Source organism: Pseudoxanthomonas sp. LH2527 (assembly GCF_022539275.1).
GTDB lineage: Bacteria > Pseudomonadota > Gammaproteobacteria > Xanthomonadales > Xanthomonadaceae > Pseudoxanthomonas_A.
In genome coordinates this window covers 1-56,662 of record NZ_JAKZBW010000014.1, presented here as the reverse complement: position 1 = coordinate 56,662, position 56,662 = coordinate 1, and the positions used below count along the sequence as shown (strand labels likewise).

Genomic DNA, 56,662 nt, shown 5'->3' with positions numbered 1-56,662 from the left:
GTCGACGGCTTGGGCAGTTCGCCCGCCGGTGCGGCCGGCGCCGCCGGCAGCTGCGACATCACGCCCAAGTTCTGCTCGGTGGTCGGGCGCGCACTGTGCGTCGCGTACCACGCCATGAACAGGCTGATGCCGAAGAACGCGATGGCCAGCCACTTGGTGCTCTTGGACAGGAAGTTGGACGCACCGCGCGCGCCGAACACCGTGCCGGATGCGCCGCCACCGAAGCCGGAGCCCGCCTGGGCGCCCGAACCGCGCTGCATCAGCACCAACGCGATGATGGCGATGGCCACCAGCACGTACACCACATTCAGGATCAACATCCACATTTGGAATCAGTCTCAACCGGTTGAGTCGCCCGGCCCCGATGGACCGGTCGTGCCGGGGGTCACCCCCGACCGGCCGCCGCCTGCGCGATGGCCAGGAAATCCCGGGCGACCAGGGAAGCGCCGCCCACCAGCCCTCCATCGACATCGGGCTGCGAGAACAGTTCCGCGGCGTTGTCGGGCTTCACGCTGCCGCCATACAGGAGGGGCAGCGAGCCGGCGATTCTAGCATCGCGCGCGGCGACTTCGCCACGAATGAACGCGTGCACCGCCTGCGCCTGGGCCGGCGTGGCGGTCAGGCCGGTGCCGATGGCCCAGACCGGCTCGTAGGCGATGACCGCGCCCTCGAACGCCTTCGGGCCCGCCAGGTCGAACACGGCGTCGAGCTGCTTCTGGATGCGGAACTCGGTCTGGCCGTCCTTGCGCTGCTGCTCGGTTTCGCCCACGCACAGCACGGGGATGAGGCCGGCGTGCTTGGCGGCCAGGAACTTTTTCGCCACGAATTCGCTGCTTTCATTGTGGTACTGGCGGCGCTCGGAGTGCCCGACCAGGCCGTAGCGCGCGCCCACGTCCACGAGCATCGCCGCGCAGACTTCGCCGGTGTAGGCGCCCTTCTCGTTGCTGCTGACGTCCTGCGCGCCGAAGGCCACGCCACGGTCGCCGTAGTCCTCGATCAGTTCGCCCAGGTAGGGCAGCGGGGGCAGGATCAGCAGGTCCACGCCGTCCAGCGGCAGGCCCGCGACCAGTTCGTCCATCAGCGCGGTCGCGAAACCACGGGTGCCATGGAGCTTCCAGTTGCCGGCCACGAGCTTGCGACGCATAAGACCAATTCCTGTCCAGTCCGGGGCCGCGCAGTCTAGCCGATGTTGGACGGCGCACCTACCGGCCGCGCTATCGTGCCGGCAATCCACCCCGTGCCCAGGCTCTGCCATGCCCGATACCTCCCCCGCTGTTCCCTCCGGCCATGCCCTGGTCACCGGCGCCTCCAGCGGCATCGGCGAGCAGATCGCCCGCGAGTACGCGCAGCGCGGCGTGCCGCTGGTGCTCACCGCGCGCCGACGGGATCGCCTTGAGGCACTGGCGACGGAACTGCGCGCGCAGGTGCCGGTGGAAATCGTGACCGCGGACCTGGCCGATCCGGCCGCGCCCGCAGCGCTGGTGGCCGAACTGGAACGGCGTGGCGTGCAGATCCGCATCCTCGTCAACAATGCCGGCTACGGCATGCCGGGACGCTACCGCAGCAACGACTGGACCGCGCATGCCGCGTTCCTGCAGGTGATGGTGACGGCCGTGTCCGAACTGACGTGGCGCCTGCTGCCCACCCTGCGCGCATCCGGACAGGGCCGGATCCTCAACGTCGCCTCGTTCGCCGCGCTGATGCCGGCCGCCGAAGGGCAGACACTGTATGCGCCGGTGAAGAGCTTCCTGGTCAAGTTCAGCGAGGCGATGGCGCTGGAAAACGCCGACCGCGGCGTGCATGCCACCGCGCTATGCCCGGGATTCACCTACTCCGAGTTCCACGACGTCACCGGCACCCGTTCGCGGATGCGGGTCTCGCCGACGATGTGGCTGCAGGCCGCGGACGTGGCACGCGCCGGCATCGAGGGCAACGAACGCGGCGCGGTGCTGGTCGTACCCGGCTGGCGTTATCGCCTGCTGCACAGCATCGTGAAACTGCTGCCGCATCGCGTGGCCATGGGGTTGATGGCGAAGAATTCGCGACGCGTACGGCCGTTGTAGCGGCCGTACGCGTCGCGACGGGATTGGTGATTCGGGATTCGGGATTCGGGATTCGTGAAAGCAAAGGCAAAAGCACGGGCACGTAGGCCTTCGGCCCCTGCTCTTGCGAATCCCCAATCCCGGATCCCGAATCCCGGCTATTTCAGCTTGATCTCGCGCAGCCGCTCTTCCAGATAACCCTGGGCCGTGATCGGTTCGGCATAGCGCTTGGGGTTGTCGGGCGTGACCGTGGACGGCAGCACGTCGATCAGGAAGTCCGGGTTCGGGTGCAGGAAGAACGGCACCGAGTAGCGCGGCTGGCGCGCCTGTTCGCCCGGCGGGTTGGTCACGCGATGGGTGGTGGACGGGTACACGTGGTTGGTCAGGCGCTGCAGCATGTCGCCGATGTTGACCACGATGGTGTCGGCGTCGGACGTGAACGGCACCCACTCGCCCTGCTTCGACTTCACTTCCAGACCCGCGGCGCTGGCACCGACCAGCAGTGTGATCAGGTTGATGTCCTCGTGCGCACCGGCGCGCACGTTGGGGATGTCGTCGGCGGTGATCGGCGGATAGTGGATCGGGCGCAGGATCGAGTTGCCGGAATCGGTCTTGTCGGCGAAATAGGTTTCCGGCAGACCGATGTGCAGCGCCAGCGCCGACAGTACGCGCGAGCCGAGCTGGTCCAGCGCCTGGTAGAGGCCATAGCCGTGCTCACGGAAGCCCGGCACTTCGTCCGGCCACAGATTCGGCGGCATCACGTCGCGGTACTTCGAGTCGTCCGCGATCTCGCGACCGATGTGCCAGAACTCCTTCAGGTCGAAGTGCTTGGAGTCCTTGGCGGTTTCCACGCCGAACGGCGTATAGCCGCGCGCACCGCCACTGCCGGGCACGTGGTATTGCTGCTTCACCTCGTCGGGCAGCGCGAAGAAATGCTTGAAGACGCCGTACGCCGCATCGATCTGCGCCTGCGGGATGCCGTGGTTGCGGATGCCGGCGAAACCCCATTCGCGATAGGCCGCGCCGAGTTCGGCCACGAAGGCCTCGCGGTCGGTATCGAAACGGGTGATGTCCAGCGTGGGGATACGGGCACTCATGCGATCAGCTCCAACAGGGGGAAAGGCGCGGGAGGTGATGGCACCGTCACCGCGCCGGACATTCATCGATACGGGTCACGCTGCGGCAGCGGCGCGCACGGCCTCGGCCAGCGTTTCCAGCGTGTCCTTCACCAGCGCGTCGTCGTCGGCTTCGACGGTCACGCGCACCACCGGCTCGGTACCGGACGGTCGCAGGAACGCGCGACCGCGCCCGGACACCGCGGCCTGCGCCTGCACCAGCGCGGCCTGCACGCTGGCCGCTTCGGTCGGCCTGGCGCCGTTGGCCAGCTTCACGTTGATGGTCTTCTGCGGCAGCATGGTCAGGCCGTCCAGCGCTTCACGCAGCGACAGCTTGCGGCGCTTCAGCGCCTCCAGCACCTGCAGCGCCGCGATGATGGCGTCGCCGGTGGTCGTGCGGTCCAGGCACAGCAGGTGGCCGGAGGCTTCGCCGCCGAGCACCGCATTGCCTTCCACCAGCGCCTGGTGCACGTAGCGGTCGCCGACCTTGGTGCGGACGAACGGGATCTCGAGCTTGCCCAGCGCGCGCTCCAGGCCGTAGTTGGTCATCAGCGTGCCGACCACCGGGCCGCGCAGCCGCCCGCTCGCCTGCCAGTCGCGGGCGAGCAGATAGATCAGCTCGTCGCCGTCCACCGGCGTGCCCTGCCCGTCCGCCATCAGCACGCGGTCGCCGTCGCCATCGAAGGCGATGCCCAGGTGCGCGCCGGTTTCGCGGACCTTCGCGGCCAGGCTGTCGATGTGCATGGAACCCACGCCATCGTTGATGTTGATGCCGTTCGGCTCCACACCGATGGTGATCACCTCGGCACCCAGTTCGCGGAACAGCAGCGGTGCGATGTGGTACGTCGCGCCGTGGGCGCAGTCCAGCACCAGCTTCAGCCCCTTGAGGTCGAAGCGGCGCGGCACGCTGGCCTTGCAGAATTCCATGTAGCGGCCCACCGCGTCGCGCGTGCGGATCGCCTTGCCGAGCTTTTCGGACTCGGCGGTGAAGAACGGTGCATCCAGCGCGGCTTCGATGGCTGCCTCGGTGGCGTCGTCCAGCTTTTCGCCTTCGGCGGAGAAGAACTTGATGCCGTTGTCGTAGTGCGGGTTGTGCGAGGCACTGATCACGATGCCGGCGTCGGCGCCCAGCGTGCGGGTCAGGAAGGCCACGGCCGGCGTCGGCATCGGCCCCATCAGCTGCACGTCGGCGCCGGCGGCGACCAGGCCGGCTTCCAGCGCGGCCTCGAACATGTAGCCGGAAATGCGCGTGTCCTTGCCGATCACCACCACCGGCCTGGCATCACCGGCCTTTTCGCACAGCACGCGACCCAGCGCGTTGCCCAGCCGCAGCACGAAGTCGGCCGAAATCGGGCCGGCGCCAACGCGACCGCGGATGCCGTCGGTACCAAAGTACTTGCGACTCATGCGCTCACCAGTTCGCTGTCCTGCGGCTTCGGCTGTCGCATCATCAACGCCAGCAGGTCGGCCAGCCGGTCACGCAGTTCGCGGCGGTCGCAGATCTGGTCGATGGCGCCATGGGCCACCAGGAACTCCGAGCGCTGGAAGCCTTCCGGCAGCGTCTCGCGCACGGTCTGCTCGATCACCCGCGGGCCGGCGAAACCGATCAGCGCTTCCGGCTCGGCCAGGTTGATGTCGCCCAGCATCGCGAAGCTGGCCGAGACGCCGCCGGTGGTGGGATGCGTCATCACCGAGATGTACGGCAGGCCGGCCTCGCGCAGGCGACCGAGCGCGGCCGAGGTCTTGGCCATCTGCATCAGCGAGAACAGGCTTTCCTGCATGCGCGCACCGCCGCTGGCGGAGAAGCACACGAACGGCGAACCGATCTCCAGCGCCTTCTCGGCGCCAAGCGAGAAGCGCTCGCCCACCACCGAGCCCATCGAGCCGCCCATGTAGGCGAAATCGAAGGAGCTGGCGACCAGGTCGCGGCCCTTCAGCGTGCCCTGCAGCGTGATCAGCGCATCGCGTTCGCCGGTGCTCTTCTGCGCGGCCTTGATGCGGTCGGCGTACTTCTTCTGGTCCTTGAACTTCAGCACGTCGGTCGGGCCGAGCGCCGCGCCGATCTCGCGGGTGCTGCCCGGGTCGAACAGCGCCGCCAGGCGCGCGCGCGCGCGGATCGGCATGTGGAAGCTGCACTTCGGGCAGACCTCCAGGTTTTCCTCAAGCTCCGGCCGGTACAGCACCGCGCCGCAGCGGTCGCATTTTTCCCACAGGCCCTCGGGGACGCTGCGTTTGCTCTTGCCCGCGTTGCCCTCGGTGCGGATGCCCGACGGCATCAGTTTGCTGAGCCAGCTCATGCGTGGTCTTGCTGCCTGCCCCTGGCGGGGCCTCATGGATTAGCGCGGCAGTTTAGCTCAGTCGTCCATGCACAGCCGTACGGTGGTTCAGCCGTCCAGTGCCGCCCGCAGCGGCGCCAGGAAGGCCGATGCGTGCGCCGGGGCATCGCCGCCGGCGTCGGCCAGTGCCGCCACCAGCGCGCTGCCGACCACCACGCCATCGGCATCGGTCGCCATCGCGGCCGCGCTGGCGGCATCCTTGATGCCGAAGCCTGCCACCACGGGCACGCGCGAGTTCGCCCGCAACTGCTTGAGCCGTTCGCCCGCCGCGGCGGTATCCAGCCGGTCGGACGCGCCGGTCACGCCGGCGAAGCTGACGTAGTACAGGTAGCCCTGCGCGGTTTCGCACAGCATCCGCAGGCGCTCGGGCGACGTGGTCGGCGAGGCCAGCGCGATCAGGGCCAGTCCTTCGCGGTTGAAGACCGCGCGCGTCTGTTCGGCTTCCTCGGGCGGCAGGTCGACCAGCAGCACGCCGTCCACGCCGGCGGCGACCGCCTCGCGGACGAAGCGCTCGGCGCCGTGGATCTCCACCGGGTTCAGGTAGCCCATCAACACGATCGGCGTGCCGTCGTCCTGCTGGCGGAACACCTCGACCGCCTCCAGCACGTAGCGCAGGCCGGCACCCCGCGCCAGGGCGCGCTCCGAACTGCGCTGGATGACGGGGCCATCGGCCATCGGATCGGAGAACGGCACGCCCAGCTCGATGACGTCCGCCCCGGCGGCGACCAGCGCATGCATCACCGGCACGGTGGATTCCAGCGACGGATCGCCGGCGGTGATGAACGGCACCAGCGCCTTGCGGCCTGCGGACTTCAGTTCAGCGAATTTCTGTTCGAAACGACTCATCGGAAACTTCCAGGAGATCGAGCTCTTGAGCCCTCCCCTTCAAGGGGAGGGTTGGGTGGGGATGGTGTTGGAGGATCAACCCTCCCGGTCACGGAAAGGGACACCATCCCCTCCCCGACCCTCCCCCTGAAAGGGAGGCAGCAAAGCGTCACAGCGAAATGCCTTCCCGCGCCGCGATGGTATGCACGTCCTTGTCGCCGCGGCCGGACAGGTTGCACAGCACCAGCTGGTCCTTCGGCAGCTCGCGCGCCAGCTTGATCGCCTGGGCGACGGCGTGGCTGGATTCCAGCGCCGGCAGGATGCCCTCGGTGCGCGTCAGGCGGTGGAACGCCGCCAGTGCTTCCTCGTCGGTCACGCCGACGTACTCGGCACGACCGCTGTCCTTCAGGAAGGCGTGCTCCGGCCCGACGCCCGGGTAATCCAGACCAGCGGAGATGGAATGCGTTTCGATGATCTGCCCGTCGTCGTCGCAGATGACGTAGGTGCGGTTGCCGTGCAGCACGCCGATGCGGCCAGCCGACAGCGACGAGGCATGGCGACCGGTCTCGATGCCGTCGCCCGCCGCCTCGGCGCCGACGATGCGCACGCCGGGATCGTTGAGGAAGGCGTGGAACAGGCCGATCGCGTTGCTGCCGCCACCGACGCAGGCGGTGATCGCATCCGGCAGGCGGCCGTAGTCGGCCAGCATCTGCGCCCTCGCCTCGCGGCCGACCACGGCATTGAAGTCGCGGACCATGCGCGGATACGGGTCGGGGCCGGCAACCGTGCCGATGATGTAGAAGGTGTCGTGCACGTTGGTCACCCAGTCGCGCATGGCTTCGTTCAGGGCGTCCTTCAGCGTGGCCGAGCCGCTGGTGACCGGTACCACCGTCGCGCCGAGCAGCTTCATGCGGTAGACGTTGATCTTCTGCCGCTCAATGTCGGTGGCGCCCATGTACACCACGCACTCCAGCCCCAGCCGGGTGGCAACGGTGGCGCTGGCCACGCCGTGCTGGCCGGCGCCGGTCTCGGCGATGATCCGCTTCTTGCCCATCCGGCTGGCCAGCAGCGCCTGGCCGATGGTGTTGTTGATCTTGTGCGCACCGGTGTGGTTCAGGTCCTCGCGCTTGAGCAGGATCTGCGCGCCGCCGACCTCACGGCTCAGCCGCTCGGCGTGGTAGATCGGGCTGGGCCGGCCGACGTAGTGCTTGAGGTCCTTGTCGAAGGCGGCGATGAAGGCCGGATCGACCCGGGCGGTGTCGTAGGCCGTGGCCAATTCCTGCAGCGGCCCGATCAGGGTCTCGGCGACGAAGCGGCCGCCGTGCTGGCCGAAATGGCCGCGGGCGTCGGGGTAGGCGTGATAGTCGGCGGGCGCGGTCATGGGCATCGGGTTGCGGGAACGAGCCGTCACTCTAGCGCACAGGTTGTCTTCGTTAAATCAATGAAATCTCACTGATCCGTGACTTAAACTGACGGCATGTCGCGCCCCCTGCCCCCGCTCAACGCCCTGCGTGCCTTCGAGGCGGCGGCCCGCCTGGGTAGTGTCAGCCGTGCCGCTGCCGAGCTGCACGTCACCCACGGCGCGGTCAGCCGGCACGTGCGCAGCCTGGAAGACGCCCTCGGCCGCCCCCTGTTCGTCCGTGAAGGCCGCGGGCTGGCGCTCACCGCCGACGGCGTGCGCCTGCGCGATGTGGCCGGCGATGCGTTTTCCACCCTGCAGTCGGGCTGGGCGGCGCTGCAGCGCGAGCGGCACCCGTCGGCCCTCGTGCTGGGCTGCCCCGGCAGCCTGCTGGCGCGCTGGGTGATTCCCCGGCTGGCGCCGCTGGCCACCGACCTGCCCCAGCTGAAGCTGCACCTCTCGGCGCAGGAAAGCGGCTTCGACGCCGCCCTGACCGGGTTGGACGCCGCCCTGCTGCTGGGCGAGGCGCCGTGGCCGGTCGGCTGGGAGGTGCACACGCTGGCCCCGGAACGGATCGGTCCGGTGCTCAGTCCGCGCTACGCGCACGCCGCGCGACTGCAGGACGCGCCGGCCCGCGCACTCGCGGGCGAAGCCGTGCTGCATACGACATCGCGACCGCAGGCGTGGCCGCGCTGGTTCGCCGCGCAGGGACTGGATGCCGGCACCCTGCGGACCGGCGCCACCTTCGACCACCTGACCTATCTGCTGGAAGCCGCCGTCGCCGGGCTGGGCGTGGCCATCGCCCCGCAGGAACTGGTGCAGGCCGACCTGGACAGTGGACGTTTGCTGGCGCCGTGGGGTTTCGTCGACACCGGCGGCGAATGGGCGCTCTGCGCCGTGCGCGGCAACCAGGACCCGCGCATCGCCGCACTGGCGGCCTGGCTGCGCACCACGCTGGCCTGACTCAGGCGCGGACGTCCGCCTCGCGCACCGCATCGACGAAGCGCCGCATCTTCTCCGCGTCCTTGATGCCGGGACCGGCCTCGATGCCGCTGGAGACATCCACGCCCCACGGCCGCGCCGTGCGCAAGGCAAGGCCGACATTCGCCGGCGACAGCCCGCCCGCCAGCAGGAACGGCCTGTCGGTGGAGGTCGGCATGCGCCGCCAGTCGAAGCGCTGCCCGCTGCCCCCCTGCTCGCCCGCCGCATGGCCGTCGAACAGGAAGCCGCTCGCGCCGGGATAGGCCGACAGGTGGGCGAACACGCTCTCGTCCTGCCCGCCCATGGCGATCGCCTTCCAGTACGGGCGGCCGAAGGACGTGGCCAGGGCGTCGTCCTCGCCACCGTGGAACTGCAGCAGATCCGGCTGCAGCGACTCGACGATGTGCTCGATATCGCTGCGCGGGTTGTCCATCACCAGCGCGACCACGGCGATCTCCTCCGGCACCAGGTCGCGCAGCATGCGCGCCTGCCCGAGCAGCAGCCGGCGCGGACTGTGCGGCGCGAAGACCAGGCCGAGGTAATCGACGCCCAGTTCCACCGCCAGGCGGACATCCTCGGCACGGGTCAGGCCACAGAACTTGATGCGCGTATGCATGGCGGAAGGGTAACCCGGCGACCCTCAGCCGGTGGCGGCCGGCAGGGTGACTTCCGACGGCAGGTTCCACTCGGCCGGATACAGCGGACTGACGAAGACCAGGCCGTCCGGCGGCGCGGTCGGTCCGGCCACGGTACGGTCGCGCCCCGCCAGCAGTTCGGCCATCCAGGTCTCGGGCTGCTCGCCCCGACCCACCAGCAGCAGCGATCCGACGATGTTGCGGACCATGTGGTGGAGGAAGGCGTTCGCCTGCACCTCCACGATGACGCGCTCGCCCTGCCGGGTGACGGAGATCGCATGCAGGTTGCGCATCGCATGCGGTGCCTGGCAATGCACGGTGCGGAAGGCGCTGAAGTCGTTCTCGCCCAACAGGTGCTGGGCGGCGCGATGCATGGCGTCGGCGTCCAGCGGCAGCCGCTCCCAGCTGAGGTAATGCCGTTCCAGCGCCGGGCGTGCGATCCGGTTCACCAGCGTGTAGCGGTAGCGGCGTGCCCGCGCGGAGAAGCGCGCATTGAAATCGTCCGAGACAGGCTGGCACCAGCGCACGCAGACGGCGGGCGGCAATCGCGCGGTCGCACCGAGCAGCCAGCTGCGCGGCGTGCGTGCGGCATCGCTGTCGAAATGCACGACCTGGCATTGCGCGTGCACACCGGCGTCGGTGCGGCCCGCGCAGATGGTGTCGACCTGCGCATCGGCCACCGACGACAGCGCGCCTTCGAGTGCTGCCTGCACCGTAGTGGTGTCGTCCGGCGTGCCGGACTTGCTGAGCCGCTGCCAGCCCTGGAATCCGCTGCCGTCGTATTCGACGCCCAGCGCATAGCGCGTCACTGCATCGCTCCGTGCCTGTCAGCCGATGTCGCGCAGCAGTTGCAGGGCTTCGTCGCGGGCGACGGCGTCGTTGCCGGCGGCGACTTCGTTCAACAGGTCGCGGGCGGTCGCCACATCGCCCAGGTCGAGATAGGCCACCGCCAGTTCCAGGCGGTCGCGACCGGCCGGTGCCGGGGCCGTCGCCACCGGGGCAACCGGTGCGCTGCCGCCGGCATGCCAGGTGGGACCCTGCGCTGGCGTCGGCTTGCGGGCCGGCCGCGGCGGTGCGGCGGCGGGGACGATGACGACCGGCTCCAGTACCGGACTGGAGACCGGTTCCGGTGCGGCGGCCGGCGCCGCCGGCATGCCGGCGGCCAGTTCGGCGGCCCGGCTGCCCGGCGATGCGCCATCGAACACGGGGTTCCGCGGCACCGGCGACGGCGACACGCGCTGGCGGCGCTGCGCGAATCCCCAGGCCAGCGCGCCGACGAACAGCAGGCCGAAGCCCGCCCACGCCCATACCGGCACGCTGCCGTCGCTGCCATTGCCCTGCGCCAGCCGCTGCTGGGCGGCGGCCAGGTCGCTGTCCTTCATGGCCAGCAGCTTCTCCTGCTGCGCCTTGAGCTTTTCCAGGTCCGCGACCTGCGAGCGCAGTTCCTGCACCTCGGCCTCGCGCGCGGCCAGGTCTTCCTTCGACTGCTGCAACTGTTCGTTCGCCAACATCTCGCCCTCACCGCCGGCGCTGACGCCGGACTGCGTTCCAGAACCCGTCGTGCTCGTGGCCGCGGGTGCGATTTCCAGGCGCGCATCCGCCACCGGCGGCGCACGCGATGGCGTGGCGGCCTGCGCCGGAGCCATCGCCGGTTCGACCACGGCGGCCGGCTGCGGGATCGGCGCCCGCGCGCGGCGCCATTCGGCGATCTGGCTGCGCACCAGCGCGGCAGCCTCGCTTTCCAGGATGGTCTGCGCCTCCGCCGACTCCGGCACGCGCAGCACCGCGCCCTGCTTCAGCAGATTGACGTTGCCATTGATGAAGGCTTCGGGATTGGCCCGCAGCAGCGCCACCATGGCCTGGTCCAGCGTGTAGCCCTGCTCGCGCGCCAGCGGCGCGGCGATCTGCGACAGCGACTGGCCACGGCGCACCGGCGCCAGCGTATCGCCGGGCGCGATGGAAGACGCCGGCGTCGCGGCCACGGCCGGCGCTGGCGGCGGGGCCGGACGCGCGGGCGCTTCCGGCGTGGCCTGCGGTGTCGGCTCCGGCGCCGGGTCCGGCTCGGTGGGCGTGGTGGTGGCGACCGGTTCGACCGGCCGCTCGATGATGTCGGTCGGCGCCGCGGCCGGCGCATCGATCACCGGCTGTCCGGCGGCGGCCAGCGTGCCCGGCGCACTGACCAGCGCCGAATATTCGCGCACCAGCCGGCCCTGGCCCCAGTCCACCTCGATCAGGAAATTCACCGCCGCCACGTCCACCGGCGTGCGGCTGGTGACGCGCACCACCGGGCGGCCGGCGTCGTCCAGCGCGATGGCGAAATCGAGTTCGTTGACCAGGCCCTCCGGTCGCGGCAGGCCGACGCGCTCGAACGTCACCGGCGACGCCAGGCGCGCGCGCAGCTGTTCCAGTTCGCCCGGCTCGCTGGAAATGACCGGGATCTCGGCCAGCAGCGGCTGGCCGGGTTGCGATTTGACCCTGATCTCCCCCAGGCCCAGCGCGAGGGCGGCATTGCTCAGCAACGCCAGCCCCAGCCCGATCATGCCGGCCAGGTGGAGTCTTGCCGCCCGAGGTCTTTGCTTCGGTTTCACGGCCTTCCCCAAGTTTTCCCGGCCACGACTATAGCGGCTCAGCCGTTTTTCGCCACCAGCTCGGCCACCTGCACGGCGTTGAGGGCGGCGCCCTTGCGGATGTTGTCGGAGACGATCCACAGGTTGAGGCCACGCGGGTGCGAGATGTCCTCGCGGATGCGGCCGACATATACGGGGTCGGTGCCGGAGGCGTGGGTCACCGGCGTGGGATAGCCACCCGGCACGCGGTCATCCACGACTTCGACGCCCGGCGCGGCTTCCAGCAACGCGCGCGCTTCGGCGGCGGTGATCTTGTCGCGGGTCTCGATGGCCACGGCTTCGGAGTGGCCGTAGAACACCGGCACGCGCACGGCGGTGGGGTTCACCTGGATGCTGTCGTCGCCGAGGATCTTGCGCGTCTCCCACACCAGCTTCATCTCTTCCTTGGTGAAGCCGTTGTCGAGGAAGTCGTCGATCTGCGGGATCAAGTTGAAGGCGATCTGCACCGGGAAGCGCTGCGGATCCGGGTCCTGGAAGTTGAGCAGCGCGCCGGTCTGGCGGCCGAGTTCCTCCAGTGCCGAGCGTCCGGCGCCGGAGACCGACTGGTAGGTCGCCACGTTGATGCGCTCGATGCCGTACTTGCGATGGATCGGCGCCAGCGCCACCAGCATCTGCATGGTCGAGCAGTTCGGGTTGGCGATGATGCCGCGCGGACGGTTCTGCACCTGCTCCGGGTTGACCTCGCTGACCACCAGCGGCACGTCGGCGTCGTAGCGGAAGGCCGAGGAGTTGTCGATGACCACCGCGCCCGCGGCAGCGAACTTCGGCGCGAACTCCTTGGAGATGCCGCCGCCGGCGGAGAACAGCGCGATGTCGATGCCGGCCGGGTCGAACGTGGCCAGGTCCTGCACGGTGATCTTTTCGCCGTTGAACTCGACGCTGTTGCCGGCCGAGCGCTCGGAGGCCAGGGCGACGAGCGTGCCGACCGGAAAGTTCCGCTCGGCCAGGATGGACAGCATGGTTTCGCCGACGGCGCCGGTGGCGCCCACGACGGCGACGTTGATGGTACGGTTCTGGTTGCTCATGGAGGATTTTTTCGCGGAATAAGGAATGAAGACAGCAGACAGGAGAAGGCGGTGCTCGGGGAACCTGCGGGCGTGCCTCAGGCTCCCTGTCGTTTGGCGATGGTGGCTTTGGTGGTGGCGGACAGCACGTCCGGATTGACCGGCGTCGGCGGATGGCCGGCCTGCGGGCCTGCGCCCAGGGCGGCGATCAGGTTGTCCACCGCCAGCGACACCATCGCGCGGCGCGTGGCGAGGCTGGCGCTGGCGATGTGCGGCGTCAGCACCACATTGCGCAGGGCCAGCAGTTCCGGGCGCACGGCCGGTTCGTCTTCGTAGACGTCCAGGCCGGCGGCGGCCAGTCGCCCGTTCGCCAGCGCGTCGGCCAGCGCCACTTCATCGACGAGGCCGCCACGCGCGATGTTCACCAGCGTGGCGGTTGGCTTCATCTTCGCCAGCGCCGCCGCATCGACCAGGTGATGCACCTGCGGCGAGTAAGGCAGCACCAGCACCACATGATCGGCCTGCGCGAGCAGGCCATCGAATCCGGCGTATACCGCGCCACATGCGCGCTCGACCGTCTCCGGCAGCCGGCTGCGGTTGTGGTACAGCACGCGCATGCCGAAACCGCGCGCACGCCGCGCGATGCCCTGCCCTATCCGGCCCATGCCGACGATGCCCAGCGTGCTGCCATGCAGGTCGGCGCCGAGCAGCGTGCCAAACGACCACTGCTGCCACTGCCCGTCGCGCAGCCAGCGCTCGGCCTCGGTGATGCGGCGTGCGGTGGCCATCAGCAGGGCGAAGCCGAAGTCCGCCGTGGTCTCGGTCAGCACGTCCGGCGTGTTGGTGGCGATGATGCCGGCCTGGGTCAGCGCGGCGATATCGAGATTGTTGTAGCCCACGCCGACGTTGGCGATGGCACGCAACTGCTTGGCGCCGGCGATTTCCGGCGCGCCGATGCGTTCGTTCAGCGTCACCAGCGCACCGGCGCAGTCGCGCAGCGCGCCGGCGATGGCCTCGGGCGTGTGTTCGGTGACGTCTGCCGTCGACTGCAGGTCGAAGTGCGCGGCCAGCCGTCCGACGATGTCGTCGAACAGCGGCTGCGACACCCAGACGCGCGGGCGCGGCTCAGCCATCGACGCTGCCGGGAACGTAGGGCGGCACCTCGCCCACGTCGCCGCACTGCGCGCGATGGCGCAACGCCTGGTCCATCAGCACCAGCGCCATCATCGCCTCGGCGATGGGGGTGGCGCGGATGCCGACGCAGGGGTCATGCCGTCCGGTGGTGATGACGTCCACGGTGTTGCCGTCCACGTCCACCGTCGCGCCGGGCAGGCGCAGGCTGGAGGTCGGCTTCAGCACGATGGACGCGGTGACCTGCTGGCCGGTGGAAATGCCGCCGAGGATGCCGCCGGCATGGTTGGACAGGAAGCCGGCCGGCGTCATCAGGTCGCGGTGCTCGGTGCCCTTCTGGGTGATGGCCGCGAAACCGTCGCCGATCTCCACGCCCTTCACCGCATTGATGCTCATCAGCGCCGCGGCCAGGTCGCCATCGAGCTTGCCGTAGATCGGCTCGCCCCAGCCGGCAGGCACGCCATCGGCCACCACGTTGACGCGTGCGCCGATGGAGTCGCCCGACTTGCGCAGCGCATCCATGTAGCTTTCCAGCGCCGGCACCTGTGCGGCGTGCGGCCAGAAGAACGGGTTGTCTTCCACCGCATTCCAGTCGAAGCCGTCCGGCACGATCGGGCCGAGCTGCGACAGATAGCCGCGCAGGGTCACGCCGAAACGCTGCTGCAGCCACTTCTTGGCGATCACGCCGGCCGCCACGCGCATCGTGGTTTCGCGCGCCGACGAGCGTCCCCCGCCGCGCGGGTCGCGGATGCCGTACTTCTGCCAGTAGGTGTAGTCGGCGTGGCCGGGACGGAACTGCCGCGCGATATCGGTGTAATCCTTGCTGCGCTGGTCGGTGTTGCGGATCAGCAGCGCGATCGGCGTGCCGGTGCTGCGGCCTTCGTACACGCCGCTGAGGATCTCGACGTCATCGGCTTCGCGGCGCGCGGAGGTGTGACGCGACTTGCCGGTGGCGCGGCGCTCCAGGTCGTGGCGGAAGTCCTCCGGCGCGATCTCCAGGCCCGGCGGGCAGCCGTCGACCACGCAGCCGATGGCCGGCCCGTGCGATTCGCCGAACGTGGTGACCGTGAGGAGTTTTCCGAAACTGTTGCTGCTCAAGCGCCGCTCCGCTGTGGAACCATCCGTGCCGGGCGTTGAAGCATCGCATGCCGGCCGCCCTATTGTGCAGTGCGCCAATGCCGGCCGCGACGGTTGCAGGCGCAACCGCTGCCGGCATCGTGCGTGCCGCCTTATTTTCGGGCGGCGGCGAGTTCGGTGATGCGGGCGTTGTGGCGGATCAGCTCGGCGCATTCGACGGCGAAGATGCCCATCTGCCCCACCTTGAACTCGATCCAGGCGAACTCGACGTCCGGCAGCAGCTTGACCAGCGCGCGCTCGGACTCGCCGACCTCGCAGATCAGCAGGCCGTCCTGGCTCAGGTGCAGCGGCGCGTCGCGCAGGATCTTCAGCACCAGGTCCAGGCCGTCGTCGCCGGCGCGCAGGCCGAGCTCGGGCTCGAAGGAATACTCCTTCGGCAACGCGTCGGTCTCGTCGTTGGTGACGTAGGGCGGATTGGTGACGATCAGGTCGTAATGCTTGCCGGTCAGGCCGGCGAACAGGTCGGACTTGAGGAATTGCACGTTGTCGGCCAGCAGGCGCGCCTTGTTCTCGGCCGACAGCGCCAGCGCGTCGTCGCTGATGTCCACGCCGTCGACCTGCCAGTCGGGGTTGTAGTGACCCATCGCGATGGCGATGCAGCCCGAACCGGTGCACAGGTCCAGCGCACGGTTGACCTCGCGACCGCCCAGCCACGGCTCGAAGCCGGCTTCGATCAGTTCGGCGATCGGCGAGCGCGGCACCAGCGCACGCGCATCGCTCTTGAAACTCAGCCCGGCGAACCAGGCCTCGCCGGTCAGGTAGGCGACCGGGATGCGCTCGTCGACGCGGCGCTCGACCAGCGCCAGCACCTGCGCCTTCTCCGCCCCGGTGACGCGCGCCTGCCCGTAGGCCGGCCCCAGGTCCGGCGGCAGGTGCAGCGTGTGCAGGACCAGGTGGGAGGCTTCGTCCAGCGCGTTGTCGTAACTGTGGCCGAAGATCAGGCCGGCCGCGTTGAAACGGCTGGCGCCGTAGCGGATCAGGTCGATGATGGTGTGCAGCTCGGCGGCGACGTCGGCGGTCATGGCAAGGCTTGTGGAGACGCCGGAACGGCGAAGGCCGCCGATTATAGGGGCTGCCCCGGTATCATGGCCGCCTCCTGCCGCGCCCATGCGGCCCCTGGCCCCGCGGCCACGCCCTTCCATCGTGGGAATCCCCAGCGCATGTTCAACAAGAAGATCGGCCTCATCCTCGTCCTGGCGCTCGCCGCCGGCCTGGGCCTGCTGGCCGCGCAGAAGTTCTTCGGCCCGGTCACGCCCGCCACGCAATGGCCGGCCACCCAGACCGTCACCCTGTTCCCGCAGACACGGCCGTTGCCACCGTTCTCGCTGCGCCAGTCCGACGGCACCCAGCTCACCGACGGCGAGCTGAAAGGCCACTGGACGCTGGTGTTCCTGGGCTTCACCTTCTGTCCGGACGTCTGCCCGACCACGCTGGCCGAACTGGCCCAGGCGCAGGCGCAGTGGAAGGACCTGCCCGACTCCACCCGCCCGCGCGTGCTGTTCGTGTCGGTCGATCCGGAGCGCGACACGCCCACCCGCATCGGCGAGTATGCGCACGCCTTCCATCCCGACACGATGGCGGCCACGGCCGATGTTCCCACGCTGGAGAATTTCGCCAAGTCGCTGGGTTTCGTTTTCATGAAGGTGCCGGGCGACGGCTTCGAGCAGAACCCGAACGACTACAGCATGGACCACTCCTCGGCGATCGGCGTGCTCGACCCGCAGGGCCGCCTGGCCGGCCTGATCCGCCCGCCGTTCCAGCCCAAGGCGATCGCCGCCGACCTGCGCGCACTGACCGAAGCATCGACGAAATGAGCCTGCTGACCTCGCTGACCTACGTCCTGCCGCATCGCCTGCTGTCGTCGCTGGCGCGCCGGCTGGCGTATTCCACCTCGCCCGGCACCAGCCGCTGGCTGATCGACACGGTGACGAAGAAGTTCGATGTCGACCTGGGCGAAGCCGCCAACCCCGACCCGCGCGCCTACCCCAGCTTCAACGCCTTCTTCACCCGCGCGCTGAAGCCTGGCGCGCGCGTCGCCGATCCCGATCCGCGCGCTCTGCTGATGCCGGCCGACGGCCATATCAGCCAGTGCGGCCCCATCGAGGACGGCCGCATCTTCCAGGCCAAGGGGCAGTCGTTCACCGCCGCCGAACTGCTGGGCGATGCGGCGGATGCGGAGCCGTTCCGCAACGGCCTGTTCGCCACCGTCTACCTGTCGCCGCGCGACTACCACCGCGTGCACATGCCGTGGACCGGCACGCTGCGCGAGACGGTGCATGTTCCCGGCCGACTCTTCAGCGTGGGCACCGATGCAGTAGCCAACGTGCCGCGCCTGTTCGCCCGCAACGAGCGCCTGGTCTGCCACTTCGACACCGACTTCGGCCCGATGGTCTCGGTGATGGTCGGCGCCCTGCTGGTCTCCGGCGTGGAGACGGTGTGGAGCGGCGAGGAGATCCCTGCGTACGGCAGCGCGATCACGCGCAAGGACTATCGCGGCAAGGGCGTCACGCTGGAGCGGTTCGCGGAGATGGCGCGCTTCAACTACGGCTCCACAGTGATCGTGCTGCTGCCGCCGGGTGTGGCGACGCTGTCGCCTGCTCTGAAAGCGGAATCGCCGGTCCGCCTGGGCCAGGCGCTCGCCCGGCTGCAATAGGTAGCGTGCGCCATGCGCACGACCGCACGATCCACCACACGTGCACAAGCCCTCCAGGCATCCCATGGTCGTGCGCGCAGCGCACGCTACGCGGGGCGTTCCCTCAGAACCGTAGCGTGCGCCATGCGCACGACCGCACGATGCATCTCTGCGATGCGCAGGGGTGCACAAACGCCATACTCGCCATCCGGCAGGCATTGTTAATGGCGCCGGTGCCGCATGAACCGCATCATGACCGCCTGTTCTCTCCGAAAGGCAGCCAAGGATGGCGAGTTTCCGACGCGTATTCACACCAGGCGCGACCTGGTTCTTCACCGTCGTCGCCGCAAGACGGCGATCCCTGCTGACCGACCCGCGCGTGATCTCGGCCTTCGGCACGGCGATGCGCGAAGTCCGGCCAACGCTGCCGTTCTCGATGCCGGCCTGGGTGATCCTCCCGGACCACCTTCATGTGATCTGGACACTGCCGGAGGGCGATACGGACTATCCGCGACGCTGGTCGATCATCAAACGCAGGACGTCCCAACTGGCTGACCTGCCGCCGATGGCGCGCTCCTGCTCGATGGCCGCGCGTCGCGAAAGCGGGCTCTGGCAACGACGCTATTGGGAACACCTCATCCGCGACAGCGATGACCTGCACCGGCATGTTGACTACATCCACTTCAATCCCGTCCGGCATGGTCATAAGGACGCACCCGTGTCGTGGCCTTATTCGAGTTTCGCCCGACATGTCCGCGACGGCACCTACCCGCCGGACTGGTGCGCCACCCAAGATCTGGCAATCGACACACACGGCGAACCGTAGCGTGCGCTATGCGCACGACCTCAAGCCTGCCGGCATCGCGATGTCGTGCGCATGGCGCACGCTACGGCCGAAGGCTCATTGTTCCGGTTCCACGCGAAAGCCCCACGGACAAGTACTGCCGCATCGATAGCCTGGACACCCGCGAACGTAGCGCGCGCCGCGCACGACCGCGCGATGTCTGCATCAAGCAGTACTGCGCATGGCGCACGCTACTTCCTGCAACTCTCCAGCTTCAGTTCCTGACCCGGACGCACGGCGTACGCCGGCGCCTTCAGCCTGTTGGCCTGCGCGAGCTTCTTCATGTCGCACTGGAAGCGCTGCGAGATGCGACCTAGCGTATCGCCCTTCGCCACGCGGTACTCGCGTGCCTGTTTGGCCTTCGGCTCGGCAGGCTGGGGTTCGCCCGTCGCGACCGTGGTCGGCACACCCGCCACCGGCATCACGTCGCCGACGGCGACGTTGCCGGCCCGCGATCCACGCCGGATCGCGACCGTCGGATCGGCGCTCACCAGCGTGCGGGCCAGTTCGGCGCGCGGCCCGTTCACGCAGTGGCGCGCGTACAGGCTGGCGATGCGCGCATTCGCCTTGAGCGTGGTACCGGCCGGGATCCATGCTTCCGGCTGGTAGCGCGGGTTGAGGTTGCGCAGCGTGCGCATGTAGCCCTCGCGGGTTCCGCCATTGCCCAGGCAGATGGTCAGTTCGTAGATGGACGCGTCGCGCGCCAGCTTCAGCGCCGTCGGCTGGGCGTTGACCTTGGGAAACTCCAGCCCGTACTGGCGCGGGTGCAGGAACAGCCATGCCGCCGCGATCACCATCGGTACGTAGTCGCGGGTCTCGCCCGGGAACTGGCTGTAGACCACGTCGTCCCAGAAGCCCAGGCCCGGATTCTCGCGGTACACGCGTGCTGCGCGGCCTTCACCGCCGTTGTAAGCGGCCAGCGCCAGTTCGATGTTGTTGTTGAGGCCGCGCATGCGCTCGTTCATGTAGGCGGCGCTCGCCTGTCCCGACGCGTACGGGTCGTAACGGGTATCGAAGCCGCTCGCATCGCGTCCCAGGCCGAAGCGTGCGCCGGTGTGGAACATGAACTGCATGGGCCCCGCGGCGCCGGCGCGCGAGGTGGAATGCACGCGCCCGTTCGATTCCTTGGCCATGATGCCGAACAGCAGCGCTTCCGGCAGGCCGCTGCGCTCCCACGACGGGTACAGCTCGGCGCGCATGTTCTGGTAGTTCTCGTAGCTGTCGATCAGCGCCGGACGCATGTCGGTAAGCCAGCGGCGGATACCGGCCTGGATGGCCGGGTTGTATTCGACCATGCGATCGAACGCGTGCCGCTGGTCGTTCAACAGCGCCGCGGCGCGGGCGGTCTCCGGTATCGCGGCGCCGCTGTGGACGGCATGATCGGTGCCATCGTCCAGCGCGTCGATGACATCACTCTCCCCGGCCCCATCTTCGCCCTGCGCATCGGTGTTGCCCTTGAGCAGGCGCTTGTAGGTCGCCAGCAGGGTGGGCACCTGGCAGCCGCGTTGCTGCACGCAGGCGGCCAGCACGTCCTCCATGTCCTCCAGCGCGGCATCGCTCTCGGTCGCCCCACGCGGGTCGCTGTTGGCCACCAGCACCAGGCCGTCGCGGTAGCGCTTCTCGGCGGCGGCCATGCGCTGCTCCAGCGCGTCGGCAGCGGCGCGGTCTTTCGCGGACACGCGTTGCGCCAGCGACACCGGCGAGACCAGCAGGAGGGAAAGGGCGACCGCAACGGGCCAGTGGCGCAGACAGGCAGGAACCGCAAACGACATCAGGTATGCATCCGGAGTGTGAGCCGGGAGGGTAGCCCCGGCCGCGCACCGCGGGCAAGGTCGGATGTCGCAGGTCTTTATCCCGGAGGCGGTTTGCAGCCGCTAGAATCGCGCCATCACCACGCGAGGTTGCACATGGATCCGATCCTGCTGGGCAAGGGCGTCACGGACGATATCCCGGTCACGCTGCTGCCGAAATTCGGCAATCGCCACGGACTGGTGGCAGGCGCCACCGGCACCGGCAAGACGGTGACGCTGATGACGCTGGCCGAAGGCTTCTCGCGCATGGGCGTGCCGGTGTTCATGGCCGACGTGAAAGGCGACGTGGCCGGTCTGGCTGTGGCCGGTGACGGCAGCGAGCGGGTGATGCAGCGCGCGAAGGACATCGGCATCGCCGACTACGCGCCCATCGCCAGCCCGGTGGTGTTCTGGGACTTGTACGGCAAGCTCGGCCACCCGGTCCGCACCACGGTCAGCGAGATGGGGCCCACCCTGCTCTCGCGCATCCTGGAACTGAACGACACCCAGAGCGGCGTGCTGGACATCGTGTTCAAGCTCGCCGACGACCGTGGCCTGCTGCTGCTCGACCTGGAAGACCTGCGCGCCCTGCTCGGCCTGGTCGCCGCCGAGCGCAAGGACATTTCCACCAGCTATGGCCTGGTCAGCACGCAGTCGGTGGGTGCCATCCAGCGCGCGCTGCTGCGGCTGGAGCAGGAAGGCGGCGAGATGTTCTTCGGCGAACCGGCGCTGGAACTGGCCGACCTGATGCGCACCAACACCGACGGCCGCGGCGTGATCGGCATCCTGGCGGCGGACCAGCTGATCCTGAAGCCGCGCCTGTATTCCAGTTTCCTGCTGTGGCTGCTGTCGGAGCTGTTCGAGACGCTGCCGGAAGTCGGCGACCTGGACAAGCCCAAGCTGGTGTTCGTGTTCGACGAAGCGCACCTGCTGTTCGACGACGCGCCGCCGGCGCTGCAGCAGCGCATCGAGCAGGTCGTGCGCCTGATCCGCTCCAAGGGCGTGGGTGTGTACTTCTGTTCGCAGTTCCCCGACGACGTGCCCGACAACATCCTGGGCCAGCTGGGCAACCGCGTGCAGCACGCCCTGCGCGCGTTCACGCCGCGCGACCAGAAGGCGGTGAAGACCGCGGCGCAGACCTTCGTACCGAACCCGAAACTGGACGTGGCGCAGACCATTTCCACGCTGGGCACCGGTGAGGCGCTGGTGTCCACGCTGCAGGACAAGGGCATTCCCTCGCCCGTGCAGCAGACTTTGGTGTCGCCGCCGCGCTGCCGGATGGGCGCGATCAGCGAGGCCGAGCGCCAGCAGGTGCGCAACAACAGTCCGGTGGGCATTAAGTACGACACCGCCATCGATCGCGAATCCGCCGCCGAAATGCTGGCCAAGCGCGCCGAATCGGCGATGGAGACCGCGAATGCACCGGCCGCGAAGACCGAGAAGGACGATCCGGATGCCGGCGGCTTCGGCCAGACGGTGAAGGATGCCGTGTTCGGCACCAAGCGCCGCCAGGGCATGATCGAGACGATGGCCAAGCAGACCACGCGCACCATCGGCACCAAGCTGGGCAACCAGATCGTGCGCGGCATCCTGGGCAGCATCTTCGGCGGGCGGCGTTGAGTGCGCTCGGCGCTGCCATGCGACATGCGCTGCTGTTGGCCCCACTGATTACCGCGACCACCGCAATTGCTGGTGAACCAGCGGACACGCACACCTGGCCGGACCGGCGGCACGCTGAACTGGCCGGCCAGTATCGCGGCACGATCCGCGAGTCCCGGCTGACTGGCCAGACGTGCGAGTACCTACATGCCGAACTGACCTTGCGGTACGCCGGCAGCGGCACGGACGCCGAACGCGACTATTCGCTCCTGCTCAGCTGCCCTGCCGATCCGGCGTGGACCGAGCGTCGGCTACGCAGCCACTGGTGGGTCGACAAGATCGGCGACAGTTGCCTGATCCTGAAGCCCACCGCCGGCCACCCGATCGATCAGGATCCCGAGAAGCTCTACGGGTTCCGCATCGACGACGACGGCAGAGCGCTCCGCCAGGATGGAAACAGCTGCGAAGCGGCTGATGAGCGCTACGAACGGGCCGTCCTCATGCGCGTGCCTGCCCGCACGGACACCGACTGATGTCGCGCTGGCGCCCGCCGGGCGAAAAAAGCACCGCCCTGATCACCCGTGAAGGCCACGACCGCCTGAAGGCGGAGCTGGACGACCTGTGGCGCGTGCGTCGCCCCGAGGTGGTGAAGGCACTCGCCGCCGCGGCCGCGGAGGGCGACCGCTCGGAGAACGCGGAGTACACCTACCGCAAGAAGCAGTTGGGCGAGATCGACCGCCGCGTGCGCTATCTGAGCAAGCGGCTGGAAGCGCTGCGCGTCGTCGACACCGCGCCCAGCGATCCGGAGGCCGTGTTCTTCGGCGCCACGATCGAACTGGAGAACCTCGCCAGCGGCGAGGTCTCGCGCTACCGCATCGTCGGCCCCGACGAAACCGATGCGACACGGGGCTGGATCAGCATCGACTCGCCGCTGGCGCGTGCACTGCTGAAGAAGCGCATCGATGACGAGTTCGAGGTGGAACTGCCCAGCGGCAGGACCGGCTTCGTCATTCTTGAGGTTGGCTACTGACGCGATGGTGCACCGGTGTGGGAGCGACGTAAGTCGCGACCGTACGGACAGAACCACCAAAGAAGCCACCCTGTGCCGCGCCTCTTCCCGGTCACTCGAACAGCGGATAGGGCGCGGTCGCGACTTACGTCGCTCCTACAGACATGCCCGCGTCAGATCACCGGCAACGCACTCGCCTTGACCACCGCATCGCCGATCAGGTCGTGCTCGTCGCTCTCGGTGATCTCGACGTCGACGAACTGGCCGACATGCAGGCCCAGCTCGCCGCCGTTCTGGATATGCACCAGGCCGTCGATCTCCGGCGCATCGGCTTTGGAGCGTGCGACGGCGATGTCGTCCTCGATCAGGTCGACCAGGCACTGCTGCACCGTGCCGATCTTCGCTTCCAGGCGCGCAGCAGAAATTTCCGCCTGTTTCTCCATGAAACGCGCCAGGCGTTCCTGCTTGACCTCTTCCGGCACCGGGTCCGGCAGCCGGTTGGCGGCCGCGCCTTCGACCGGCGAATAGGCGAACGCGCCGACGCGGTCGAGCTGCGCTTCATCGAGGAACTGCAGCAGTTCCTCGAATTCCTGGTCGGTCTCGCCGGGGAAACCGACGATGAAGGTCGAGCGCAGGGTGATGTCGGGGCAGATCGAACGCCAGCGCTTCACCCGCTCCAGCGTCTTGTCCACCGCACCGGGGCGCTTCATCAGCTTGAGGATGCGCGGGCTGGCGTGCTGGAACGGGATGTCCAGGTACGGCAGCACCTTGTTCTCGGCCATCAGCGGGACTACGTCGTCGACGTGCGGATACGGGTACACGTAATGCAGGCGCACCCAGGCGTCGAGTTCGCCCAGGCCTTCGCACAGCGCCTTCATGCGCGTCTGGTAGGCCTTGCCGCGCCACTCGCGCTCGGCGTACTTCACGTCCACGCCGTAGGCGGAGGTGTCCTGCGAGACCACCAGCAGTTCCTTCACGCCGCCGCGCACCAGGCGCTCGGCCTCGCGCAGCACGTCGTCGACCGGGCGCGAGACCAGATCGCCGCGCATCGACGGGATGATGCAGAAGCTGCAGCGGTGGTTGCAGCCTTCGGAAATCTTCAGGTACGCGTAGTGCCGCGGCGTCAGCTTGATGCCGTAGTCCGGCACCAGGTCCACGAACGGATCGTGCTTCGGCGGCAACGCCTCATGCAGCGCTTCCATCACGCTCTGGTAATCCTGCGGACCACTGATCGCCAGCACGTCCGGATACTGCTCGCGGATCTGCTCCGGACGCTTGCCCAGGCAGCCGGTGACGATGACCTTGCCGTTCTGGTTCATCGCCTCGCCGATGGCATCCAGCGACTCGGCCACGGCCGAATCGATGAAGCCGCAGGTGTTCACCACCACCACGTCGGCCGCGTCGTAGGTCGGCACGATGTCGTATCCCTCCACGCGCAGCTGGGTGAGGATGCGCTCGGAATCGACCAGGGCCTTCGGGCAGCCGAGGCTGACGAAGCCCACTTTGGGGTTCTGCAGGGACATGGAGACGGTACGGCGGCGGCGTGTACGGGGCGCGGATTATAGCGCCCCGGCCAGGAGCCGCCGGCCGGGCCATTCAGCCGGACGGCCCGCTGCGCATACACTGGCGGGCGTCTTCACCGGAATCCTGCCGATGGGCCGCTGGACTCAGATCGACACGCCGCAAGGCCGCATCGGCGGCTGGCGCGCGGATCCCGCCGATGCGCCGCGGGGCGCGCTGGTGATCGTGCAGGAGATCTTCGGGGTGAACGCGCACATCCGCAGCGTGGCGGAGAGCTTCGCCATCGACGGCTATCTCGCCCTGGCGCCGGCCTACTTCGACCCGATCGAACCCCGCGTGGAACTGGGCTATGACGATGCCGGCTTCGCGCTCGGGCGCGACCTGATCACCCGGCTGGGCCTGGACGCGGCGGTGGACATCACCGCCAGCGCGGCCGATGCGATTGCAGGCGCCGGCAAGGTCGGTTGCGTGGGCTACTGCTGGGGCGGCACCGTCGCGCTGCTGGCGGCGATGCGGCTGGGCCTGCCTTCGGTCAGCTACTACGGCGCCCGCAATGCGCCGTTCCTGACCGAAACGCCGCTGGCGCCGGTGATGTTCCATTTCGGCGAACGCGATGCGTCCATCCCGCTGAAGCTGGTGCAGCAGCATCGCGACCTGCTGCCGCAGATGGATGTCTTCACCTACCCTGCCGGCCACGGCTTCAACTGCGACCTGCGCGCGGACTACGAACCGTCCAGCGCGCGGCTGGCACGCGGGCGCACGCTCGACTTCTTCCACCGGAACCTGGCATGACCGATTTCCTGCTCGACCCGCGGCTGGCCGCCGACAGCACCTTCATCGCCGACGGTCCGCTGTCGCAGGTGCGGCGGATGGACGACACGCGCTACCCCTGGCTGGTGCTGGTGCCGCGCGTGAACGGTGTCAGCGAATGGCTGGACCTGGATGGCGGCCAGCAGCGCCTGCTGCTGGCGGAGATCAACCAGGCCGGCCAGCTGATCCGTGCGCAGCCCGGGGTGGAGAAACTCAACATCGGCGCGCTCGGCAACATCGTGCGGCAGTTGCATGTGCACCTGGTGGGTCGTCATGACGGCGATGCCGCATGGCCGGGACCGGTGTGGGGTCACGGCAGCGCCGTCCGCCATGCGCCCGACCAGCTTGCAGCGGAAATCGAACGCTGGCGCCAGCGCCTGGCATGAGCGCACCGCAGTTCGAACCGCTCGGCGACGATGCCCTGCTGGTGCGCTTCGGCGTCCGCATCGATGCCGGAGTCAACGCGGAGGTACACCGGCTCGCGGCGCAGCTGCGCGACTTGTCGCCGCCGTGGCTGCGCGACCTGGTGCCGGCCTATGCCAGCCTCGCGGTGTTCTTCGACGCGTCTTGCCTGCCCGACCACGATCACCATGCCTCCGTCGCCGGAGCGATCGAGGCCTTGCTTGCAAACCGATCCACGCGGCCCGTTGGCGACAGCGCCCTGCACGAGATTCCGGTCTGCTACGGCGGCGAACATGGCGAAGATCTCGTCCGCGCGGCGCACGCGCTGGGACTGGATGCCGCCACGCTGATCGCCCGCCACAGCGCGCCGGTCTACACCGTGGCGATGATCGGCTTCGCGCCCGGTTTCCCGTATCTGCTGGGACTGGACCCCGCGCTGGCGCTGCCGCGCCTGGCGACGCCACGCACGCGGGTGCCGGCGGGGTCGGTCGCCATCGGCGGTGCGCAGGCCGGCATCTACCCGCGCGAAAGTCCGGGCGGCTGGCAGGTGCTGGGACGCACGCCGCAGGTGCTGTTCGATGTGGGCCGCGCGCCGCCTTCGCTGTTGCAACCGGGGGATCGCGTGCGCTTCGTGCCCATCGATGAGGCGACCTTCGACCGCATGGCGGTGTCATCTTGAGCACGTGGCAGGTGCTGGCGCCCGGCATGCAGACGACCGTGCAGGACAGGGGCCGTCACGGCTGGCGGCATCTGGGCGTGGCACGTGCGGGGGCGATGGAACCGGCCGGGCTGGCGATGGCGAACCGGCTGGTCGGCAACGACGAAGGCGAAGCCGGGCTGGAGATGACGCTGCAGGGCCCGCGCCTGCGACTGCCGACCGCCTGCCGCATCGCCCTGACCGGCGCGGCCATGCCGGCGTGGTGGAACGACACCCCGTTGCCGATGGGCCGCCCGTTGGACCTGCCGGCCGGGGAACTGAAACTGGGCGCCGTGCGCGAGGGACTGCGCACGTGGCTGGCCGTGGCGGGCGGCCTCCATGTGCCTGTCGTACTGGGCAGCCGCAGCACCGACCTGCGCGGCGGATTCGGCGGCGTGGCGGGTCGTGCCCTGTGTGCCGGCGACCGCTTGCCGATCGGTGCCCGCCGCAGCCTCGCACCGGCCGCAAGACAGCCCGTGTTTCCCGGCTGGTGGATCGACCTGGACGACCCGTGGACGGCGGACCGTCACGTCCTGCGCTATGTGCCCTCCGCGCACGCCGCAGCGCCGGCACTGGCCCTGCAGGGCTGGCGCACGCATCCCGACAGCAATCGCCAGGGTCTGCGACTGGCGGGCACGGGCCTGCCGGCGGACCTGGCGGATGGGGTTTCCGAACCGGTGGCCGTCGGCACGCTGCAGTTGCCGCCGGACGGTCAACCCATCCTGCTGCTGGCGGACGCGCAAACCGTGGGGGGCTATCCGCGCCTGGGCCACGTGATCGCCTGCGACCTCGGACGCGCCGCGCAACTGCGCCCCGGCGAACCGGTGCACTTCGAGCCGGTCACGCCAGCGCACGCCCACGCGTTGGCCCTCGAACACGCGCATCGCCTGGCACGGCTGCGCCTGGCCATCGCGCAGCGCCTTCAGGCCTGAGGTAGGCTCGCGACCATGCGCACCATCGACTTCAATTGCGACCTGGGCGAGGCGTTCGGCGACGACGCCGCGATCCTGCCGTACATCAGTTCGGCCAGCATCGCCTGCGGTTTCCACGCCGGTTCGCCGGAGACCATGCGGCGCACCGTCGCGCTGTGCATCGCGCACGGCGTGGCGATCGGCGCGCATCCGTCGCATGCGGACCGGGAGAACTTCGGCCGCGTCGCCCATCCGATCACGGCGGAAGACGCGTACGCGCTGACGCTGTACCAGATCGGCGCGCTGGATGGCTTCGTCCGCGCGGCGGGCGCCCGCCTCCACCACGTCAAGCCCCATGGCGCGCTCTACAACCAGGCGGCCCGTGACCGCGGACTGGCCGACGCCATCGCCCGCGCGGTACGCGACCACGATGCGGCCCTGGTGCTGTACGGCCTGTCGGGCAGCGCATTGACCACCGCGGGAGAACGGCTGGGCCTGCAGGTCGCGCACGAAGCCTTCGCCGAGCGTCGCTACGAAGCCGACGCCACGCTGACGCCGCGCGCCCACGCCGATGCCAGCATCAAGGATCTGCCCACCGCCGCCGCGCAGGTGGCACGGATGCTGGAGGCCGGCCGCGTTGTCGCGCGCACCGGGGAATCGGTGCCGCTGCGTGCGGACAGCATCTGCCTGCATGGCGACCGGCCCGATGCCGCGGCATTCGCGCGCGGTCTCCGTGACACGATCGAAATCGCAGGATTCGCCATCCGCACCATGGAGCGCCGCGCATGAGTTATTGGCCGTTGCTGGGCATCGCCGTGGTGGTGGCGGGCTTCGTGCTGCGCTTCAACCCGGTCATCGTGGTGGTGAGCGCCGGCCTGGTCAGTGGCCTGGCTGCGGGCAAGTCGATCCCCGAACTGCTCGCGCTGCTGGGCGAGAGCTTCGTGTCCAACCGCGCCCTGCTGATGTTCGCGCTGACACTGCCGACCATCGGCCTGTTGGAACGGGCCGGCCTGCGCGAACACGCGCTGCGCTGGATCGCGCGGCTGCGCGGACTGACCCTGTCGCGCCTGCTGGCCGGTTACCTGCTGGTGCGCCAGGGGCTGAGCATGGTCGGCCTGATCGACATCGCCGGCCACGCGCAGACCGTGCGCCCGCTGCTGGCACCGATGGCCGAATCGGCGGCAGGCAAGACGCGCCGGGCGCTGGCGCGGGAGGAAGCGCAGCGCGTGCATGCGATGGCCGCGGCGACCGACAACATCGGACGGTTCTTCGGTGAGGACGTGTTCCTCGCATTCGGAGCGGTGCTGTTGATCCAGGGCTTCTATGCCCAGCACGGCATCATGCTGGAACCGCTGCAGATCGCGCTGTGGGCGCTGCCGACGGCGATCGCCGCCTTCCTCATCCATGCCGTGCGCATCGTGCTGTTCCAGCGGCGACTCGACCGTGCCGCACCTGCCGCGGAGGAGCCGACCGATGCTGTCGATTGAGCACTTCTACTGGGTGCTGGCGGCCTTCCTGGCCTATGCCGGCTGGCGCAACCTGCGCCAGCGGCGGTATGCGCACGCCGCCTTCTGGAGCCTGATCGGCGTGCTGTTCGCGGGCGGCGATGCGGTGCTGCGCGCAAGCAAGGCCGGCGATGCGCTGCCGGCGCAGTTCGCCGGCGGCGCGGTGCTGCTGTTGGCGCTGCTGGCCACGCGCATGCGCCGCGAACCGCTGGAGGAGGCGCCGGAATCGGAACGGCTGGCGTCCGCACTGCGCTTGGGCCATCGGCTGTTCGTGCCGGCCCTGCTGATTCCCGCGCTGACCATCATCGTCGTGCTCGCCGGCCCGCATCTCGTGATCGGCGGAACGCCGCTGTTCGCCGCGACCGGCATGACCCTGGTCGGCCTGGCGCTGGCCTGCGTGATCTCGGCGATGGCGGCGGTCGTCGTGACGCGGCAGCCCGCACTGAGGGCCGCCGATGAAGGACGCCGGCTGCTCGACACGATGGGCTGGGCGGCGCTGCTGCCGCTGGTGCTGGCGACGCTGGGCGGCGTGTTCGCCGCCAGTGGCGTGGGCGAAACGGTGGCCTCGCTGGTGTCGATGGTGATCCCCGCCGACAACCGCATGGCCTGCCTGCTGGCGTTCGCGCTGGGCATGGTGGTGTTCACCGTCATCATGGGCAATGCGTTCGCCGCGTTCCCGGTGATGATGGCCGGCATCGGCCTGCCGTTGCTGGTGCAGCGCCACGGCGCCGATCCGGCCAGCCTCGGCGCCATCGGCATGCTGACCGGCTACTGCGGCACGCTGCTTACGCCGATGGCGGCTAACTTCAACATCGTCCCGGCCGTGCTGCTGGAACTGGACGACCAGTACGGCGTCATTCGTGCGCAAGCCGCCACCGGCCTGTGGCTGATGGGCACCAACGTCCTGCTGATGGCGTGGCTGTGCTTCCGTTGACCCTGCCTGGCCGAGGCTTTCGATGACGACGACGCGTACCGTGCTGCTGACCGGCTTCGCGCCCTTTGGTGGCGAGCGGGTCAATCCCAGCTGGCAGGCCGTGTCTGCCCTGCATGGCACGCGCATCGCCGGGCATCGGGTGGTGGCGCGCGAGTTGCCCGTTGTCTTCGGCGATTCCCTGAAGACGCTGCGCAGCTCTCTCCGGGAGATCCAGCCCGCGCTGGTAATCTGCGTCGGCCAGGCCGGGGGCCGTGCGCAACTGTCGCTGGAGCGCGTGGCGATCAATGTCGATGACGCGCGCATTCCCGACAACACGGGACAGCAGCCGGTGGACCTGCCGGTGATCGACGGTGGCCCGGCGGCCTATTTCTCCACCCTGCCGATCAAGGCCATGCGCGAGGCTTTGCATGCCGCCGGGTTCCCCGCCGAGGTCTCGCAGACCGCAGGCACGTATGTCTGCAACCACGTGTTCTACGGCCTGATGCACGCCTTGCGCGCGCGGCGCAGCGTGCGGGCCGGCTTCATCCACATCCCCTACTCGCCCGCGCAGGCAGCGTTGCATCCGGGCGCGCCGTCCATCGCCGTCGAGACGGTGACCGCAGCACTACGGCTCGCTACGCAGGTGGCGTTGAAGACGCCTTCGGATATCCGGATGGCGGCCGGCGCGGAACACTGACCCGACCACGCTCGATCAGTTGGTGCGGACGACGCGCGTGCCTGCAATCAGGTCATGCAGGCAACGCTGGTCCTGCCGGAAAATCATCAGCGAGTCGACAAGGACATAAAGTGTCCCCACGCAGGGGATGTTGGCGATCACGCCCGTCGGGATATAACGCTTGAAAAGAAGCGTCGCGAACGAAGGCTTGCCGCCCTGCATATCGACCACCTTGATGGACAAGGCCTTCTTGCCCCAGGTCTGTCCCTTCGTGTGCAGGGGATACCCTTGAATCAGCACGAACAAGGCCAGCCCGATGACGGCCCACAACAAGGTCGTTCCCAGCGGCATGACGCCGAACGCGCTGGACCTGCCCGCCTCGAGCGCCGCATCCCAGACGCCGCCGACGTACATCAGCGGGAACATCACCGCCATGCTGATCGCGCCGTCGATCAGCACAGCAGCCAACCTCGACCAGCGATCCGCGTTGTCGATCCCAGCACCTTCAAGCGGAGGGGCAAGGTCCGCTTCAGGACTGCGATAAGGATCTTCTGTCGGGGATGGCATCCGCATGGCGACTCCTTTCGCTGCTGACGTACCGGCGATCAGGTCCGCGGCAGCGTCACGCCGGTCTGGCCTTGGTACTTGCCGCCGCGATCCTTGTAGCTGGTCTCGCAGACATCATCGGCATCGGACTGGAAGAACAGCATCTGCGCCACGCCTTCGTTGGCGTAGATGCGCGCCGGCAGTGGCGTGGTGTTGCTGAACTCCAGCGTCACGTGACCCTCCCATTCCGGCTCCAGCGGGGTGACGTTGACGATGATGCCGCAGCGCGCGTACGTGCTCTTGCCCAGGCAGACCACCAGCGTGTCGCGTGGGATGCGGAAGAACTCCACCGTGCGTGCCAGCGCGAAGCTGTTCGGCGGAATGATGCATTCGTCCGCCTCGATGTCCACGAAGCTCTTGGGGTCGAAGTGCTTGGGGTCGACGATGGTGGAGTTGATGTTGGTGAACACCTTGAACTCGCGCGAGCAGCGCACGTCGTAGCCGTAGCTGGACGTGCCGTAGCTGACGATGCGCTGGCCGTTGACCTGCTTCACCTGCCCCGGCTCGAACGGCTCGATCATGCCCTGCTGCTCGGCCATGCGGCGGATCCAACGGTCGCTCTTGATGCTCATGCAAATCCTGGTCTGGTGGGGCAAAAGCCGCGCGCACGGCGCACGGCGGACGGGGAATTGTAGGGCGGGTCCCGGCCCGCCGTCTTCGACTGGCTGGTCAGACCAGCGACGAAGTGATGGGCACGGACGCCCGCGGCCGCTGCGCCAGCGTGGCCGCCATCACCCGCGCTGTCTGCCGGTAGGCCTGCGCCACGGGCGAATCGGGCGCGGCCACCACGACCGGCTGCCCCGCATCCCCCTGCTCGCGGATGGCGATGTCCAGCGGCAGCGATCCCAGCAGCGGCACGCCGTACTGGGCCGCCATCCGCTCGCCGCCGCCCTGGCCGAACAGGTGCTCGACATGCCCACAGTTGGAGCAGGTGTGCACGGCCATATTCTCGACGATGCCCAGCACCGGCACCTCGACCTTCTCGAACATCTTCAGCGCCTTCTTCGCATCCAGCGTGGCGATGTCCTGCGGCGTGGTGACGATCACCGCGCCCGCGACCGGGATCTTCTGCGCCAGGGTCAGCTGGATATCGCCGGTGCCCGGCGGCAGATCGATCAGCAAATAGTCAAGGTCGCCCCACAGCGTGTCGGTGAACAGCTGCATCAGCGCCGAGGTCGCCATCGGCCCGCGCCAGATCATCGGCGTGTCCGGATCGACCAGGAAGCCGATCGACATGGCTTCCACGCCAAAGGCCCGCATCGGCTCGATCGACTTGTTGTCATGGCTCTCCGGCCGCCCCGACAGGCCCAGCATGGCCGGCACGCTGGGGCCATAGACGTCCGCGTCCAGGATCCCGACCCGCGCCCCCTCGGCCGCCAGCGCCAGCGCCAGGTTCACCGAGGTGGTCGACTTCCCCACCCCGCCCTTGCCCGAGCCGACCGCAATGACGTTGCGGATGCGGGGGTGGGGGGACAAGGCGCCCTGGACGGCGTGGGAGGCGATGCGGTGCCCCGCCATTAACCTGAACAGGGTCAACCCCTCGCGGGCGAGCAGCTCCCTAACGGCCGTCTCGACGTGAACGTGATGGCTACCCAAGGGAAAGCCCGCTTCAACCGATAGCTCCCAGGAACCCTTGTCGACCTCATTGGCTGTCCACCGGGCTCGTTGCGCCCAGCCAGCAGGCAGCCCGGCCGCCTCAAGCCCGTGCAGCAACCTCAGATCCACAACACACTCCGTTCAGTTATGGACGAATCCATCACGGTTCCGTAACAGGAATAACATATCGATGTGATAGGTGTCCGCAAGTTAATTCCATGTTAAGTTTCGTCCATGCAGGACGCGGGCGTGCGGTGAAGGCGAGGGATTCGCCCATTGGGGGCCGCATTACTTTTACAAGTTTAGGGGATTCACCACATGTCAGTTGGCAAAACACTTGCGCCCAAGCGCAGCCGTCTCAGCGCAGCACTGATCGCTGCCCTCGTCGTGCCTTTCGCCGGCACCGCGTTGGCGCAGGACGGCAACCAGGAAGCCCAGACCACCCAGTCCTCCGCGGGATCGACCGCCACGCTGGACAAAGTCACCGTCACCGGATCACGCATCAAGCGCACCGAGATCGAAGGTCCCTCCCCGGTCACCGTCATCACCTCGGCCCAGATCGAGCGAGAGGGCTTCAGTACGGTGTACGACGCCCTGAACACCCTTACCCAGGCCAGTGGCTCTACCCAGAACGAAATTTTCCAGGGCGGCTTCACCCCGAACGCGAGCGTCATCAATCTGCGCGGCTTGGGTCCGGGTCGGACACTTCTCTTGATCAACGGTCGCCGGGCAGCCGACTACCCGCTGCCCTACAACGGCCAAAGCAACTTCGCCAACTTCGGCAACATTCCCGCAGCCGCTGTGGATCGCATTGAGCTTCTGGCGGGTGGTGCATCCGCGATTTATGGTTCGGATGCCGTGGCAGGTGTGGTCAATGTCATCCTGAAGACCAACTTCGAGGGCGACATCCTGAAGGTTCGTGGAAGCACCACCACTCGTGGTGGCGGCGACGAAGGCAACGTGCAGTGGATCGGCGGCAAGACCGGCGAGAACTGGAGTGTGACTTATGCGGCGGAGTACTTCGCCCGTGAGCCGATGTATGCATACCAACGCGACTTCATGGACTCATCGCTCGACAACCCGCTGCCCCCGGACTTCGTCGGCATTCAGCCGACCGGCACCATGCGCGTGCGTCGTCGCACCGGCTCGACGGCAGGTTCGTACTTCGCTCCGCCGGCGGGTGCATGTGAGCAACTCGGTGACGAGTGGGTACGCTGGAACTACCGCTCGGCGACCGCGACGGGCGTCATCACCAATCTCGGACAATCCTGCGGCTCGTTCAAGGATGTCGCCTATCAGACCATCCGCAATGGCAACAGCGATCTGTCCGGCTACGTCTTCGGCACCTACGACTTCGAGAACGACATGCAGGCGTGGGGCAGTTTGCAGGCCTGGAGCTCGAAGGCCAAGTACGGCAACGGCACCCAGTTCTGGGGTGGCCGTACCGTCGGCGCCCTCTGGTTCGACGAAGGTTTCAATGCTTTGGTCGACGCGCAGCGCGTTTTCACCCCCCAGGAGGCCGGCGGCATCGAAAACCTGCTGGCCAAGAATGAAGAGACTTCCTTCGACCTGGCGTTCGGTCTTCGCGGCACCATCGCAGACCGCTTCGACTGGGACGTGACCCTTTCGCGTGCCGAGTACAACGTGGAAGTGGACCGGCCGCGCCTGCTTTCCACTTCCGTCAACGACTGGTTCCTGGGCCCCCAGCTGGGCACCCGAGTCGTTGGTGGCGTGACGTACCCGGTTTATCGCCTAAACCAATCGCGTTACTATTCGGCCCTCACGCCAGAACAGTTCGCGGCGCTCAATACGAGGGTGAAGACCGACGCGGAGTCCTACGTGAACCAGGCGTCGTTCACCATCACCGGAGACCTGTTCGAGCTCCCGGCTGGCCCGCTGGGATTTGCAGCCGTTGCTGAAGCCTCGCAGCAGGAGTACACGCTGACGGCGGATCCCCGCATCCTTCCGGCTTATACCGGCACTGATCGTCCCTACAACCTGACAGGTACGGGCGGTGGCGGTGATCGTGATCGTTACGCAGTGGGCGTGGAGTTCTCGGTCCCGATCTTCTCGATGTTGAAGGCGAGCGTGGCTGGTCGTTACGACAAGTACGACGACGTGACTTCGGTCGACGATGCCAAGACGTGGAATGCCGGCTTGGAGTTCCGTCCGCTGGACAGCCTGCTGTTCCGCGCGTCCTACTCCACCAGCTTCCGTGCCCCTGACATGCACTTCGTGTTCGCCGAGCGCAGTGGCTCGTTCAGTGCGATCTTTGATACCCGTCGCTGCCTGGAAAGCGGCCGCACGGCAGCGCAGTGCCCGACCAGCGACACCACGATCAACTACACCTCGTTCGGTGTCCGCCAGGGCACGACGGACCTGACCGAAGAGACCGGCAAATCCTGGACCGCCGGCGTGGTGTGGGACATCATGGACGGACTGTCCGTCAGCGCGGACTACTACCACATCGAACTCGAGGACGCGGTCGCCGACATCACCTCGGCCTACATCCTTGATGGTGAGGCCGGCTGCGTCACGGGCCTGACCCGGAACCGCCAGCCGTTCACGCTCGGCGCTCCCGGCTCCGCGTTCTGCAACGACATGCTGTCGCGCGTCAGCCGTCTGAGCGCTCCGGGTACGCCGAACGATGGCCAGATCACCGAGATCCGTCGTGGCCCGATCAACCGTGCGTTCCTCGGAACCAAGGGCATCGACGCCACGCTGGACTACCGTCTGGACACCGATCGCCTCGGCGATTTCCGCCTGCAGTTGGGTTACTCGCACACGCTGGAACAGACCACCTCGCAGTTCAAGGGTGATCCGATCCTTGATTACCGCGATGACCTGACCAACTTCGACTTCCGCAGCCGCGTCCGCGCCACGGCGACTTGGCAGAAGAACGATTGGCAGGCAGCCGTGTTCGCCCTGCGTTACGGCAGCCTGCCGAACTGGCAGGAAACCGGACGCATCGCCCCGTACATCATCTACAACATGAGCGTGGGCAAGCAGGTCACCGACAAGCTGGGTGTGAACTTCTACGTCAACAACGTGTTTGACAAGGTCCACCCGCGCGATGACGGATTCAACAGTTATCCGTACTTCTGGCGTGCCTTCAGCCCGATCGGGCGCGAAGTAGCGCTCGAACTGGAGTACAAGTTCAACTGATCCTTGAGCAGAAGCTGTAGGAAAAGCCCGGCGTGATGCCGGGCTTTTTTTTTTGCGGATTTTGTTGCAATTGCAACAAACAAGAGGGGCAAAGGAGGCTCGCGAACCCAGTTTTGGGTAAATTTTGTGATTTTCATCACACTATAGACATGTAATCCTCGTAACACGCGAATGTGCTACCGCCCTCACTGTTAATCACATGTTAACTTTCGGAAGACAGGACGTTTACGTGCGGTGGGACGAAGGACACTTCCAGCGGGACCGCATCACTTCTCGACAGTTAGGGGATTACTACATGTCACTTCGCAATCCGAGTGCGCTCAAGCGCAGCCGCCTTAGCGCGGCATTGATCACCGCTCTGGTGGTGCCATTTGCGGGAAGCGCTATCGCGCAGGACGCCGGCTCGACCACGGAAGAGTCTGAAGAAACCACCGCCACCCTGGATAAGGTGACGGTCACCGGCTCACGTATCAAACGCGCGGAAGTTGAGGGTCCTGCGCCGGTTACCGTGATCACGGCGGCCGAAATCGAACGAGAAGGCTTCGCCACCGTCTACGACGCCCTGAACTCGCTAACCCAGAACACCGCCTCCATCCAGAACGAACTGAACCAGAACGGGTTCACGCCCAACGCCAGCTTCCTGAATCTGCGAGGCCTGGGCCCGGGCTACCAGCTGATCCTGATCAACGGTCGCCGCGCGGCCGACTATCCCCTGCCCTACAACTCGCAATCCAACGCGGTGAACCTGGCCAACATCCCGGCCGCCGCGCTGGAACGCGTCGAAGTCCTGACCGGCGGCGCATCGGCGATCTACGGTTCGGACGCCGTGGCCGGCGTCGTCAACCTCATCATGAAGACGAACTACGAGGGCGACCAGCTCAGTGTGCGTGCCGGCACCACCACGCAGGGCGGCGGCGACTCCGGACGCTTCCAGTGGATCGGCGGCAAGACCGGCGACAACTGGAGCGTCGTGTACGCGTTCGAAGCGGTCGAGCGCGAAGCAATCTTCGCGTCCCAGCGCAAGTTCATGGACTCCTATTTCGACGAGCCCGGCGTGAATCCGGAAGACGTGAATGCCGTCGAAGGCCTGCTCGTATTCGACATTGCCAATAGCAACCGTGTCTTTCCGGACGGAGGCGAAGCAACCTGCGCCCGGTTCAGCGAGTTCGATGCGTATTACTTTGAAACCTCGTCGGTGTACACCGGGCCGCGCTGCGGCTACTTCGGATATCCCGCAACCCAGGCGATCCGGAACTCCGACAGCAACCAGTCCGGCTATCTGTACGGTACTTTCGACTTCGACAACGGACTGCAGGGCTGGGCGCAGCTGGGCGCCTCCCGCTCAAAGGCCACTTTCGCGAGTGCCACACAGTTCTGGTCCAGCTCTGATTTCTTCGACCCGAACCTCGAGTCGGACTTCACCGGTCCCGGCGGCGGTGCATTCGTCAATCTGCAGCGCATCTTCACGCCTGCGGAAGTCGGCGGAGCAGGCGCGCAGAATGCGACATCCGACGAGCGCGCCTTCGACGTCGCCTTCGGCCTTCGCGGCACGATGCTCTCGGATCGCTTCGACTGGGATGCGACGGTGTCGCGTGCGGAATACAAAATCGAAACGCGGCGCCCGCGCTTCCTGGCCAACCGTCTCACCGAGTACTTCCTGGGCGAGCAGCAGGGCTTCGACCCTTACTTCGATGCCTATCCGGTGTACGAGCTGAATCAGGCACGTTTCTTCAACCCGATCGATGCCGCGACATTCCAGTCGTTGAACACCACCCTGATTGGCAAGGCGGAATCCGACGTCACGCAGGCGAATTTCACCGTTTCGGGCGACCTGTTCGAAATGCCTGCGGGTGCATTCGGCGCCGCAGCCGTCATTGAGGCGGCCCGCCAGAGCTATGAACTGACGCCCGATCCGCGCACGTTGCCTGGTTACACCGGCAACGAACCCATCTACAACTACTCCGATACGGGCGGCGGTGGCGACCGTGACCGCTACGCGCTGGGCCTGGAGTTCAGCATTCCGATTCTCGACAGCCTGAAGGCAAGTGTGGCCGGTCGCTACGACAAGTACGATGACGTCACCAACGTGGACGACGCAGTCACCTGGCAGGTGGGCCTTGAATGGCGCCCCGTCGACAGCTTGCTGTTCCGCGGCAGCCATGGCACCAGTTTCCGCGCCCCCGACATGCATTATGTGTACGCGGGCGAGTCTGGCTTTTTTACCTCGATCGTCGACGAGTACCGCTGCCGGCGTGATGGCTTGAATCCGCAGGGCACCGCCTGTTCGAGCGATGCCGACTACAACTATCAGGTGCAGGGCATCCGCCGCGGCAGCACCGACCTGGAGGAAGAAGAGGGCAAGTCCACGACGTTCGGCGTGGTCTGGGACATCACCGACCAGATGTCGGTCAGCGCGGACTGGTATGACATCGAACTGACCGGTGGTGTGGACGACATCTTCACGTCCTACCTGTTCCGCGAAGAAGCGTCCTGCCTGCTCGGCACCGACCGCGCCGGCAACAGCGTCGATCAGAACTCGGCCGCCTGCCAGTTCTTCACCGGCCTGGTGACCCGTACGGACTCGCCCTTCCGCGACAACCAGGTGGACGAGTACAGGTCCTTCCCGGTCAACCAGTCGCTCAGCCGTACCAGCGGCATCGACGTGAATTTCAAGTACGGGCTCGATACGGACCGTCTTGGCGATTTCGATTTGGAGCTCGCGTGGACCCACGTCCTCAAGAAGGAAATCGAGCTGTTCCCCGGCGACGGCATCATCGATGACCGCGACGACCTGGTGAACCAGCGCACCCTGAACTTCCGTAGCCGTTTCAACTGGAGCGCAAGCTGGCAGCTGGACGACTGGGCCGCCAACGTCAATGGCTACCGCTTGGGCTCCCTGCCCCTTGGCGATCCGGACAAGGGCCGCGGCGGCAGCTTCGTGATCTGGAATGCAGGCGTGTCGAAGGAAATCACAGAGAAGGCGACCGTGTCGTTCCAGGTCCAGAACCTGCTCGACAAGAAGCCTTTGTTTGATGAGGACCTGGCGTATCCCTTCTTCTGGAGCACGTACTATTCCGGCGTCATCGGCCGCGAAGTATTCGTGCAGTTCAGCTACAAGCTGCGCTGAAGGTTCTTCCACGCTGCGATGCAAAGGAGCCCGGGAAACCGGGCTCTTTTTTCTTCAGGGTTGTCGGACCGGTACCGCGATCCCTTCGGCCTGAAGCAAGGCCATCAGCGGCTGCAGCTCGTCCGCATAGCGGCGCCAGCGGTCCAGTGCGTCACGGTGCAGCTTGTCGCGCACCTGCGCGACGCTGGCGGTCGCCACAGGCGCGTCGTTGAGTTCAAACCGGAGGCATTGCGGCTGCCACTCGAGTCCGCAGAAATCCAGCAGCCGCCGGGTCTGATGTTCTTGGTCGGCCAGGAGGTCTTCATAGTCGATCCACAGGATGCGTTCGCCGAGAAGGTGTTCGAAATGCTGCATCAGGCGATGGAATCTGACGAAGTACCTTCCCGTCTCGAGCAGATCGAACGAGTATCCGTGGAACGGCGATGCTGGCGAGAAGAGCTGCCGAAAGTTGGACAAGCAGGTATCCATCGGGTTGCGCCGCACCCCGACGATCCTGGCGTGGGGAAGCGCGCGGGCGATCATCTCCAAGTACAGGAAATTGTGTGGGTGCTTGTCGACGAAATGCGGAAAGCCCCCGGTCAGCGGCCTCGTGCCCGCGATGTAGGTTTCGCCCAGCATGCTCCAATCGATCCTCGCTGCGGCCCGCACGGTGTCCGCATCGATCAGGCGGGGCGTTCGTGAGCCACTAGCACGCTTGACCAGCGAGGGAAAATTGAGCACCTCGCCGATGGATTGCACCGACGAATGACTCGACAGAATGCGATCCACCAGCGTGGTGCCTGTCCGCGGCATCCCGACAATGAAAACCGGCTCTCCGGTCGCGTACCCGGCGGCGCTGCCCACATTCTCGAACGCCGCCAACGCATCGAAACAGGCTTGATCGACCTTGGTACCGAAGCGCAGAAGCCCTTTCCCCGTTGTCTTCCCCGCCGTGAAGTGACGGAAGGCGCCCGCGTAGTCGCCGATATCCTCGCACTCCTTCCCCAGCGCAAGGTGGAGGTACATCCTGCCCGCGACATCGCGGGTCTGTTCAAGGCACGCCGTCAGGCGCTGGATGTTGTTTTCCTCTGGCGTCCACTTCTTCAGCTGAGCGAGCCCGAGATGTGCAGGCGCGTGGGCAGGTTCGCGGACCAGCACTTGGCGATAAGCCGCCTCCGCAGCGTGAAGATCCCCGTTGAACAATGACGTGGTGGCATGGTTGAAGACGTTGCGTGTGTCCTCCGGGAGAAGTTCGAGCGCCCGGGCACTGAGTCGGCTCGCCTGCTCGTATGCATTGGCCCTGGCAAAAATCACGGAGAGCTGCTGACAGGTCGATGCGTTGTTCCACGCCAATGGCACGGCCTCATGCGCCAGCGTCAGCGCCTGTTGGGGAGAGCGAGCCTGGGACATGGCGCGCGCCGCCTGCAGCAGGAGGTCGACGTCACCCGGCTTCAGCGCCAAAGCCTTCTGCGAGTGCGTCAGCGCCTCGTCGAGCGAGCCTGTTGCCAACGCGGCCACTGACAGTAGATGGTGAACGTGCGGCAGCGCCGGATTCGCGATCACCAGCGCTCTCAGTACAGGCAGCGCACGCTGCCAATCGCCCCTGTTCGATGCCTCCACCGCGACAAGGTACTGACGGGCCGCCCAGGTTTTTGCTTCGCCTGCTGAGCCGGGGGTTCCGGACATGAGATGGATGACCCGAGTCCGTGTTTGCTGGACTGCATCTTACAGTCCCTAGCTCCGGCGGGCGCCCTCCAACGAGCCCCGGCACGGCCGAGGCCCCAAGGTCCGGCGCGCGCGTGCGCGGCAGGCATCCGCCCACTGCTCCGCAGCGCGGCAGGAAGTGTCAATAGCCGGAATTTTCCTGCTAAAGTCTGGATTCAGTCACGCTTGCACAGGCGTGCCGCGATGGCCGGAATCCGCCATCGTCGAGTTGTTTTCATTCGGGGCGATTCTTAAATAGGGGGAGTAATGAAGAAATCCTTACTGGCGACACCGATGCTGGCGATTGCGTGCGTGCTGGTGGCGCCTGCGCAAGCGGCGACGTCTCAGTCCATCGTCGATTTCGTGAGCCATCCCGCCTACAGCACGGTCAAGATCTCGCCGAATGGCGAGTATCTGGCGATGACCGTGGACAAGGGCGAACAGGATGTGCTCGCGGTACTGCGTACCAGCGACCTTTCGCTCGTCAAGGTGAACCAGCTTCCCGACCAGAAGAGTGTGGGCAGCTTCTACTGGGTCAGCCCGACCAGGCTGATGTTCAACTCGGTCAAGAAGCTGGGCGGCTATGCGCAACCCTTCAACACCGGCGAATGGTTCGCCGTCAACGCCGACGGCAGCCAGGCACGCCCACTCATTTTCTACGGTACCCGCGATGCGACGCAGCGCGGCAAGACCGTGGGTTCCGAGAGGTTTTCCCTACTCGATACGCTGAAAGACGACGACCAGTACGTCATCATGTCGGCCATCACGCCGCGTTCCTCGGAAGGCGTCGGAACCGAGGTCTTCCGTATGGACACGCTCAGCGGCCGGCGCGTCTCCATGGGCCGTGCGCCCAAGGAGAATTGCGGCATTGTGCTGGATGCAGCCAAGGAGCCCAGGTTCGCAGTCTGCTCTTCCAGCCGCGATGAAGAAGGCGAGTACGACGAGCGCACCGAGCTGTACCGCCGCGACGGCAAGAACTGGACACTGGTCAACGCCTCCAAGTCCGACGGCAAGCATCTCTACGTGGTCCGCACGTCATCCAACGGTACCGTGTATGCCGAGCAGGACGACTCCAAGGCTCCGGCAGCAGTGGGTACGCTGAATACCTCCACGGGTGAGTTCACCCCGCTGTTTCAGGACAAGGTCGCCGAGGTTTCCGATTACATTTGGTCGACCGACGAAGCGACGTTGGTCGGCGTCGTTACTGAGGCAGGTGCGCCCGCAGTAAAGCTCATCGATGAGAGCCATCCAGATGCGGAGATCTACGCCTCGCTGGCGGGGGCGTTCGAGGGACAGATGGTCGACCTGGCCAGCAACACCCAGGATGGCAAGAAGATCATCGTAAACGTCTACAGCGACAGCAACCCGGGGGAGCTCTATCTTTACGATCGCGACAGCGGGAAAGCGCGCTTCCTGATGCAGCGCAAGCCGCAGCTCGACCCGAAAAAAATGGCGTCGGTCAAACCATTCAACTTCACCTCTCGGGACGGCAAGCAGGTCTACGGCTACCTGACCCTGCCGCATGGCGCCAACGGCAAGAACCTGCCGATGATCGTCAACCCGCACGGCGGCCCGATCGGCCCCCGCGACAACTGGGGCTTCAACTGGGAGACCCAACTGCTCGCTAGCCGCGGTTACGCGGTACTGCAGGTGAACTATCGTGGTTCGGGCGGCTACGGCAAGGCGTTCCAGGATGCAGGCCACCTGCAGTGGGGCCAGGGCATCCAGAACGACATCATCGACGCGACCCAGTGGGCTATCGGCCAGGGCTATGCCGACAAAGAACGCATCTGCATCTATGGCGGCAGTTTCGGCGGTTACTCCTCGCTGATGGCGCCCATCCGTGCGCCCGGCCTGTTCAAGTGCACGTTCGGCTACGTGGGTGTTTACGACGTGGACATGATGTTCAAGAAGGGCGATATCCCGGAGCGTGAGTCGGGACAGCGTTATCTCCGCCGCACGCACGGGACGGACACGAAGTCCTGGGCAGAGAACTCACCTGCACGTCGGGCCGGCGAAGTGAAGATCCCGGTATATCTGGCCGCCGGTGCCCGCGACGTGCGCACGCCTCCGGAACAGACCGAACTGATGAACAAGGCACTGATCGAGGCAGGCAATCCGCCGGAAGGCATGATCATCCAGTCGGGTGAAATGCACGGCTTCTACGATGTCGAAAATCGCGTGAAGCTCTACACGACCATGCTGGACTTCTTCTCCCGCCACATCGGTGGAACCGTCACTGTCGGCGCTCCCAGTAAAGGTAACTGAGCACTTCAAGTGACATTGTCGACGGCCGGCCCAGCGGGGTCGGCCGTTTTTCTTTCCATTGCCGCATCGTGACTTTCGATACGGGCGTGCAAGCCGACGAATTCACAGAATGGTCGGCACTCACTCGGGGAAAAGGAAGTTCATGAAACCGCTCAGAACCATGATCATGCTTGCGTCGCTGTGCCTGCCGGTCGCGACGCAGGCCGTGATGGCGCAGAACGTGGCCGCACCGGACCCGACCCAGGACAGGCTGATGCTGTCGGCCGGATTCCTGTCGGCCCACCCGGATCTGAGGTACCGCCTGCATGGCTTGGAGGAGTTCAAGCAAGGGCGGTACGAAGACGCGCTGAAGTTCTTCCAGCGGGCTGCGTTCTATGCGGACAAGCCGTCCCAAGGCATGGTGGCCGAAATGCTGTGGAACGGCCAGGGCGTAGCCAAGGACGCCGCGCTCGCCTATGCGTGGATGGACCTTGCCGCAGAACGAGGCTACGCAGGATTTCTCGGCCTGCGCGAGCGTTACTGGAGTGCGCTGAGTGAGGCCGAGCGCCAGCGCGCACTCGAGGAAGGCGCAGCGCTGTACGCAAAGTACGGCGACGGGGCGGCGCAGCCGCGCATCGCAACCGTCCTGCGCCGCGAGCGGAATAAGATCACCGGCAGCCGAACGGGCTTCACGGGCAATGTGCAGATCTACGTACCTGGGCCCAACGGGTTCGAGCAGATCGACGGCAGCAAATTCTTCGACGAGAAGTACTGGGACCCGAAGCAGTACCAGGCCTGGCACGACAACGTCTGGATGAAGCCGCGCATCGGTCGCGTGAGCGTGGGCGACGTGGAACAACTCCCCGCGCAACAACCCGAGTCCCGGATCCCCGGCGCGAATCCCGATGTCGATGCAGCCGAGCCGGAAACACCTGAACGGAACGACAGCGAACTCGGGACGCGAAAGGACGGCTGAGCCTCTTCCATACCCCACCGGATGCGGTATAAAAGACGTCATCCCGCCGGTCGTTGCCGGCGGGTCTGACCTGAATCCCTGGGAGGGGAACATGCGCAAGACCCTGATGGCCGCGATGCTGGCCGCTCCGCTGATGGCCGTGTCGCTGGTGGCGTCGGCCGCCGATCCGGTGGTCGGTCGCTGGAAGACCATCGACAGCGAGACCGGCAAGCCAAAGTCCTTCGTCGAGATCACCCAGGCCGCCAATGGGGCGATCACCGGCCGCATCGTCGAGCTGATCAATCCCAGCAAGCCGAATCCGACCTGCGACAAGTGCAAGGACGATCGCAAGAACAAGCCGATCACCGGCATGGAGATCATCCGCGGCATGAAGGCCGAGGGCGGTGGCCAGTACGCCGGCGGCACCATCCTCAAGCCCGACGAGGGCAAGGTCTACAAGTCGAAGATGGAGCTGATCGAAGGCGGCAAGAAGCTGGAGGTGTCCGGCTGCATCGCCTTCATCTGCAAGTCGCAGACCTGGATCCGCCAGTAAGCTTTTGAGCGTCGTTTCAGCACAGGCCCGGCATTGCCGGGCCTGTTGCGTTGTGGGCCCGGGAAAGGCGCACGCCCGGCCATGCGATAATCGCCGCCCCCCGTCGCGAAGCCTGTCATGAGCCGTACCGCCCTGGTCACCAATGCCCTGCCCTACGCCAACGGTCCGCTGCACCTGGGCCATCTGGTGGGCTACATCCAGGGCGACATCTGGGTCCGGGCACGGCGGATGCGCGGCGATACGGTTTACTTCGTCTGTGCCGACGACACCCACGGCACGCCGATCATGCTGGCGGCGGAAAAGGCCGGCGTCACGCCCGAAGCCTTCATCGCCGGCATCCAGGCCAGCCATGAGCGCGACTTCGCCGCCTTCGGCGTGGCCTTCGACCATTACGACTCGACCCACTCATCCGCCAACCGCGAACTGACGGAACAGTTCTACCAGCGCTTGGAGGCAGGCGGCCACATCAGCCGCCGCACGGTGGCGCAGTTCTACGACCCGGCCAAGGGCATGTTCCTGCCCGACCGCTACATCAAGGGCATCTGCCCGAACTGCGGCTCGGCCGACCAGTACGGCGACAACTGCGAAGTCTGCGGCGCGACCTATGCGCCCACCGACCTCAAGGAACCGACGTCGATCCTGTCCGGCAGCACGCCGGAAATCCGCGACTCGGAGCATTACTTCTTCGAGGTCGGCCGCTTCGATGCCTTCCTGCGCGAATGGCTGGCGGGCGATGTCGCGTTGCCAGGCGTCAAGGCGAAGCTGCGCGAGTGGCTGGATGCCGACGGCGGCCTGCGTGCGTGGGACATCTCGCGCGACGCGCCGTATTTCGGTTTCGAGATTCCCGGTGCACCCGGCAAGTACTTCTATGTCTGGCTGGATGCGCCGATCGGCTACCTGAGCAGTTTCCGCAACCTGTGCACGGAGCGCGGTCTCGACTTCGCCTCGCATCTGCAGGCCGGTACCGACGTCGAGCTGCACCACTTCATCGGCAAGGACATCGTCAACTTCCACGGCCTGTTCTGGCCGGCGGTGCTGCATGGCACCGGCCATCGCGCGCCGACGCGCCTGCACGTCAACGGCTACCTGACGGTCGATGGTGCCAAGATGTCGAAGTCGCGCGGCACCTTCATCATGGCGCGCACCTTCCTGGACGTGGGCCTGGAACCGGAAGCGCTGCGCTATTACTACGCGGCCAAGTCGTCCGGCGGCGTCGACGATCTTGACCTGAACCTGGGCGACTTCATCGCGCGCGTCAACGCGGACCTGGTGGGCAAGTTCGTCAACCTGGCCAGCCGCTGCGCCGGCTTCATCGACAAGCGCTTCAACGGCAGGCTCGCCGATGCCCTGCCGGATCCGGCCATGTACCAGCGCTTCGTCGACGCGCTTGGCCCCATCGCCGACGCGTACGAGCGCAACGAGCCCGCCACCGCGCTGCGCCTGACCATGGCGCTGGCGGACGAGGCCAACAAGTACATCGATGAGACCAAGCCCTGGGTGATCGCCAAGCAGGAAGGTGCGGATGGCGAACTGCAGGCGGTCTGCACGCAGGGCCTGAACCTGTTCCGCGTCCTCGCCGCCGCCTTGAAGCCGGTGCTGCCGCGCACGTCGGCGGAGGCGGAGGCGTTCCTCAGCGCGCCGGTGGAAACCTGGCGCGATATCGCTGCGCCGCTGCAGGCCCACACGATCCAGGCGTACTCGCCCCTCTTCACCCGTATCGACCCGAAACTGATCGACGCCATGACCGACGCATCCAAGGACACCCTCGCCGCCGCACCTGCTGCACCTGCCGCCCCCGCGAAGAAGGCCGAAGCGAAGCCGGCCGCGCCCGTGGAAACGAAGGACGCCACCGGCATTATCGGCATCGAGGATTTCGCCAGGCTCGACCTGCGCATCGGCAAGGTGCTGGAGTGCGGGTTCGTCGAGGGTTCCGACAAGCTGCTGCGCTTCCTGCTGGATGCCGGCGACCTGGGCCAGCGTCAGATCTTCTCCGGCATCCGCGCCAGCTACGGCGAGCCGGAAAAGCTGGTCGGCCGCAACGTGGTGTTCATCGCCAACCTGGCGCCGCGCAAGATGCGCTTCGGCCTGAGCGAAGGCATGATCCTGTCGGCCGGTTTCGACGGCGGCGCGCTGGCCCTGCTGGACGCCGATGCCGGCGCCCTGCCCGGCATGCCGGTGCGGTGAAGCGAGAAGAGAGTGAAGAGAAGTGAGGAACGAGCAGACACCGGCTCCATCCCCGTCTTCTCCAGCCCCTGCGGCAACCGTGGACCTGACCGAACGCCTTGATCGGCTGTTGCCGCAGACCCAGTGCGGGCAGTGCGGTTTCGATGGCTGCCTGCCGTACGCGCAGGCGATGGCGCGCGGCGAAGCGGGCGTGGACCATTGCCCGCCCGGTGGCGATGGCGGGGCACGCGCCCTCGCCCGCGTGCTGGGCGTGCCGCCGCTGCCCTACGACCGCACCCGCGGCACGCACAGGCCCGCGATCGTCGCGGTGGTGGTGGAAGCCGACTGCATCGGCTGCACGAAGTGCATCCAGGCCTGCCCGGTGGACGCCATCATCGGCGGCGCCAAGCACATGCACGTGGTGATCGATCCGCTATGCACCGGTTGCGAGCTCTGCGTGCCCGCCTGCCCGGTGGACTGCATCGTGATGGAACCAGCCTGAGCGCGACCGTCGCGCCCACACCGCCCATCGAAAACCGGCTTACCGGGCAGCGCCCGCCTTGCACGCCGAGCACACGCGCTCGACGGTGTAGCCGCGCGCGCGCAGCTTCTCCACCACGCCGTCCTCGCCCAGCAGGTGCAGCGCGCCGACCACCACCAGTGCATCGTCGTCGCCGGGCCGGTCCAGGATCTGCCGGATCTTCGGCACCCACGCATTGTTGCGGTCCACATTGATGCGTCGGTACAGGCGCGGATACTGCGTACGCATGTCGGCCGCCATGCCGTTCCACAGCGCCTCGACGTCACCGCGGCGCCATGCGTCGTGCAGGCGCTGCGTCTCCGCCGAGCCCTTCTCGGCCTGCTCCAGGGCTTCCGTGATGAACTGGCGCTGCTCGGTGGCATCCATGCCGTCCAGCACGCCGATCTGCTCCTGCGCACGTTCGAGCCCCGCGGTCGGCTTGCCTGCTGCCTGGGCCTTGTCCATGAGATGGGTGTCCAGGCCCAGCTTCGGATCCAGCCCTTGCCTGGTCATCTCGACAATGCTGATGGTCAGCCCGACGAACCAGGGCTCGAAACCGTTGAACGATGCCAGCGGCACGCCGTTCCGGCCCGCCCATGCCTGCAGCCGGGTCCACGTCCCGGCATCGAGTTCGTCCTGCAGCGTCTTGCCGTCCGTGCGCATCGCGGCCTGCATCATCAGTTGCGGCATCGCGGGCGACTGCATTTCCTCCGGCGACAGTTCGAACATCAGGCGCTCGGCATCGGCGAAGGCGTTGTCGACGTCACGCGACAGCGGATAGTCGCTCGGGCGCAGCAGATGGAACGAACCGAGCAGGTAGACCGCGTTGTCCTTGTCGGACACCTTCCACAACAGCGGTACCGGCGCCGCCGCTGCCTTGGGCGTTTCCGCGACCAGGTTGGACGCGCTGCCCAGCAGCGCGGTGAGGACAAGGACTTTCAGCGAACGGCGCAGCGGCATCGGATCCTTCCTTCAGAGCACTTTGATGGGTTTGGCGTAGGCTTTCTCGCCGGCCTCGATCGCCAGATCCAGACGGTTCTCCGCCGGCGGCAGCGGACAGGTCGCGTACGGCGTGAACGCGCATGGCGGGTTGTAGGCGCGATTGAAATCCAGCACCAGCTTGCCCGCCTGCGGCGCGTCGGCGTCCAGGAAACGGCCTGCGGGGTAGCTGCCGTGGCCACTGGTGCGGTCCGCCAGCACGAAGAACAACGGCCCGCCCGCCTGACCCAACGCCTCCAGCCGGTACGGCTTGCCGTCGCGCTCGAACTCGACCACGCCGGGATTGGGCGATTCGCTGGCCACGCCGATCACGTCGACGATGGTCAACGTCTTGCCGGGCGGATGCGGAATGAAGCGTCCTTCGATGCGCCAGTCTTCCTCTGCGGGCCAGTAGTCCAGGCCGATGAACTGCGTGCGCGATTCGGCGTCGGCGTGCTTCACGCGCAGCGCATGCCGGCCGCCGCGCTCGATCACTGTCAGCACACCCTTGCCATCGTCGAAACCGACCACCGACGGCTGGGCATCGCGGTCGCTTTCCAGTTCGACGCGACCCTTCAACGGCTCGCCATTGAACGTCAGCGCGGCACCGCCTTCCGGCGTGAGGAACACGCGCTTGTCCTGCTGCGTCACCATGCCCAGCTTGGCGGGGCCGACGGCCAGCTTGATGCCGCTGCCGGGACCGCTGCCGATGAAGTGCGATTTCAGTTCGATCCAGTGCAGGCCGACCAAGCTGGTCCAACCATCCGGCGCGGTCAGTTCGGTCCTGCGCTGCTCGCGCCAGGCCGCGTTGTCGGCGAGGAAGTTGACGTCCGCGACCTTGCCGGTCGCCGCCGCCTTGTCATCGCCACCGCAACCGGCCAGCACCCCCAGCAGCATGGCCACCCCCAGCCATCCCGTGTTCTTCCCCATGTCAGCGTCCTCGCAGGAACCAGCGATCGATTTCGTTCAAGGAAAAGCGCGCCCAGGTCGGGCGGCCGTGGTTGCACTGCCCAGAGCGCTCGGTGGCTTCCATCTCGCGCAGCAGGGCATTCATTTCAGGCAGCGTCAGGCGCCGGTTGGCGCGCACGGCACCATGGCAGGCCATCGTCGCCAGCAGTTCGTCGCGCGCGGCGGCGACGCGACGGCTTTCGCCGTGTTCGCGCAGGTCGGCCAGCACGTCGCGCAGCAAGGCCTCGGGCTCGGCATTCGACAACAACGCAGGAATGCTGCGCACGTTCAACGATTGCGGGCCGCTGCGGGTGATGTCGAAGCCGAGCGTGGCCAGCGTGGCGGCCTCGCGCTCGGCCACGTCCGCCTCGCGCTCGGCCACCGCCAGCGCCATCGGTACAAGCAACGGCTGCGCGCGCAGGCCGATGCTGTCGTGCGCGCCTTTCAGCTTCTCGTAACCGATCCGCTCGTGGGCCGCATGCATGTCGACCACGATCAGACCATCGGCGTTCTCCGCCAGGATGTAGATGCCGTGCAACTGCGCGATGGCGAAGCCCAGCGGCGGAATGCCCCCGGCATCGTCGGCGGGCATCGTCGGCGGCGATGGCGATGCCGGCATCATGACGGCTTCCATCGCGCCGGACGGAGCAGTGGCATACAGCGCGGCATAGGCGGCCGGTGCTTCCGCCACGCTGAGCCCGAGCGGCGACTGCTGGGTCGGCATCCACGCGGAGGGCACCGACGCCGCGGGCCTCATCCCGAACGGCGACGGGGCGATGTCCTGAGGCGCCGCACCGGCGCGCGTTTCCGCGAGCGCCTCGTGCAGGGTGCGGTAGACGAAGTCGTGGATCAGCCGCGTATCGCGGAAGCGCACTTCGTGCTTGGCCGGGTGCACGTTGACATCGACGCGGGTGGGATCGAGTTCCAGGAACAGCACGTACGCCGGCTGTCGACCGTGGAACAGGACATCCTGGTACGCCATCTTCACCGCATGCGCGATGCTGCGGTCGCGCACCGAGCGCCCGTTGACGTAGACGTACTGCTGGTCGGCGCTCGCCCGCGAATAGCTGGGCTGCGCGATCCAGCCATGCAGGCGCAGCCCGGCGGCGGCGTGGTCCACGCGCAGCGCGCTGCGGGCGAACTCGTCGCCCAGCGTTTCGCTCAGGCGGGCGAGTGATTCCAGTTCGTCGGCCTTGTAACGCCGCGACGGCCGGCCGTTGTGCGACACGCGCAATTCGATGTCGGGACGCGCCAGCGCCAGCGAGCGCAACCACTCTTCGATGTGTCCCATCTCCGTGCGTTCAGCGCGCAGGAACTTGCGCCGCGCCGGCACGTTGTAGAACAGCTCGCGCACTTCCACCGTGGTACCGATGGCGTGCGGCTTGGGCATCACTTCGCCGACCTTGCCGCCTTCGACCTGCAGCGAGGCGCCGTGCTCGTCCTGCGCGCGTCGCGAGGTCAGCGCGAAACGACTGACCGAGGCGATCGACGGCAGCGCTTCGCCACGGAAGCCGAGCGTGGCCACCGCTTCCAGATCATCGAGCGAGGCGATCTTGCTGGTGGCGTGGCGCGACACTGCCAGCGGCAATTCTTCCGGTGCGATGCCGCCGCCGTCGTCGCGGATGCGGATCAGGCGCACACCGCCTTCCTCCAGATCGATGTCGACGCGGCGCGCACCGGCGTCCAGGGCGTTCTCGACCAGTTCCTTGACCACGGAGGCCGGGCGTTCGACGACTTCGCCGGCAGCGATCTGGTTGATGAGGGTGTCGGGAAGCTGGCGGATCGTCACGTGCTGGCGGCGCCAGGCGCCGTCTCGGGGAATATCAGCGGTGATGATAGCCGAGCGGCTGTGCGATCAGGGCGCGCCTGCCGCGCCGCCTGCGGCCACGGTACGCGCGTCGGCCTCGGCCTGCGCACGCGCGGCGAACAGCGTGCCGGGCGGCGGCTGGCGGGTGAAGTAGGACTGGATGCCGTCCAGCACCGCGCCCGCCACCTTGCGCTGGTGCGCCGGGTCGAACAGGCGCTTTTCTTCGTCCGCATTGGAGATGAAGCCGGTCTCCACCAGCATTGCCGGCATGTCGGAGTTGCGCAGCACTTCGAAGTTGGCGAACTCGATCTGCGGCTTGTGGGTCTTGCCGAGACCCTTGAGCGAGGTCAGCACGTGGCCGGCCGCGTCCTGGGACGCCTTCATGTGGCCGCTCTGGGCCAGGTCCAGCAATACGTTGGACAACGTGTCCTTGGTCAGGCGCACGCCACCGACTAGGTCGGAGGCGTTTTCCTTGTCGGCCAGCCAGCGCGCGTGCTGCGACGAGGCACCGCGCAGCGACAGCACGTAGACGGACGAGCCCCACGCACTGCGGTTCTCCGCGGCATCGGCGTGGATCGAAACGAACATGTCCGCCTTCGCCGCACGCGCCTTGCGCGCACGCTGCGGCCGCTCGACATAGACGTCGGTATCGCGGACCAGGTAGGCCTTCATGCCCGGTGTGGCGTTGATCTGGCGCGCCAGTTCCTTGGAGATCGCCAGCACCGCATGCTTCTCGTAACGGCCGCTGGGGCCGATGGCGCCCGGGTCCTGGCCGCCGTGGCCGGGGTCGATGGCGATGACCAGCGGTCGCGTGCCGGCGGCCGACACGGTGGGCGGCCTGGGAGCTTCCGCGCCAGGCGCCGCATCGGCCGTCGCGGTGGTGGCGCCCGGCACCGGCGTGGGCTGGCCGGTGGCGATGGTGTAGGTCGGTCGGTCGCCCGGCACCGTCTGGGCAGGCACCGTGGCCACCGTCGGCTGGCCATTGAGGATGGCCTGCGGCGAGGGCGGGACCGGGCCGGTGGGCGTGGGCGCGACTGCGGCGGGCACCGTGCCGGCCTGCACCACCTGTGCCGTCAGCAGCGCGGTGGCACGCGCCGCGTCCGCCTGCGCTGAAGGGGGAGGCGCGGTGGTCGTCGCTGCCGGACCGCTGGCCGGCGCAGGCGCTGGCGTCGCGGGGATCGCGGCGACCGCCGTGGCCAGCGCGACATGACCATCGCCCGGCCATTCGATCACCAGCCGCGACACCGCGCCGGCCTGCTCCATCCGGGGCTTCAGCGCGGCGACCGGGGACGCGAGGTCGAAGACGATGCGCAGCGTGTTCGCATCCGGTTGGCCGGTGCGCACGGCACGCACGATGCCGGCGGGCGTGGGCAGCCGTAGACCCGTCTTCGCCTTGGAGGCCGGCAGGTCGACGACCAGCCGGTCCGGGCCTTTCAGCGTGAGGGTCTTGTACTGGCCGGCGCCGGCCAGCTGGATCTCCGCCCGTGTCCCGGTGCTGCCCTGGGCCACGGTGACGCCGGTGACCTCACCGGCCATCAACGTGCACGGCACCAACGCCAGCACGCCTGCAAGGGCGCGACGCAACGTGGCGGTGGTGGGGTTCCCCAAGCTCATGTCGCGGATTCAAACACCATCGGCTCACGAATGCAAGGCAATTTCCCTTAATAATCCGTGACCTGGCGGATGTTCCTAACCGACCTGGAGAGATGGTGCCTGCAACTCGCCCTCGGCCGCCAGACGGGCGAGCCAGTGCGCGCCAGCGGGTGACACGCCCTCGAGCCGGGCCGAGCGGCCGTTGCCTTCGACCGCCAGCCTCACGTGCAGGTCCGCTGGCGGCAGCGCGGCGGCGCCGCGCTCCGGCCATTCCACCAGCCACAGGACCGCCGCGCCCTCGTCCAGGCCGAGGAATTCGAGCTCGCCGGCATCGCCGATGCGGTACAGATCGAGGTGCCAGGCCTCTCCGCCGTCCACCGGGTAGCGCTCCACCAGCGTGTAGGTGGGACTGCGGATCGCGCCGGTGACGCCGAGCGTCCGCAACAGCGCGCGCGCCAGGGTGGACTTGCCGGCACCCAGGTCGCCCTGCAGGTGCACGACCGCGGAAGCAGGGCGCGTGCGTGCAAGGGCCTGGCCCAGTGCACCGGTGGCTTCGTCGTCGGCAAGGAACGCGTGCATGCGGCGATTCTAAGCGTTCGTGCGACCGCTGCCGCGCAAGCTGGCATTGCTCATGGGTTGGCCAACCGCCGCAGGTGCGGGAACAGATCCGAGGGCAGCAGTCCGCGCTGGCCGTCCCACGCCGCGGCATCGCCTGCCAACGCGTGCAGCAGCGCGCCGGCGCTGGCGGCGTCGAAGGCGGACAGTCCCTGCGCACGCAGCGCGGCGATGACGCCGGTCAGCACATCGCCCATGCCGCCGACCGCCATGCCCGGATTGCCGGCATCGATCACGCGCACTGCTTCACCGGGACTCGCCACGACGGTGCCGGCCCCCTTCAGCACCACCACACAGGCATGGCGTTCTGCGATTGCATGCGCCGCCGCGAAACGGTCACGCTGCACGTCGGCGGCCGTGCAGTCCAGCAGGCGCGCCGCTTCGCCCGGATGCGGTGTGAGGATCGCGTCCTCGAGTGACTGCGGCGACATCGCCAGCAGGTTCAGGGCATCGGCATCCAGGACCAACGACCTGCCACTTCGCATCGCGTGCTGGAAGAGCGCACGTCCCCATTCGCCCTGCCCCAGGCCCGGACCGAGCGCGATCACCCGCGCGCGCCCGAGCAGCGGCGACAGATCGTCGGTCGACTCCACTGCGCGCACCATCGCTTCGGGCCTTCGCGCCAGCAGCGCCGCCACATGCGCCGGCCGCGTCGCCACGCTCACCAGTCCGGCACCGGTGCGCAGCGCCGCTTCGGCGCACAGCGCGATCGCGCCGCCACTGCCGTCATCGCCCCCGATGCAGAGCACATGCCCCGACTCGCCCTTGTGCGTGTTGCGGCGGCGCGGCAGCAGCCATCGCGCCAGTGCGTCATGTTCCAGCAACGCGGCATGGGCGGCGATGTCGTCGAAGGTCGCGGCGGGGACATCGAGTTCTTCCAGCGCCAGCACGCCGGTGTATTCCAGCGCATCACCGGTGTAAAGCCCGGCATGCCGCACGATGAACTGCAGCGTGCGGGTGGCCACGACCGCGGCCCCCGGCGTGCAGCCGCGATCCGCATCCACGCCGCTGGGCACATCGAGCGCAAGCACCGGCGCGGCCTGCATGTTGATCGCATCGATCAGCGCGCGCACGTCCGGCGCGGGTGCCCGCGACAACCCGATGCCGAACAGCGCATCCACCACGACGTCCGCCCGCGGCAAGGCATCGTCGAACAGCGTGACCTTGCCGCCACCGGCCACGTACTCGGTGCAGGCGCGCTGTGCCGTCGGGTTGCCCGGCACATGCGCCGGCAGGTGGACGACCTCGACATGGCGCCCGGCACGATGCGCGTGCCTCGCCAGCACGTAGCCGTCGCCGCCATTGCTGCCGGGTCCGCACACCACGACGATGCGCTGCGCGTCGGGCCAGTGCAGCAGCACGTGCTGCCAGGCCGCCAGGCCCGCACGTTGCATCAGCACGTAGGCATCGCCGCCCAGCGAATGCGTGGCGCGTTCGTCCAGCGCCCGCGCGGCATGCGTGGAATACAGGGGCCAGGTGCCGGACATGGCCGGATTCTAGGTCTGCACCGGGTTGCGGGGAAGTGAATCCGGCCGGCCTCCTATAATCCCCGCATGCCCGCCGCCGGTCCCGCCACGCCCCTGCCAGACCCCGTTGCCCTCGCCGGGCGCGTGCGGACGCTAGCGCGCGAATTCGGCTTCCAGCGCTGCGGCATCGCCGGCATCGAGCTGGGCGACGACGAACGGCATCTGCGCGACTGGCTGGCCGAGGGCCTGTACGGCTCGATGACGTGGATGGCCCAGCATGGCGACAAGCGCTCGCGCCCACAGGAACTGATCCCCGGCACGCTGCGGGTGATTTCCGTCGGACTCGATTACGGACGCAACGACGGCGACGACGCCTGGGACACCCTGGGCGACGGCCAGCGCGCCTACGTGGCGCGTTACGCGCTGGGCCGCGACTACCACAAGCTGATGCGCAACCGCCTGCAGAAGCTGGCCGAGCGCCTGCAGGCGGAGATCGGTACGTTCGGCCATCGCGTGTTCGTCGATTCGGCACCGGTGCTGGAACGCGCGCTGGCGCGCAATGCCGGGCTGGGCTGGATCGGCAAGCACACCTGCCTGATCGACAGGGACGGCGGTTCCTGGTTCTTCCTCGGCGAGATCTACGTCGACCTGCCGTTGCCGATCGACGCGCCGGCCAGTGGGCACTGCGGCACCTGCACGCGCTGCATCGACGTATGCCCGACCCAGGCGATCACTGCGCCCTACCGGCTCGATGCGCGCCGCTGCATTTCCTACCTGACCATCGAGCACAAAGGCGCCATTCCGGAAGACCTGCGGCCAGCCATCGGCAACCGCATCTTCGGCTGCGATGACTGCCAACTGGTGTGTCCCTGGAACAAGTTCGCCAAGCGCAGCGACGAACCGGATTTCCGCGCACGCAACGATCTGGACGTGGCGACGTTGCCGCAACTGTTCGCATGGGACGAAGAGGAGTTCCTGCGCCGCACCGAAGGCTCGGCGATCCGCCGCAGCGGCCACGAGCGGTGGCTGCGCAACATCGCCGTGGCGCTGGGCAATGCGCCGACCACGCCCGAAGTGCTGATCGCGCTGGAAAGCCGGCGTGAGGACCCATCCTCTTTGGTTCGCGAGCATGTGGGGTGGGCGCTGGAACAGCACGCTGGCGCTGTAGGAGCGACGTAAGTCGCGACCGCACGAACGAATCGCCTCAAACCCGAAATCACACGAAGTACCAAAGTTCGACGCGTGCGCACGATGGTAAATCCTGCAGCGTCGTCTATCCGGTCGCGACTGACGTCGCTCCTACAGGAGGGCAGCGTCGGTTCGCCACCACCTCACCCGCGCGCCGCGATCTCCGCCAGCAGCGCCTGCGTCACCGGATCCTTCGCTTCGGATTCGCCCTTCAGCGCGGGCAGCAGGCCGTTGGCGAGCTGCTTGCCCAGTTCCACGCCGAACTGGTCGAATGCGTTGATGCCCCACAGCACCGACTGCGCGTAGACGCTGTGCTCGTACATCGCAATCAGGCCGCCCAGCGACTGCGGCGTCAGCGCATCCAGCAGGATCATCGTGCTGGGCCGCCCGCCCGCATAGCTGCGGTGCGGATCGTCGCTGGCCTGCCCGTTGGCCAGGGCTTCGCTCTGCGCCAGCAGGTTGGACATCAGCGCCAGGTGGTTCTCGGCATAGGGATCGTCGTTGCGCACGGTGCCGACGAAATCCAGCGGCACGATCTGCGTGCCCTGGTGCAGCGCCTGGAAGAAGCTGTGCTGTACGTCGGTACCCGCACCGCCCCACCAGACCGGCACGGAATCGGACTCGACCGGGCTGCCGTCCAGCTTCACCGACTTGCCCAGGCTCTCCATCACCAGCTGCTGCAGGTAGGCCGGCAGCAACGCCAGGCGCTGGTCGTAGGTCATCACGCCGTGCGCCGCATGGCCCAGCACATTGCGGTTCCACACGGCCGTCAATGCATGGCGCACCGCGATGTTGTCCGCCAGCGGCGTGCCGACGGCATGGGCGTCGAACGCGGCGGCGCCATCGAGCAGTTGCTCGAAGCGGTCGAAACCGATCGCCAGTGCGACCGGAAGCCCGACCGCGGACCACAG

Annotated in this window: 50 protein-coding genes and 1 pseudogene (1 of these 51 cut by a window edge); 24 read left to right on the top strand and 27 right to left on the bottom strand. The window is 67.4% G+C overall.

Features of this window, described 5'->3' with window-relative positions:
- Together secG and tpiA are read right to left on the bottom strand one after the other, a co-directional pair.
- Nucleotides 1–326: the 5' portion of a preprotein translocase subunit SecG gene (gene secG / locus MMG85_RS09510; protein WP_241045831.1), read on the bottom strand. It extends 121 nt beyond the left edge of the window; 326 of the gene's 447 nt are visible here — the first part of the coding sequence; its start codon is at nt 324–326; its stop codon lies off the left edge, out of view.
- A gap of 59 nt (nt 327–385) precedes the next feature.
- Complete coding sequence (gene tpiA, locus MMG85_RS09505; RefSeq protein WP_241045830.1) at nt 386–1,144, bottom strand: triose-phosphate isomerase; 759 nt, start codon at nt 1,142–1,144, stop codon at nt 386–388.
- Between the two features lie 109 nt (nt 1,145–1,253).
- Between tpiA and MMG85_RS09500 the strand changes: the two genes are divergently transcribed.
- Nucleotides 1,254–2,063 carry an SDR family NAD(P)-dependent oxidoreductase gene (locus MMG85_RS09500; protein WP_241045829.1) on the top strand — a complete coding sequence of 270 codons (810 nt, stop codon included), beginning with the start codon at nt 1,254–1,256 and terminating at the stop codon, nt 2,061–2,063.
- Between the two features lie 137 nt (nt 2,064–2,200).
- Here MMG85_RS09500 and MMG85_RS09495 read toward each other — a convergent pair whose 3' ends face one another.
- The 5 genes from MMG85_RS09495 to trpB form a co-directional block, all read right to left on the bottom strand.
- The gene (locus MMG85_RS09495) at nt 2,201–3,139 is read right to left on the bottom strand and encodes a 2-oxoglutarate and iron-dependent oxygenase domain-containing protein (RefSeq protein WP_241045828.1); all 939 of its coding nucleotides are present in this window, start codon (nt 3,137–3,139) and stop codon (nt 2,201–2,203) included.
- A 75-nt stretch (nt 3,140–3,214) separates the two neighbouring features.
- Nucleotides 3,215–4,564 (bottom strand): phosphoglucosamine mutase, encoded by a 1,350-nt coding sequence (gene glmM / locus MMG85_RS09490; RefSeq protein WP_241045827.1) that lies wholly within the window; start codon nt 4,562–4,564, stop codon nt 3,215–3,217.
- Nucleotides 4,561–5,454 carry an acetyl-CoA carboxylase, carboxyltransferase subunit beta gene (gene accD, locus MMG85_RS09485; protein WP_055943808.1) on the bottom strand — a complete coding sequence of 298 codons (894 nt, stop codon included), beginning with the start codon at nt 5,452–5,454 and terminating at the stop codon, nt 4,561–4,563. Before accD ends, glmM begins: the two co-directional genes overlap by 4 nt.
- Nucleotides 5,455–5,541: 87 nt before the next feature.
- Nucleotides 5,542–6,339 carry a tryptophan synthase subunit alpha gene (gene trpA / locus MMG85_RS09480; RefSeq protein WP_241045826.1) on the bottom strand — a complete coding sequence of 266 codons (798 nt, stop codon included), beginning with the start codon at nt 6,337–6,339 and terminating at the stop codon, nt 5,542–5,544.
- Between the two features lie 148 nt (nt 6,340–6,487).
- A complete protein-coding gene (trpB, locus tag MMG85_RS09475; protein WP_241045825.1) occupies nt 6,488–7,699 on the bottom strand; it encodes a tryptophan synthase subunit beta in 1,212 nt (403 codons plus the stop codon).
- A gap of 96 nt (nt 7,700–7,795) precedes the next feature.
- Between trpB and MMG85_RS09470 the strand changes: the two genes are divergently transcribed.
- Nucleotides 7,796–8,680 (top strand): LysR family transcriptional regulator, encoded by an 885-nt coding sequence (locus MMG85_RS09470; RefSeq protein ID WP_241045824.1) that lies wholly within the window; start codon nt 7,796–7,798, stop codon nt 8,678–8,680.
- Nucleotide 8,681: 1 nt separating this feature from the next.
- Here MMG85_RS09470 and MMG85_RS09465 read toward each other — a convergent pair whose 3' ends face one another.
- The 7 genes from MMG85_RS09465 to prmB form a co-directional block, all read right to left on the bottom strand.
- Entirely contained in the window at nt 8,682–9,314 is a 633-nt protein-coding gene (locus MMG85_RS09465) for a phosphoribosylanthranilate isomerase (RefSeq protein WP_241045823.1), read from the bottom strand.
- 24 nt (nt 9,315–9,338) lie between these two features.
- A complete protein-coding gene (truA, locus tag MMG85_RS09460; RefSeq protein WP_241045822.1) occupies nt 9,339–10,142 on the bottom strand; it encodes a tRNA pseudouridine(38-40) synthase TruA in 804 nt (267 codons plus the stop codon).
- An 18-nt stretch (nt 10,143–10,160) separates the two neighbouring features.
- A complete protein-coding gene (locus MMG85_RS09455; RefSeq protein WP_241045821.1) occupies nt 10,161–11,873 on the bottom strand; it encodes a FimV/HubP family polar landmark protein in 1,713 nt (570 codons plus the stop codon).
- Between the two features lie 86 nt (nt 11,874–11,959).
- The gene (locus MMG85_RS09450; protein WP_241045820.1) at nt 11,960–12,985 is read right to left on the bottom strand and encodes an aspartate-semialdehyde dehydrogenase; all 1,026 of its coding nucleotides are present in this window, start codon (nt 12,983–12,985) and stop codon (nt 11,960–11,962) included.
- Nucleotides 12,986–13,062: 77 nt separating this feature from the next.
- Nucleotides 13,063–14,097, bottom strand: a complete 1,035-nt coding sequence (locus MMG85_RS09445; RefSeq protein ID WP_241045819.1) for a D-glycerate dehydrogenase — start codon at nt 14,095–14,097, stop codon at nt 13,063–13,065.
- Complete coding sequence (gene aroC / locus MMG85_RS09440) at nt 14,090–15,193, bottom strand: chorismate synthase (RefSeq protein WP_241045818.1); 1,104 nt, start codon at nt 15,191–15,193, stop codon at nt 14,090–14,092. Before aroC ends, MMG85_RS09445 begins: the two co-directional genes overlap by 8 nt.
- 131 nt (nt 15,194–15,324) lie before the next feature.
- Entirely contained in the window at nt 15,325–16,254 is a 930-nt protein-coding gene (prmB, locus tag MMG85_RS09435; protein ID WP_241045817.1) for a 50S ribosomal protein L3 N(5)-glutamine methyltransferase, read from the bottom strand.
- A 138-nt stretch (nt 16,255–16,392) separates the two neighbouring features.
- On the opposite strand from prmB, the gene MMG85_RS09430 reads away from it, so the two are divergent.
- The 3 genes from MMG85_RS09430 (at nt 16,393) to MMG85_RS09420 (ending at nt 18,690) form a co-directional block, all read left to right on the top strand.
- The gene (locus MMG85_RS09430; RefSeq protein ID WP_055943779.1) at nt 16,393–17,046 is read left to right on the top strand and encodes an SCO family protein; all 654 of its coding nucleotides are present in this window, start codon (nt 16,393–16,395) and stop codon (nt 17,044–17,046) included.
- Nucleotides 17,043–17,885 (top strand): archaetidylserine decarboxylase, encoded by an 843-nt coding sequence (asd, locus tag MMG85_RS09425; protein ID WP_241045816.1) that lies wholly within the window; start codon nt 17,043–17,045, stop codon nt 17,883–17,885. The genes MMG85_RS09430 and asd overlap by 4 nt, the downstream gene beginning before the upstream one ends.
- A gap of 265 nt (nt 17,886–18,150) precedes the next feature.
- On the top strand, nt 18,151–18,690 hold the full coding sequence (locus MMG85_RS09420) for a transposase (protein WP_241045815.1): 540 nt from the start codon (nt 18,151–18,153) through the stop codon (nt 18,688–18,690).
- Between the two features lie 209 nt (nt 18,691–18,899).
- Here MMG85_RS09420 and MMG85_RS09415 read toward each other — a convergent pair whose 3' ends face one another.
- The gene (locus MMG85_RS09415) at nt 18,900–20,480 is read right to left on the bottom strand and encodes a transglycosylase SLT domain-containing protein (protein WP_241045814.1); all 1,581 of its coding nucleotides are present in this window, start codon (nt 20,478–20,480) and stop codon (nt 18,900–18,902) included.
- Nucleotides 20,481–20,615: 135 nt separating this feature from the next.
- Here MMG85_RS09415 and MMG85_RS09410 point away from each other — a divergent pair, with 135 nt between their 5' ends.
- Genes MMG85_RS09410 through greB form a run of 3 tightly spaced genes read left to right on the top strand, consistent with a single transcriptional unit; the run spans nt 20,616 to nt 23,127 of the window.
- A complete protein-coding gene (locus tag MMG85_RS09410) occupies nt 20,616–22,118 on the top strand; it encodes a helicase HerA-like domain-containing protein (RefSeq protein WP_241045813.1) in 1,503 nt (500 codons plus the stop codon).
- Nucleotides 22,119–22,135: 17 nt separating this feature from the next.
- Nucleotides 22,136–22,630, top strand: a complete 495-nt coding sequence (locus MMG85_RS09405) for a hypothetical protein (RefSeq protein ID WP_241045812.1) — start codon at nt 22,136–22,138, stop codon at nt 22,628–22,630.
- Nucleotides 22,630–23,127: a transcription elongation factor GreB gene (gene greB, locus MMG85_RS09400; RefSeq protein ID WP_241045811.1), complete on the top strand. Its 498-nt coding sequence runs from the start codon at nt 22,630–22,632 to the stop codon at nt 23,125–23,127. The genes MMG85_RS09405 and greB overlap by 1 nt, the downstream gene beginning before the upstream one ends.
- A gap of 152 nt (nt 23,128–23,279) precedes the next feature.
- On the opposite strand, the gene rimO is transcribed toward greB, so the two are convergent.
- Nucleotides 23,280–24,629, bottom strand: coding sequence for a 30S ribosomal protein S12 methylthiotransferase RimO (gene rimO / locus MMG85_RS09395; protein WP_241045810.1), 1,350 nt, complete (start codon nt 24,627–24,629; stop codon nt 23,280–23,282).
- 130 nt (nt 24,630–24,759) lie between these two features.
- On the opposite strand from rimO, the gene MMG85_RS09390 reads away from it, so the two are divergent.
- Genes MMG85_RS09390 through pcp form a run of 8 tightly spaced genes read left to right on the top strand, consistent with a single transcriptional unit; the run spans nt 24,760 to nt 30,562 of the window.
- Nucleotides 24,760–25,419: a dienelactone hydrolase family protein gene (locus MMG85_RS09390; RefSeq protein WP_241045809.1), complete on the top strand. Its 660-nt coding sequence runs from the start codon at nt 24,760–24,762 to the stop codon at nt 25,417–25,419.
- Nucleotides 25,416–25,823: an HIT family protein gene (locus MMG85_RS09385; RefSeq protein WP_241045808.1), complete on the top strand. Its 408-nt coding sequence runs from the start codon at nt 25,416–25,418 to the stop codon at nt 25,821–25,823. Before MMG85_RS09390 ends, MMG85_RS09385 begins: the two co-directional genes overlap by 4 nt.
- Nucleotides 25,820–26,518, top strand: a complete 699-nt coding sequence (gene pxpB, locus MMG85_RS09380; protein WP_241045807.1) for a 5-oxoprolinase subunit PxpB — start codon at nt 25,820–25,822, stop codon at nt 26,516–26,518. Before MMG85_RS09385 ends, pxpB begins: the two co-directional genes overlap by 4 nt.
- The gene (locus MMG85_RS09375; RefSeq protein ID WP_241045806.1) at nt 26,515–27,468 is read left to right on the top strand and encodes a biotin-dependent carboxyltransferase family protein; all 954 of its coding nucleotides are present in this window, start codon (nt 26,515–26,517) and stop codon (nt 27,466–27,468) included. Before pxpB ends, MMG85_RS09375 begins: the two co-directional genes overlap by 4 nt.
- A 15-nt stretch (nt 27,469–27,483) precedes the next feature.
- Nucleotides 27,484–28,236, top strand: a complete 753-nt coding sequence (locus MMG85_RS09370; protein WP_241045805.1) for a 5-oxoprolinase subunit PxpA — start codon at nt 27,484–27,486, stop codon at nt 28,234–28,236.
- Nucleotides 28,233–28,934 carry a DUF969 domain-containing protein gene (locus MMG85_RS09365; RefSeq protein WP_241045804.1) on the top strand — a complete coding sequence of 234 codons (702 nt, stop codon included), beginning with the start codon at nt 28,233–28,235 and terminating at the stop codon, nt 28,932–28,934. Before MMG85_RS09370 ends, MMG85_RS09365 begins: the two co-directional genes overlap by 4 nt.
- Nucleotides 28,921–29,886 (top strand): DUF979 family protein, encoded by a 966-nt coding sequence (locus MMG85_RS09360; RefSeq protein ID WP_241045803.1) that lies wholly within the window; start codon nt 28,921–28,923, stop codon nt 29,884–29,886. Before MMG85_RS09365 ends, MMG85_RS09360 begins: the two co-directional genes overlap by 14 nt.
- 22 nt (nt 29,887–29,908) lie before the next feature.
- Nucleotides 29,909–30,562, top strand: a complete 654-nt coding sequence (pcp, locus tag MMG85_RS09355; protein ID WP_241045802.1) for a pyroglutamyl-peptidase I — start codon at nt 29,909–29,911, stop codon at nt 30,560–30,562.
- 15 nt (nt 30,563–30,577) lie between these two features.
- On the opposite strand, the gene MMG85_RS09350 is transcribed toward pcp, so the two are convergent.
- From MMG85_RS09350 to apbC, 3 genes are all read right to left on the bottom strand, one after another.
- Complete coding sequence (locus MMG85_RS09350; protein ID WP_241045801.1) at nt 30,578–31,114, bottom strand: RDD family protein; 537 nt, start codon at nt 31,112–31,114, stop codon at nt 30,578–30,580.
- Nucleotides 31,115–31,146: 32 nt separating this feature from the next.
- Nucleotides 31,147–31,719: a dCTP deaminase gene (dcd, locus tag MMG85_RS09345; RefSeq protein WP_055943731.1), complete on the bottom strand. Its 573-nt coding sequence runs from the start codon at nt 31,717–31,719 to the stop codon at nt 31,147–31,149.
- Nucleotides 31,720–31,816: 97 nt separating this feature from the next.
- A complete protein-coding gene (gene apbC, locus MMG85_RS09340; RefSeq protein WP_241045847.1) occupies nt 31,817–32,665 on the bottom strand; it encodes an iron-sulfur cluster carrier protein ApbC in 849 nt (282 codons plus the stop codon).
- Nucleotides 32,666–33,061: 396 nt separating this feature from the next.
- Here apbC and MMG85_RS09335 point away from each other — a divergent pair, with 396 nt between their 5' ends.
- Both MMG85_RS09335 and MMG85_RS09330 read left to right on the top strand, forming a co-directional pair.
- Entirely contained in the window at nt 33,062–35,908 is a 2,847-nt protein-coding gene (locus MMG85_RS09335) for a TonB-dependent receptor (RefSeq protein WP_241045800.1), read from the top strand.
- Nucleotides 35,909–36,203: 295 nt separating this feature from the next.
- Nucleotides 36,204–39,035: a TonB-dependent receptor gene (locus MMG85_RS09330; protein ID WP_241045799.1), complete on the top strand. Its 2,832-nt coding sequence runs from the start codon at nt 36,204–36,206 to the stop codon at nt 39,033–39,035.
- Between the two features lie 54 nt (nt 39,036–39,089).
- Here MMG85_RS09330 and MMG85_RS09325 read toward each other — a convergent pair whose 3' ends face one another.
- Nucleotides 39,090–40,700 carry a sulfotransferase gene (locus tag MMG85_RS09325; protein WP_241045798.1) on the bottom strand — a complete coding sequence of 537 codons (1,611 nt, stop codon included), beginning with the start codon at nt 40,698–40,700 and terminating at the stop codon, nt 39,090–39,092.
- A 285-nt stretch (nt 40,701–40,985) separates the two neighbouring features.
- On the opposite strand from MMG85_RS09325, the gene MMG85_RS09320 reads away from it, so the two are divergent.
- The 5 genes from MMG85_RS09320 to rnfB all read left to right on the top strand — a co-directional run bounded on the left by MMG85_RS09320 (nt 40,986) and on the right by rnfB (nt 47,138).
- Nucleotides 40,986–42,986, top strand: a complete 2,001-nt coding sequence (locus tag MMG85_RS09320) for a S9 family peptidase (protein WP_241045797.1) — start codon at nt 40,986–40,988, stop codon at nt 42,984–42,986.
- 142 nt (nt 42,987–43,128) lie between these two features.
- Entirely contained in the window at nt 43,129–43,941 is an 813-nt protein-coding gene (locus MMG85_RS09315; RefSeq protein WP_241045796.1) for a sel1 repeat family protein, read from the top strand.
- A gap of 91 nt (nt 43,942–44,032) precedes the next feature.
- Nucleotides 44,033–44,473 carry a DUF2147 domain-containing protein gene (locus MMG85_RS09310; RefSeq protein WP_241045795.1) on the top strand — a complete coding sequence of 147 codons (441 nt, stop codon included), beginning with the start codon at nt 44,033–44,035 and terminating at the stop codon, nt 44,471–44,473.
- Between the two features lie 117 nt (nt 44,474–44,590).
- Entirely contained in the window at nt 44,591–46,657 is a 2,067-nt protein-coding gene (gene metG / locus MMG85_RS09305; protein ID WP_241045794.1) for a methionine--tRNA ligase, read from the top strand.
- Between the two features lie 79 nt (nt 46,658–46,736).
- On the top strand, nt 46,737–47,138 hold the full coding sequence (rnfB, locus tag MMG85_RS09300) for an Rnf electron transport complex subunit RnfB (RefSeq protein WP_241045793.1): 402 nt from the start codon (nt 46,737–46,739) through the stop codon (nt 47,136–47,138).
- A 39-nt stretch (nt 47,139–47,177) separates the two neighbouring features.
- On the opposite strand, the gene MMG85_RS09295 is transcribed toward rnfB, so the two are convergent.
- The 6 genes from MMG85_RS09295 to MMG85_RS09270 all read right to left on the bottom strand — a co-directional run bounded on the left by MMG85_RS09295 (nt 47,178) and on the right by MMG85_RS09270 (nt 54,584).
- Nucleotides 47,178–48,116 (bottom strand): TraB/GumN family protein, encoded by a 939-nt coding sequence (locus MMG85_RS09295; protein WP_241045792.1) that lies wholly within the window; start codon nt 48,114–48,116, stop codon nt 47,178–47,180.
- Between the two features lie 12 nt (nt 48,117–48,128).
- On the bottom strand, nt 48,129–49,064 hold the full coding sequence (locus tag MMG85_RS09290; RefSeq protein WP_241045791.1) for a DUF1684 domain-containing protein: 936 nt from the start codon (nt 49,062–49,064) through the stop codon (nt 48,129–48,131).
- Nucleotide 49,065: 1 nt separating this feature from the next.
- Nucleotides 49,066–50,871: a DNA mismatch repair endonuclease MutL gene (gene mutL / locus MMG85_RS09285; protein ID WP_241045790.1), complete on the bottom strand. Its 1,806-nt coding sequence runs from the start codon at nt 50,869–50,871 to the stop codon at nt 49,066–49,068.
- A gap of 66 nt (nt 50,872–50,937) precedes the next feature.
- The gene (locus tag MMG85_RS09280; protein WP_241045846.1) at nt 50,938–52,425 is read right to left on the bottom strand and encodes an N-acetylmuramoyl-L-alanine amidase; all 1,488 of its coding nucleotides are present in this window, start codon (nt 52,423–52,425) and stop codon (nt 50,938–50,940) included.
- Between the two features lie 153 nt (nt 52,426–52,578).
- Nucleotides 52,579–53,061, bottom strand: a complete 483-nt coding sequence (gene tsaE / locus MMG85_RS09275; RefSeq protein ID WP_241045789.1) for a tRNA (adenosine(37)-N6)-threonylcarbamoyltransferase complex ATPase subunit type 1 TsaE — start codon at nt 53,059–53,061, stop codon at nt 52,579–52,581.
- A gap of 50 nt (nt 53,062–53,111) precedes the next feature.
- A complete protein-coding gene (locus MMG85_RS09270) occupies nt 53,112–54,584 on the bottom strand; it encodes an NAD(P)H-hydrate dehydratase (protein ID WP_241045788.1) in 1,473 nt (490 codons plus the stop codon).
- A 66-nt stretch (nt 54,585–54,650) separates the two neighbouring features.
- Here MMG85_RS09270 and queG point away from each other — a divergent pair, with 66 nt between their 5' ends.
- Nucleotides 54,651–55,742 carry a tRNA epoxyqueuosine(34) reductase QueG gene (queG, locus tag MMG85_RS09265; RefSeq protein ID WP_241045787.1) on the top strand — a complete coding sequence of 364 codons (1,092 nt, stop codon included), beginning with the start codon at nt 54,651–54,653 and terminating at the stop codon, nt 55,740–55,742.
- Nucleotides 55,743–55,894: 152 nt separating this feature from the next.
- Here the strand turns inward: queG and MMG85_RS09260 are convergent.
- Nucleotides 55,895–56,662: pseudogene (locus MMG85_RS09260) on the bottom strand (glucose-6-phosphate isomerase); the annotation flags it as partial.

Coding starts and splice junctions, on each gene's coding strand:
- tpiA (WP_241045830.1), bottom strand. CDS start 1,144: ATGCGTCGCAAGCTCGTGGCCGGCAACTGGAAGCTCCATGGCACCCGT.
- MMG85_RS09500 (WP_241045829.1), top strand. CDS start 1,254: ATGCCCGATACCTCCCCCGCTGTTCCCTCCGGCCATGCCCTGGTCACC.
- MMG85_RS09495 (WP_241045828.1), bottom strand. CDS start 3,139: ATGAGTGCCCGTATCCCCACGCTGGACATCACCCGTTTCGATACCGAC.
- glmM (WP_241045827.1), bottom strand. CDS start 4,564: ATGAGTCGCAAGTACTTTGGTACCGACGGCATCCGCGGTCGCGTTGGC.
- accD (WP_055943808.1), bottom strand. CDS start 5,454: ATGAGCTGGCTCAGCAAACTGATGCCGTCGGGCATCCGCACCGAGGGC.
- trpA (WP_241045826.1), bottom strand. CDS start 6,339: ATGAGTCGTTTCGAACAGAAATTCGCTGAACTGAAGTCCGCAGGCCGC.
- trpB (WP_241045825.1), bottom strand. CDS start 7,699: ATGACCGCGCCCGCCGACTATCACGCCTACCCCGACGCCCGCGGCCAT.
- MMG85_RS09470 (WP_241045824.1), top strand. CDS start 7,796: ATGTCGCGCCCCCTGCCCCCGCTCAACGCCCTGCGTGCCTTCGAGGCG.
- MMG85_RS09465 (WP_241045823.1), bottom strand. CDS start 9,314: ATGCATACGCGCATCAAGTTCTGTGGCCTGACCCGTGCCGAGGATGTC.
- MMG85_RS09455 (WP_241045821.1), bottom strand. CDS start 11,873: ATGATCGGGCTGGGGCTGGCGTTGCTGAGCAATGCCGCCCTCGCGCTG.
- MMG85_RS09450 (WP_241045820.1), bottom strand. CDS start 12,985: ATGAGCAACCAGAACCGTACCATCAACGTCGCCGTCGTGGGCGCCACC.
- MMG85_RS09445 (WP_241045819.1), bottom strand. CDS start 14,097: ATGGCTGAGCCGCGCCCGCGCGTCTGGGTGTCGCAGCCGCTGTTCGAC.
- prmB (WP_241045817.1), bottom strand. CDS start 16,254: ATGACCGCCGACGTCGCCGCCGAGCTGCACACCATCATCGACCTGATC.
- MMG85_RS09430 (WP_055943779.1), top strand. CDS start 16,393: ATGTTCAACAAGAAGATCGGCCTCATCCTCGTCCTGGCGCTCGCCGCC.
- asd (WP_241045816.1), top strand. CDS start 17,043: ATGAGCCTGCTGACCTCGCTGACCTACGTCCTGCCGCATCGCCTGCTG.
- MMG85_RS09420 (WP_241045815.1), top strand. CDS start 18,151: ATGGCGAGTTTCCGACGCGTATTCACACCAGGCGCGACCTGGTTCTTC.
- MMG85_RS09415 (WP_241045814.1), bottom strand. CDS start 20,480: ATGTCGTTTGCGGTTCCTGCCTGTCTGCGCCACTGGCCCGTTGCGGTC.
- MMG85_RS09410 (WP_241045813.1), top strand. CDS start 20,616: ATGGATCCGATCCTGCTGGGCAAGGGCGTCACGGACGATATCCCGGTC.
- MMG85_RS09405 (WP_241045812.1), top strand. CDS start 22,136: ATGCGACATGCGCTGCTGTTGGCCCCACTGATTACCGCGACCACCGCA.
- greB (WP_241045811.1), top strand. CDS start 22,630: ATGTCGCGCTGGCGCCCGCCGGGCGAAAAAAGCACCGCCCTGATCACC.
- rimO (WP_241045810.1), bottom strand. CDS start 24,629: ATGTCCCTGCAGAACCCCAAAGTGGGCTTCGTCAGCCTCGGCTGCCCG.
- MMG85_RS09390 (WP_241045809.1), top strand. CDS start 24,760: ATGGGCCGCTGGACTCAGATCGACACGCCGCAAGGCCGCATCGGCGGC.
- MMG85_RS09385 (WP_241045808.1), top strand. CDS start 25,416: ATGACCGATTTCCTGCTCGACCCGCGGCTGGCCGCCGACAGCACCTTC.
- pxpB (WP_241045807.1), top strand. CDS start 25,820: ATGAGCGCACCGCAGTTCGAACCGCTCGGCGACGATGCCCTGCTGGTG.
- MMG85_RS09370 (WP_241045805.1), top strand. CDS start 27,484: ATGCGCACCATCGACTTCAATTGCGACCTGGGCGAGGCGTTCGGCGAC.
- MMG85_RS09365 (WP_241045804.1), top strand. CDS start 28,233: ATGAGTTATTGGCCGTTGCTGGGCATCGCCGTGGTGGTGGCGGGCTTC.
- MMG85_RS09360 (WP_241045803.1), top strand. CDS start 28,921: ATGCTGTCGATTGAGCACTTCTACTGGGTGCTGGCGGCCTTCCTGGCC.
- pcp (WP_241045802.1), top strand. CDS start 29,909: ATGACGACGACGCGTACCGTGCTGCTGACCGGCTTCGCGCCCTTTGGT.
- MMG85_RS09350 (WP_241045801.1), bottom strand. CDS start 31,114: ATGCGGATGCCATCCCCGACAGAAGATCCTTATCGCAGTCCTGAAGCG.
- dcd (WP_055943731.1), bottom strand. CDS start 31,719: ATGAGCATCAAGAGCGACCGTTGGATCCGCCGCATGGCCGAGCAGCAG.
- apbC (WP_241045847.1), bottom strand. CDS start 32,665: ATGGCGGGGCACCGCATCGCCTCCCACGCCGTCCAGGGCGCCTTGTCC.
- MMG85_RS09335 (WP_241045800.1), top strand. CDS start 33,062: ATGTCAGTTGGCAAAACACTTGCGCCCAAGCGCAGCCGTCTCAGCGCA.
- MMG85_RS09330 (WP_241045799.1), top strand. CDS start 36,204: ATGTCACTTCGCAATCCGAGTGCGCTCAAGCGCAGCCGCCTTAGCGCG.
- MMG85_RS09325 (WP_241045798.1), bottom strand. CDS start 40,700: ATGTCCGGAACCCCCGGCTCAGCAGGCGAAGCAAAAACCTGGGCGGCC.
- MMG85_RS09320 (WP_241045797.1), top strand. CDS start 40,986: ATGAAGAAATCCTTACTGGCGACACCGATGCTGGCGATTGCGTGCGTG.
- MMG85_RS09315 (WP_241045796.1), top strand. CDS start 43,129: ATGAAACCGCTCAGAACCATGATCATGCTTGCGTCGCTGTGCCTGCCG.
- MMG85_RS09310 (WP_241045795.1), top strand. CDS start 44,033: ATGCGCAAGACCCTGATGGCCGCGATGCTGGCCGCTCCGCTGATGGCC.
- metG (WP_241045794.1), top strand. CDS start 44,591: ATGAGCCGTACCGCCCTGGTCACCAATGCCCTGCCCTACGCCAACGGT.
- MMG85_RS09295 (WP_241045792.1), bottom strand. CDS start 48,116: ATGCCGCTGCGCCGTTCGCTGAAAGTCCTTGTCCTCACCGCGCTGCTG.
- MMG85_RS09290 (WP_241045791.1), bottom strand. CDS start 49,064: ATGGGGAAGAACACGGGATGGCTGGGGGTGGCCATGCTGCTGGGGGTG.
- MMG85_RS09280 (WP_241045846.1), bottom strand. CDS start 52,425: ATGGCCGGTGAGGTCACCGGCGTCACCGTGGCCCAGGGCAGCACCGGG.
- tsaE (WP_241045789.1), bottom strand. CDS start 53,061: ATGCACGCGTTCCTTGCCGACGACGAAGCCACCGGTGCACTGGGCCAG.
- MMG85_RS09270 (WP_241045788.1), bottom strand. CDS start 54,584: ATGTCCGGCACCTGGCCCCTGTATTCCACGCATGCCGCGCGGGCGCTG.
- queG (WP_241045787.1), top strand. CDS start 54,651: ATGCCCGCCGCCGGTCCCGCCACGCCCCTGCCAGACCCCGTTGCCCTC.